Consider the following 54358-nt stretch of genomic DNA (forward strand, 5'->3'; position numbering starts at 1 on the left):
TCGCCCATGTCGATGCGGCCTTCGATCGTTGCCGAACTCATGTGCGGCAGAAGCACGACCTTGCCTTCGTTGGCCAGCTTGACGAGCTTCGGATTGACCGCAGGTTCGTTCTCGAAGACGTCGAGACCCGCACCGGCAAGCTTTCCTTCCCGCAAACTCTTGATCAGCGCCGCCTCGTCGATCACGTCGCCGCGGGCGGTGTTGACCAGGTAGGCGGTCGGTTGCAGCAAAGCCAGGCGGCGGGCCGACAGCAGGTGAAATGTTGCCGGAGTCGAGGGGCAGTTGATCGAAACGATGTCGACGCGGGCAAGCATCTGGTCGAGGCTCTCCCAGTACGTCGCTTCCAGCTCGTCTTCGGTCGCGGGGTTCACGCGCTTGCGGTTGTGATAGTGAATCGAAAGGCCGAAAGCCTTGGCGCGGCGGGCAACGGCGGTGCCAATTCGCCCCATCCCGACGATTCCGATGCGCTTGCCGTGAATACGTCGCCCAAGCATCCAGGTCGGCGACCATCCAGCCCATTCGCCCGGCTGATCGGTCAGCACGCGTGCACCTTCGCCAAGCCGGCGCGGCACCGCGAGAATGAGCGCCATCGTCATGTCTGCCGTGTCTTCAGTCAACACGTTCGGCGTGTTGGTCACGGTGATGCCCTTGCGGGCCGCCGCCTCGACGTCGATGTGGTCCGTGCCGTTCGAGAAGCTGGCGATCAACTTCAACTGCGGTCCGGCTTCCTCGATCACCGTAGCGTCGATTCGGTCAGTCACGGTTGGAACCAGCACGTCGGCGCTCTGGACTGCGGCGATCAGCTCGGCTTTGGAGCGCGGCGCATCGTCGATATTGAGTTCCGCGTCGAAGAGTTCGCGCATGCGCGTTTCGACCGCATCGGGCAGCTTCCGCGTGATGTAGACCTTCGGTTTTTTCTTCGTCGTCATGTGCGCCGGCGCTAACTTGTAAAGAGGTCCTTAACCAAGACGCGGGATAATTTTCCCGTTCCGGGCAATTTCTACCAGACCCGCACGCGAAGACAAACAAAACTCGCTGAGCGTGCGCAGGAATGTCGAATTCCCGGAATCAGGCAGCAGTCCTGCCCTCCTCTGAGCAAACGGAAATCCCATGCATAGCAAAGTCCTGAAATCTTGCCTCGCCCTTGCGATCGGTTTCGTGCTTTCGGCGGGAACGGCTGAAATGGCCTCCGCACAGGCGGCAAAGGGACCGAGCGGCCTGCCGCTGCCGCGCTTCGTCACGCTCAAGTCCAAGCGCGTCAACCTGCGCATCGGCCCCGGCACGGATTATGCAGCTTCCTGGATGTACCTGAAGGCCGGCCTGCCGGTCGAGATCATTCAGGAATACGACAACTGGCGCCAGATCCGCGATGCCGACGGCACCGAAGGCTGGGTCAACCAATCGTTGCTGTCGGGTTCACGGGCGGCGATTGCCGCTCCATGGATGAAGGGCAAGGGCAAGTCTGTCTATGTCAACATGCGCCGCGACGCCCTGTCGTCGGCAACCGTCGTCGCCAAGCTCGAACCCGGCGTCATGATGAACATCGGCGAATGCAATGGCGACTGGTGCTTTGCCAAGATCGACGGCGCCGAAGGCTGGGTGGCGCAGTCGGAGATCTGGGGCGCTTATCCCGGCGAAGCCTTTAAATAAGGCTCGCCTGCTTGCCCGCTTCGGCCAGCGACTTCATCGGCCGCGGACCGATCTGCTGGATCACGATGCCGGCGGCGAGGCAGCCGAGCTTGCCGCAATCTTCCAGCGTCCGGCCCTGCGTGTAGCCGTAGAGGAAGCCCGATGCGAAGAGATCGCCAGCGCCCGTCGTATCGACCAGTTCCCTGATCTTGATCGCATCGACATAGAAGCGCTCGCTACCCTTGAGGATGACGGCGCCATCCTCGCTCATCGTCACCGCCGCGATCTTGCAGTCCTTGGCGATGCTGTTCAGTGCTTCCTCAAAGTCGTCGGTTTCATAGAGCGCGAGGGCTTCCTGGCGATTGGCGAAGACGATGTCGACGGTGCCGGAGCGCATCAGGTCGAGGAATTCGCCACGGTAGCGGTCGACGCAGAAGCTGTCGGAAAGCGTCATCGACATCTCGCGGCCGTTCTCGTGGGCGATACGGGCGCATTCGCGGATCGCCTCCTTGGCGCGCGGCGGATCCCAGAGGTAACCCTCGAAGTAGGTCACCTTGGACTGGGCAACCACTTCGGATTCGACGTCCTCAGGCCCAAGTTCGACGCAGGCGCCAAGGTAGGTGTTCATCGAACGCTCGCCGTCGTCAGTCACAAAGATCATCGAGCGTGCGGTCGGCGGGAACGTACCCTTCGGCTGCGTCTGGTAGTGAACGCCCTGCGCGCGAATGTCGTGGGCGAAGATCTCGCCAAGTTGGTCTTCTGCGACCTTGCCGAAATAGGCGGCCTTGCCGCCAAAGCTTGCGACTCCCGCCGCCGTGTTGCCGGCGCTGCCGCCGGAGGCTTCCACCGCTGGTCCCATGCGCGCATAGAGAAGCTCGGCGCGCTCGGCATCGATCAGGTTCATCGCTGCCTTGGTGATCTTGTTGTCAATGAGGAACTGGTCGTCGCAACGCGCGATGATATCGACGATGGCATTGCCGACAGTCAGAACATCGAATTTGGTCATGAAAGGGTAAGGTCCCGGTGTTTGGTGATAGCCGGTGATCGGTCTTAGCGAATTTTAGCCGCATGGGAAGCGGAAATGCCGTGAGAACCTATCGATGCCTTCGTAAAAGTTCGCCGTTGGGGATCAAACACCACGAGCCGGTCGCCGTGAAGTCCCACAGGTCGCGGTTCAAGCAACGGCCGCATAGATCAGGTCGGGTGCGACCGGCCACTCATTCCTCCGCAGCGCGGATACATCGAGCCGGCCACGCGGGTCGCGGCGGGCGAGGCCCACGAAGCGATAGCGGCTGCCTCGCGTGTCGATGATGCGTGCAGGAATGGGGCGGCCGTCGATGTGGCCGATAACCGGTCCGTCGGATTGCGAACCATTGAGGAAGAAATATTCGTGAGGGAGGTGTCTGCTCACCATCCTATTGCCTTTCGTCGTTCGGTGCGGCGCTCGCAGCAGACCCGCTACGGAGATGCCTTTCGTGTTCGGAACTGGCCTTCTCCAAAGGAACATTGCTTTTTGATGGCACTCTTGAAGAACGACGGCGTGTTCTCTTGATCTCCACGACGAATGGCTTCTTTTGGGGACGCATGCGGATTCCTGATTATGGATGAGGTGGCCAGCTGAACGAGCCGAAGTCGACCACCATGCGTTGCCCAGCGGCGATATGAAGAGCGGTCGAGCAAGAGCCAGTTATGTTGAAGTCACTCGGGTAGCCGTCGGCTCACGGCGCTTCATCACTAAGATGGGGGAAGTGGCCGTATGCTTTCCATTCGGCCGCGAGGCTTCCTGTATTAAAATCTCATAGTGAAGTGGAGGATCACCGTCGCGGGTAAGTCGATCTCAGTGTTCGATCTGCTGCTCTGCGACCGTACTGGCGATGATTTGATCGGAGCCTTTTGCATAGAGCGGAAGCGTCAGGGTGATTGCTTCGCTGCGTCCGTTGATGGTGGCTGTATATCGCTTGTAGATGCGGTCCTGCCCTTGTTCCTCGCCTGCCGAAACGGCGTTTGCCTTCTCGACCAAGGCGCTCTCGAAGACAGTTGCGTCGACGTCGCTCAATGCCACCGTGCAGCCTTCGACAATCTTGCCGCCAACGTCCGCGCGGGAGACCACCAGTGCACGAAAGCTCTCGCTCTCGCCGCCGCTGACAATCCATCCCTGGAGCGCTTCCGGGTTTTCCATCGGCGTGAAGGTGAGCGCCAGGTCCTGTGCCATCGAAGGCCATGCATCGACTTTCGCGCGCTCGGACGTACGCTCGAAGTCGGGACCTGAGGAAACGCAACTGTCGTAGAAGAACGCGAGCTTGGCGGTGGCGTCGTCGGCGAGGGACGGTCCGGTGGCGAGAAGCATGAAGAGGCAGACAGCAAAGCGACGCTTCATTTTGTCTCCGAGCATCAAGTCGGTGCGGCCTTTCAGCCGCACCGATCATTTCAAACCTGTCGGACGTTGTCGGCAGACGTTCTGCCGGTTCGACGGTCCTGTGCGACTTCGAACGCGACGCCCATGCCTTCCTTCACATTGTCGATTCCGCCCCGTTGAGCGGCCGTGACATGCAAAAAGATATCGGTGCCTCCGTCATCCGGCGTGATGAACCCAAAGCCCTTGTCCTGGTTGAACCACTTGACTTTACCTGTTGGCAAAATTTACCCCCATGTTGGTCTCCCCAGCCAAAATGGGACATCGCACGATTTTGCCGGAGGGCACAAGTCCCGTTTTGACCGGATGGAGCAATGGCGCTGGCAGTACGAACGCCGATCGGCGGTCTAGACCTTCGCGCCGGGGGCGTCGACACAGTACAATCTATCGTCGCGGTTTGCCTCAATGTTTCGCAAAAATGCCACCCTGACGTCATCCCTCTGTCATTTGCCGCCTCTATAAGTCCCCTTAACGAGATTGGCATGAGCATCCGAAAGGCTGCAGCCATTCGAGAAGGGAATGATGCCCTTCGACGTTACCGGAGCGACGCTGACCACGGATGAACTGGCAGCATGGCAGACCGGCTATCCGGCAGGACCGGATGCGGAAAAGCGGGCAGAGCCCGCTTTTTTTGCTTTTGTGCTCCGCGCGTTTGTCATTGCGGTCATTTTGCTGCTAGGCATGCTTATCCCTCGCAAGGCAGCCGTACTCAATGTCAGCCATCATCTTCGACGTCCTTCCCATCTTCATCATGATCCTGATTGGCTGGCTGACGGTGAAGCTGCGGTTGATGAAAGCGGAGATCGGTGATGCGCTGAGCGAGTTCGTCTTCAAGATCGCCGTTCCGCTACTGTTGTTCCGGACGATCGCCAAGGCCGATTTTCATGGTGCTTCGCCGTTCCGTCTCTGGATCGCCTACTTTTCCGGCGTTGCTGTGACTTGGATCGCGGCGCATATCGCCGCGACGCGCTTCTTCGGCCGCGATGACCGCATTGGCGTGCTTGCCGGTGTTTCGTCAGCCTTCGCCAACACCATCTTCATCGGCTTGCCGCTCGTCCAGCGCACGGTCGGGGACAAGGGGCTCGTGCCACTCTCCATTCTGATCGCGGTCCATCTGCCTGTGATGATGATCATAGGGACCATCATGATGGAGCGCGCCGAGCACAAGATCGCCGGCAAGAAGGAGCGCAGCATCGCCAAGGTCGTGCGCCAGATCGCCCAAAATCTCATTAAGAACCCGCTGGTGATCGGCTTGGCCGGCGGCGCTGCCATGCATCTCTTAGGGCTCACCATGCCCGGGCCGGTGGGCGCCATCGTCGATCAGATTGCCGGTGTGGCCGGGCCGGTTGCGCTGATCTCACTCGGCATGGCGCTCGAGAAGTACGGAATTTCGGGCAACGCCGGCATCGCCAGCGTCACCTCCGCCTTCAAGCTCCTGCTGTTGCCCGCCTGCGTCTGGGCGGCGAGCCATCTGGTCGGGCTTGCCAGCGATTGGACGGCTGCCCTTGTGCTGATTTCGTCCGTCCCAACAGGCGTCAACGCCTGGCTGATCGCCAATCGCTTCGGTGTCGGCCACAGCCTCGCAGCGTCGACGATCACGCTGACGACGGCGCTTGGGGCCATCTCCGTTTCGTTCTGGGCCTTTCTGCTCGGCGGCTAATGCAAAAAAGAAAAAGCCCGGCGTCAGGCCGGGCTTAGGTTTTCTTATGGAATCGAGCAGCGTCTTACTGCGTGGCGCTATCCGGCGCGTTCGGATCGGGAAGCGCAACCGGCGAATCGGCCAGCGTGTGCAGGTAAAGAATGACGTTGGCGCGATCCGTATCCTTCGGGAGACCGGCAAAGCCCATCGCCGTACCGGCAACGTACTTCTTCGGCGCTGCCAGGAAGTGGTTCAGATGGTCGAAGGTCCACTTCTCGCTGCCACCTTTGGAGAAATCCTTCATCGCCGACGAGTAGGCAAACGCCTCGTGCGTGCCGATCGGACGATCGACGAGACCATAGAGGTTCGGACCGACTTTGTTCGGCCCCCCCTTGGTCGCGTCATGACAGGCCTGACACTTCTTGAACACGGCTTCGCCAGCCTTGGCGTCCGCCTTTGCAAGCAGCTGTGCGATCGGAACGGCTGCAGCCGGTGCGGCCTCGCCGCCACCGGAGGCGGGTGCCTCGTCAGCGACGATCGCGAAACCTTCCTTCTCCGGCGCTTCCGAATGAAAGATCCCCTCCGACGCGATGGAGACGGACATCAGAACGAAAACCGTCCCGAGCAGCGCCCCCACAGCCGTATTCACGTATGAATTCATCTGCAATGCTCCCCTTGCAGCCGGCAGACATAAAACCGGACCATCTTGAAATCGCGCGGAACCTATGTCTTTTGGCTATCCGTTGCAACAGTCTAAATGGGCTGCTGCGTGAGACTTTTTGACACCTTTCCGCCCGGATTAGAAGGCCCGAACAATGACCAGTCCAAATTTAGATGACGTGCTTGTGCTGATCCCGGCGCGCATGGCATCGACCCGTCTTCCGGGCAAGCCGCTTGCCGATATTTGCGGACTGCCGATGATTGTCCAAGTGGCATTGCGGGCGAAGGAAGCCGAGATTGGCCGTGTCGTCGTCGCTGTCGATGACCAGCAGGTCTATGACGTCGTTGCTGAGGCGGGCTTCGAAGTCGTCATGACCAGCAAGGATCATCAATCCGGTTCGGACCGCATTTACGAAGCGCTGGGGAAGGTTGACCCGGAGGCCCGCGCCAAGGTCATTGTCAATGTGCAGGGCGACCTGCCGACGATCGAGCCGGAAACCGTCCGCGCCGCGTTGCGCCCGCTGGAGGACCCCAACGTCGATATCGCGACGCTGACGATCGCGATCGATAACGAGGCAGACAAGACGGCGCCCCATGTTGTCAAGGTGGTCGGCGCGCCACTGTCCGCAAGCCGACTGAAAGCGCTTTATTTCACGCGGGCCACTGCGCCTTATGGCGAAGGGCCGCTCTATCATCACATCGGCCTCTATGCTTATCGCCGGTCCGCCTTGGAGCGTTTCGTGACGCTTGGGCCATCGGTCCTGGAAAGGCGCGAGTCGCTGGAGCAGCTGCGCGCGCTGGAAGCCGGCATGCGCATCGACGTCGAGCTCGTTGACACGGTTCCGCTCGGTGTTGATACTCCTGCCGACCTTGAAAAGGCGCGGCGCATTCTCTCCGCAAGAACGAAGTGACGGATTTTCCATGAACATCAAAACCAACAGGATCGCCTTCCAGGGCGAGTTCGGTGCGAACTCCGATATGGCGTGCCGCGACATGTTTCCGACCATGGAGCCGTTGCCGTGCCAGACGTTCGAGGATGCCTTTGTGGCCGTCGAGAACGGCGATGCCGATATCGGAATGATCCCGATCGAAAACACGATCGCCGGTCGCGTCGCCGATATTCATCACCTGTTGCCGGAGTCCCGCCTGCACATCATCGGCGAGTATTTCATGCCGATCCGCTTTCAGCTGATGGTGCTTCCCGGCGTCACCAAGGATGAGATCCGCACGGTTCACAGCCATATCCACGCGCTCGGGCAGTGCCGCAAGATCGTCCGCTCACATGGCTGGAAGCCGGTGATCGCCGGCGATACCGCAGGTGCTGCAAAACTCGTCCAGGAGACCGGAGATCGGTCGATGGCCGCACTTGCCCCGCGCCTTGCTGCGGAGCTCTATGGCCTCGACATCGTGGCCGAGAACGTCGAGGACACTGAGGACAACGTCACCCGCTTTGTTGTCCTTGCTCGCGACGAAGAATGGGCGCATCGCAGCTCGGCCGAGGAAAAGCTCGTCACGACGTTCGTCTTCAACGTCCGAAACATCCCCGCCGCGCTCTACAAGGCGCTCGGCGGCTTTGCGACGAATACCATCAACATGACCAAGCTTGAGAGCTATCAGCTCGGCGGCAAGTTTGTCGCCACGCAGTTCTACGCCGACATCGAAGGTCACCCGAACGATCCTAATGTCCGGCGCGCGCTGGAGGAATTGCGCTTCTTTTCCGAGAAGGTGCGTATTCTCGGGGTCTACAAGGGCCACCCAATGCGGGGCCAGCTGCAGAAATAAAAAGGGCGCCTCGGGGGCGCCCTTTCTTTTTGCGACTCACTTGTCCGGCTCGCACACACGCAAGCGATGGCCGTCCGGATCAAGAACGACGAAGGTCGGCCCGAAATCCATGTCCGTGAGGTCCTGCGCGATGGGGAGTTGGCGCTTGCGCCAGTCCTCATAGAGCGTCGAGACGCCGTTCTCCCCGGGCACCATGAAGGCGATTTCGGCGCGGCTGCCGGTCGCTGACGGCTGCGGCGTTACCTTGCTGAGCCGCCAGAGGCCGAGTGTGAAGCCGCCGTCGAGCGCGAAGGCAACGAAGTTCGGGGCTTCGGCCACCGGCTCGCGGCCGAGCAACGACCGGTAGAAACCGGCGCTCGTGGATGGGTCCTTGACGTATAAGATGATGAGGTTCGGGCTGTTCATCGGGTTGTCCTCGTTGTGGCAGGGTGGCAGGCGAAGAAACGCCGCTGCACTCATTGGCAGCGGCGGCGGTCGGTCAGTGCGTCTTGGGAGTTGCTTTGCGTCTAACCTTCTTGGCAGGGGCAGCCCCAGTCCACCAAGCCGAGATCACGTTTCATCGGCTCGGGCATGGTCTCCAGATCGAGGCGCGAATACCTCCTCAGCACCATCTGGCGCGAAGCGTTCAACATCATGCGCAGAAGTGTGGATTGCGGATATCCTGCATCGCAAGGGGTCTCGTCGACCGGATGGTTGCCACGCGTCGATCGGGTAAGGTTCAAGCTCGTCATCATCGGTCCTCCTGTTGGATTGGTACCGATAATAGCGCTGACCACTGTCAGTTTATGGCAGTAGCGTCGCGCTCAATGAGCAATATCCTGCTGGTCCCGCCACTCCTTGAGAAGCACGGCGCGCCGGCGCGGATAACGTCCGTCCTGCGGGATCATTTCGACGATCCGGTCGGTGCGGAAATGACGATAATCTTTACGCAATTCACACCAGGCGACGATGACGCGAACCTGCTCGAAGTAACTCAACGCGAAGGGCCAGATATTGCGGACGGAGACGGTTCCACCCTCATCAGAATAGGTCAGCTTGAGGATCCGCTCCGTACGAATCGCCTTGCGAATGGCGCCGAGGTCCGCCTTGTCGGCAACGGGCGGCTTTAGGTGGACGAGCAGCGTCGACGTCTCGATCTCGTCGCGCATGTCCTGCGGCAGCACGTCGGCGATCTTGGCGAGCGCGTCGGCGCCGGCGGCGGCGAGCCGCGGATCGGCCGCCCGCGCGACCCAACGCGAGCCGAGAACGAGCGCCTCGATTTCGTCCTGCGAAAACATCATCGGTGGCAGCATAAAGCCCGGTTTCAGTACGTAACCCAGTCCGGGCTCGCCTTCAATCAAGGCCCCTTGCGCCTGCAGGCTCGAAATGTCGCGGTAAAGCGTGCGGATGCTGACGCCGGTCTCGGTCGCCAGCACGGAACCGCTGACCGGCCGGCGATAGCGCCGCAGGGTCTGCAGCAGAGTCAGAAGGCGTTCGGAGCGTGCCATCTTAGGGGCCTCGTTCTACAGGCCTTATTGCTTTTTCCATTCCACCCAGTCGCGCATCAGCCGATGGGCGATGGCTCCCTTGGGCGGCGGCGCCTTGCCAGTAAGTCCGGGCCGCTCGAGCATCTCGAGCGTTTCCTCGCGCGTGAACCAGCGGCAGTCTTCCAGTTCCTGGCTGTCGAATTTGACGGTTTCGGATTTGGCCTCCGCATAGCAGCCGATCATCAGCGAATGCGGCATCGGCCATGGTTGCGAGGCGTGATAGCGGATCCGTCCCGTATGGATTCCGGATTCCTCCAGCGTCTCGCGGCGCACGGCGTTCTCGATCGTCTCACCCGGTTCAACGAAACCGGCAAGACAGGAATACATGCCCGGAGCGAAGTGCGGGCTGCGCCCAAGAAGGCAATGATCGCGTTCCTCGTCGATCGTTAGCATGATGACGACGGGGTCGGTGCGTGGGAAGATCGTGTGCTCGCACGCGGTGCAGACACGCTTATAGCCACCGATATGGATGCTCATCGTCGATCCGCAGCGGCCACAGAACTTGTTGTCACCGTTCCAGCGGATAAGGCTGGCGCCCTGGGCAAATTCGCCAAGCAGAACCTCGTCGAGCAGCATCTCGCGAAACAGCGACCGTCCGTCTGCGGGTTTGTACTGGCTGGCAAGCTCGTCCTCGGACACGCCGACCGGAACCGCCAGTCGCGGCTCGCCGGTCTTGCGGTAGCCGAGCAGCACCGTCTCGTCCCAGTTTGGCTGCAGGTCCTTCAGTTCGTAGCGGGCAAACAGCGGGTCAAGCACTTGGCCGTCATGCTTCAGAACCAGCTTGTCGCCGGCGAAAGCGAAGATATGGGTTCCTTCCTTGGCCAATGCCTTGTCGACCGACGTCTCGTCGCGATGTTCGGAATCGCGGATCAGGTCATTGGCGGCGAAGGCAGTCAGGCTGCTGGGTTCCGGATGCGGAACATCCGAATCGAAAAGCGAACGGCTCATGATGAAAGGGCTTCCCGCAACTTCTCTATAAGGTCATTTCTCTTTTCCGCAGCGTAAGGCTCTGCCTTGCCGAAACCCCAAACCGGATTTGGCCAATTGGCATCGCCTTCGAAGCGGGCAATGACATGAACATGAAGCTGACGGACGATGTTGCCAAGGGCCCCGATGTTGATTTTTGTGGCGCCGGTTGTCTTCTTCAGCGCAGCGGCGACCATCTCGGTCTCGAATGTCAGCATCACCTGATCGAGAGGTGTCAGCTCGAAGACTTCGCTGATATCCGTCCTGCGCGGTATGAGGATCAGCCACGGCCAACGGGCGTCCTTCGACAACCGCAGATCACACAGCCCCGTCTGCATGACACTGTCGCTATCGCTTTCCAGCCGACGGTCGAGCTTGAATTCGTCCAACAGGCATTCCTCCATGTTTTCCTGAGGCTAGCAGTTTTTTTTGAGCTTGGCTTGCTTTTGATGGCGATATTGCCGATATGTGCATCCGGGAGGTTGGTGGTGGACGAGCCACTCGCCAACCGGGTCAGGTCCGGAAGGAAGCAGCCCTAACGAGCCCGGCACGGGTCATCGTGCCAGCCTCCCACCTTTCTCTCCATTCTTGCTCGGGCAGTCCGGGTGATAAGCAGGGCGATGAGCGACACCGAGCGACAGTCAAAAGATGCCGCCTCGACGGGCACCGGATACCGGGTGCTGGCACGCAAATACCGCCCCAAGGATTTCACAGATCTGATGGTCGGCCAGGAGCCGATGGTCCAGACCCTGACCAACGCCTTCGAGACCGGTCGTATCGCGCAGGCCTATATGCTGACCGGCGTTCGCGGTGTCGGCAAGACGACGACCGCCCGCATCCTCGCCCGTGCGCTGAACTACAAGACGGCAGAGATCGACAAGCCGACGATCGATCTGCGGATCCCCGGTGAGCATTGCCAGGCGATCATGGAAGGCCGGCATGTCGACGTCATCGAGATGGACGCCGCCTCCCACACGGGTATCGACGACATCAGAGAGATCATCGAGCAGGTACGCTACCGCCCGGTCTCGGCGCGCTACAAGGTCTACATCATCGACGAAGTGCACATGCTCTCGACGCAGGCCTTCAACGGTCTGCTGAAGACGCTCGAAGAGCCGCCGGAGCATGTGAAGTTCATCTTCGCGACGACCGAAATCCGCAAGGTCCCGATCACGGTCCTGTCGCGCTGCCAGCGCTTCGACCTGCGCCGCATCAGCGCGTCTGATCTTGTCGGCCTTTTCACCACGATTGCATCGAAGGAAGGCATCGAGGCCGAACCCGATGCGCTGGCGATGATTGCGCGTGCCGCCGAAGGCTCCGCACGCGATGGTCTTTCGCTGCTTGACCAGGCGATCGCCCATGGCGGCGGCGCGGTTCTGGCTGAAATGGTGCGCGGCATGCTCGGCCTCGCCGACCGCGCCCGCATCGTCGATCTCTTTCATCACATCGTCAAAGGCGATGTCGCAGCGGCGCTCGGCGAATTCGAAAGCCAATACGAAGCGGGTGCCAATCCCGTTGCCGTGCTGACCGATCTTGCTGACTTCACGCATCTGGTCACGCGCCTGAAATATGTGCCTGATGCGGCAAACGACCCTTCGCTCAGCGAAGTCGAACGCACGAAGGCTGCTGAATTCGCTAAGGGCGTGGCGGTGACGACGTTGTCACGCATCTGGCAGATGTTGCTGAAGGGCATTCCGGAGGCCGAGGGCTCCTCGCGTCCGGCCGGCGCCGCAGAGATGGTGTTGATCCGGCTGGCGCATGCCGCGCATCTGCCGGCACCCGAAGACGCCGCCCGTCGCCTGGCGGAGTTTTCCGAGACGAACGGTGGCGGTCGCCCGTCTGCGCCATCTGGCAACGGCGGTGGCGGCGCAACGGTGAACTACCAGGGCAATCTGGCGGCTCGATCGACCGAGTCGATCCCGCGTCCACACCCCGCCGGTCCGACCGCGATGCTGCGCGCCGTCCCCAATCCCGATCCGCACAACGTGCCGGTCGGCCGCGTCGAGACGAAGCCGACCGAGGCGCCGAAGCCGCTGGTGTCGGTCAATTCCATTGGCGATATCGCCAATCTGGCCGGCGACAAGCGCGATGTGAAGATCAAGGCGCTGGTGCGCAACTTCGTGCGCCCGGTGCGCATCGAGCCCGGTCGCCTCGACGTCAATCTGACGGAAGGTGCCCCCGGCACGCTGCTGAACGAACTGGCAGTCAAGCTCAAGGACTGGACCGGCATCCATTGGATCGTCAGCCTCAGTCGCGAGGAAGGCCAGCCGACCATGGTCGAGGCCGAAGCGAATGCCAAGGCGCAGCAGGTGAGCGACGCCCGGCAGGATCCGGATGTGGCGGCGATCCTCGCACAGTTTCCGGGCGCCAAGATCATCGACGTTCGCGTACGGGCGCCGGAACCGGATGAGGAAGAAGAGGTCAAGGCGCCTGCCGCTGCCGAATCCGACGAAGGCGACATCCTGCCTGGCGACGACATAATTTTCTAAAGTATCGAGAAGGAGCGAGACGATGCGCGACATCATGGGCATGATGGGCAAAGTCAAGGAAATGCAGGCCAAGATGGAGAAGATGCAGGCGGAAATCGCCGAACTCCATGCGGAAGGCAAGTCGGGTGGCGGTCTCGTCACCGTGATCCTCAACGGCAAGGGCGAGATGCAGAGCCTTAAGATCGACCCGTCCCTCTTCAAGGAAGACGACGTCGAAATCCTCGAGGACCTGATCGTTGCCGCGCACAAGGATGCCAAGGACAAGGCCGAAGCGGCCGCTGCCGAAAAGACCAAGGCGTTGACTGCCGGCCTGCCGATTCCTCCCGGCTTCAAGATGCCGTTCTGATCATCCGGTAGATCGAGAGGGCGGTGTCGGCTGCGCTGGCATCGCTTCCGTCACGCAACAGGGAGGATTGCCGATGACGTTGACCAGTCTGTTTGTCTTCGCCTGCGCGTTGTTTGTCGCGGCTGGCTCGCCGGGTCCAAGCGTTGCTGCGCTCGTCGCCCGCGTGATTTCCAAGGGTGCGCGCGACGTTCTGCCGTTCCTTGCGGCCATGTGGCTCGGCGAAGCAATCTGGCTGACCTGCGCCGTCGCCGGCTTGGCGGCGATTGCCGAAACCTTCCACTATGCTTTCATTGCCATCAAGTGGCTGGGTGTCTGCTATCTGTTGTATCTCGCCTGGAAGATGTGGTTCGCATCGCCTGATAGTGACGGCGAGGCGCTGCCTGATGCGCAGTCGCCGTTGAAGCTTTTCCTCGCCGGCATGACGGTCACGCTCGGCAATCCCAAGATCATGATGTTCTACATGGCGCTGCTGCCCTCGATCATCGACATTCAGTCGGTGACCATAGTCGGCTGGGCCGAACTGGTTGTGACCATGCTTCTGGTGTTGATCGTGATCGATATCAGTTGGGCGCTGCTCGCCGCCAAGGCAAGAAGCTTCCTGAAGAGCCGGCGTGCTGTGCGCATGGCCAACCGCGCGAGTGCCGGCACGATGGCCGGCGCCGCGGTGGCAATCGCGATCCGTTAGGCTACCTCTGCGAGATGTGACGCTTGGGCGGCAAAGGCGGTGGTGCCGGCGGCACCCAAGTCAGGACCATACTCGCAACGCCTGCTGCGATATTGAGGCCGGACGTGCCCTCAGCCGATACCGGTTGCAAAGCAATCGAGCCTTCGAAGCCGCCGATCAGGACATTAGCCCCGACGCCAAGGCCGACCGTAGCATTGGCTGCGACGCCCGCGTAACTGCCCTGCAGCGCTCCGTCGAGCCGATTGGTCGGCGCATAGACGAGCCAGATCATGCCGCCGCCAGCGAGCGTCCCGATATCGACGCCGAATTTGGTGATCGTGCCGGTGTATCGTTCGCTTGGCCGATCAGGGGAAGACGGTGTAAAAATGCAGTTGAGCGTCCGTTTGGAGCCGATGATGACACCGAATCCCGGAGATATGTCACAGCCCAACGAGCCGACCTTGACGCGGGCTGCTGCCGGCGTTGCTGATAGGAAGGTAGTGGCTGTTGCGGCGATGACGGCCGCCGCGATAAGTCTTGCGATGGACATGCGAGCCTCCTTCGATTTACACCCCGTGCGTGAAAATCTAGGAGTGTTCTTCGCCTCAGCAAGTGGCGGCGATCGAAATCCGCCTCATGAGTGATTGCGCGCTAGTTTCATCAGTTCGCGTCCGATCGGCTTTGGGGGCTCGCTACGCAACACGAGGGATGTTGTTACCGCACCATAGCGAGCGATGCTGTCGACGATGATTTCAAGCTCGGACGGCGAGGGAACCAGCACCTTCAGGGCGAAACAGTCCTCCCCGGTCAACCTCAGAACCTCGATGATTTCAGGTGTTTCAGAGAATTGTTTGAGGCAGGCGCGGATATGTTCGTGAATGGTGCGCAGCCGGATGACGGCCATCATGCCCAGGCCGAGTGCCGCGGTATTGATGCGGGCACCGTAGCCCTCGATGATGCCTCGCTCCTCCAGGCGCTTTAGCCGCTCGGACGCGGCCGGCTGCGACAGGCCGACCTTTCGCCCCAGTTCGGAAACGGTGATACGCCCGTCGGCCTGCATGATCTCGACAATCAGCATGTCGGTAGGGTCAAGTTGCCGGCTTACGAAATCAGCCATTTTTGTATCGCCTTTAATTCATCGGCTTGAGGACGGTTTTCCCGATGATTTCCTATGTCGGTAGCTGACTATCTCACGCAGCTTATCCTGTGAGCAACAGGAAGGAATCGATGCGAGATATCATCACTTTGCCCGGCATTGGCGGGTCCGGCGAAACACATTGGCAATCTCGGTGGGAGGCGAGCGACGCGCGCATGCAGCGCTTTTCGCCTTCGAGTTGGGATCGACCCGAACTCGACAATTGGATTGCGGCATTGGACCATGCCGTCGCGCAGTCGAAGGCGGAACCGCTTCTCGTCGCTCATAGCCTCTCCTGCCTGCTTGTTGCCCATTGGGCGGCGCGGAGTAGGCATCGGGCCGGTGGCGCCCTACTGGTAGCACCACCAAATCCGACCTCGCCGGCCTTTCCCTGCGAGGCCGCCGGCTTTGCCAATCCGCCCGACACGGCGCTCCCATTCCCGTCTCTGGTCATCGCGAGCAGCGACGATCCCTTCGGCTCGCTTGACTATGCGCGCACCACGGCGAATGGTTGGGGCAGCGAGTTCATGGAGATCGGCACCCGCGGCCATATAAACGGGACAAGCGGGCTTGGGGATTGGCCGCGGGGACGCGCTGCTCTGGCAGCCCTTGAGGCGCGCTTGCGCTAGGGGGCTGCCTGCTCTTCGAGAATATCGCGAAGCTTGTAGTGGATCGGGGCCGCGAGATAGCGGTCGCGATCCTGCGGCGCGAGAACCTTGCCGAACGTGGCGATCATGTCAGGCATCGTGACTTTTTCACCGCCATAGGGGAGATGCTCGACCGGTATTCCGGCTGCAATCGTTCCGCCTTTGATGACACGGCAATAGATGCCCGGTCGGGCGGACTTGGTGTAGCGCTTGACGAAGCCAGGGTCGCCCATTCGCGCGGCGAACGTCGCGCAAGGGATACGCGCGCTGGTAACCTCCAAAACAAGATCGTCGGCTATGAATCGATCCCCGACGCAAACGATGCGGTTGTCGAGACCGTCGATTACAATGTTCTCGCCGAATGTGCCTGGTTCGACCGGTCTCCCCAGCTCCGTCGACCACCAGTCGAGCGTCAGTGATCCCTCGAGATAGACCGCCTGGTCGACGCCGCCATGGTGCTTCCGGTTGCAGATGGCGTCACCGACCAGCCCCTCGGCATCGACAAGCACGCTGCCGCTGATCGGATGCTTGTAGATTCCCGTCTTGTAGCTCTTGCCGGGCAGACGCTCGGCACTTCCGATGCAGACGGCAAGGATTTTCATTCGTTCGGCTCGTCCAACCTGTTTCCGTTTTTCCACCATATGGGCTAATAACCGCTCATGGCAAAGCGAGTCACCGGCCCCGAAATCGAAAAACTGATCCAGCTTCTGGCGAAGGTGCCGGGCCTCGGCCCGCGCTCCGCACGCCGCGCCGCGCTGCATCTGATCAAGAAGAAGGACCAGCTGCTTGGCCCTTTGTCGAATGCGATGGGTGAGGCCTACGACAAGGTGAAGATTTGCTCACGTTGCGGCAATGTCGATACCGTCGATCCCTGCACCGTCTGCACGGACGACCGGCGCGACCAGTCCGTCATCATCGTTGTCGAGGATGTATCTGACCTTTGGGCGCTGGAACGTGCCGCCGCCCTAAATGCGGCCTACCATGTTCTCGGCGGTACCCTCTCGCCCTTGGATGGCGTCGGTCCTGACGATCTCAACATTCGTGGCCTGATCGAACGCGTCACGGCGGGCGGCATTCGCGAGCTCATCATCGCCGTCAATGCCACGGTCGAGGGTCAAACGACAGCACACTATATAACCGACCAGCTGACCGGACTGGACGTCAAGATCACGCGGCTTGCCCACGGCGTTCCGGTCGGCGGCGAACTGGACTATCTCGACGAAGGAACGCTGCAGGCGGCACTCCGGGCACGCACGGCAATCTAGGGGGAAGCATGAGCAAGCGCATTTTCGGCCGCCTTTTGACCGCGACGGCGGCGCTTCTGGCTCTGTCATGCACGCCGGTGCTTTCCGCGTCGAAGGCCGATGTCGAAGCGCAGTTCGAGAAATGGGTGCAGAACGATCTCTGGCCGGAAGCGCAGAAGAACGGCATTTCCGAGCGAGCGTTCCGTGCGTCGTTCGCCGGTGTCGAACTCAATTGGAGCCTGACGGATCTCGCCCCTCCCGGCTTTCCGCCGTCGAAGGAGCAGAAGCAGACGCAGGCCGAATTTTCCTCTCCGGCCCCTTATTTCAATGAGGATCGGCTGAAACGATTGGCTACCACCGGCCGCGGTTTTGCCTCGCAATATGCGTCGGCGCTGAAGAAGATCGAGAGGACCTACGGGGTTCCCGGGTCGATCGTGCTGGCTGTCTGGGGCCGCGAAACGGGGTTCGGTGCGGCCAAGATCCCGAACTCGGCAATCGAGGTGCTCGCGACCAAGGCTTTCATGTCGACGCGCAAGGAGATGTTCCGCACGGAACTGCTCGCAGCTCTCCACATCATTGATCGTGGCGACGCAACGCCGGCCGAATTCAAGGGGTCATCCGCCGGGGCACTCGGCCAGCCGCAATTCATGCCGACCAGCTATCTGAAATATGCGGTCGATTTCGATGGCGACGGCCATCCGAATATCTGGACGTCGGTCCCCGATACCCTTGCCTCTATCGCCAACTTCCTGGCGCAGAAAGGTTGGCAGCGCGGCCGCGGCTGGGGCTACGAGGTGACGATCCCGGCGCAGGTCTCCTGCGCGCAGGAGGGACCGGATCTCGCAAAGCCGGTGTCGCATTGGGCATCGCTTGGCATTGTCAGAATATCGGGCAAGGCTTTCCCTTCGGATGAAGGCAAGGCATCCGGGATGATGCTCGTTCCGGCTGGTCGCGACGGACCGGAATTTGTCGTCACCCCGAACTTCTATGTGATCAAGGAGTACAATAACTCCGATCTTTACGCCCTTTATATCGGTAACCTCGCGGATCGGATTGCCTATGGTTCCGGCGCCTTCCAGGGGCCGTGGGGCGATGTCGGCAAGATGTTGCGCTCCGACGTCGCAGCCATGCAGAAGGCACTGGAGAAGAAGGGCTACGATGTCGGCGGCTCCGATGGCTTGCCAGGCTACAAGACGCGCCGGTCCATCGGCCAGTGGCAGGAAAGGAATGGCATGAAGCCCACCTGTTATCCCGAGGCATCGATGATCGGCAGGTTGAAGTAAACCTAGAGGCTACGCTTCAGCCCTTCGTGGCTCGCGACGAACCCCATCTTCTCGTAGAACCGGATCGACTCCGTCCGCGATTTGTCGGAGGTCAATTGCACCAGGCCGCAACCGCGCTCGGCGCAACGCCCAACGGCCCATTCGATGAAATCGGAGCCGAGGCCCGAGCCGCGGGCGTCGCTGGCGACACGCACGCTTTCGATCTGCCCGCGCCACATCCCAGTCCGCGACAAACCAGGGATGAACGTCAGCTGCAGGCAGCCGACGATGCGATCGCGCTCATCGACGGCGACGGCCAGCAACTGGTTGGCATCGGCCTCGATCGCCGCGAATGCTGCAATATATCTGGTATCTGGTGGATCGGAGACGACCTCGCGCGTGGCGCCGAGATAGTCATCGGAAAGTAGGCCGATGATATCGGTCAGATCGGAACGACGGGCAGGGCGAAAGGAATGCATGTCTTGCCTCAATGATGGAGGTCGATCGGCGCCTTGTAGAAGACGTCGTCATTGGGTGGAATCGCCTGACGCTCGATCAGCCGGTGCACCTGCGGTAGTTGTTCACCGCGGTGCAGGTCGCGCAGCCGTTCGATGTTTTCGGCATCGGCCTGCGTGCGGCGTTGATTGTGCCTGATGTATTCGACCCAGGTCGGCGTATGGTAGGTCTCCGTCCACCGCCCGGGCTTTTCGAGGTCGCGCATCAGCGCCCAATTGCGGGCGCCGTCGCGAATGCGGATGCGCCGGCGGTCACCCATCAATGCCAGAAACTCCGGCACGTCAGCATCTGCGATTTCGTAATCGATCTGGACGACGATCGGGCCGCTGCGCGGGGTGATATCAAGACTGAGCGCCGGCTCGGTGAAGCGGTTCAGCGGGTCGAGGTTGAGCGAGGCAAATGCCGGCATGGCAAAGCGCAGCCCGACGACGATGCCGAAGAGCATGACGACCGCGGAGATCAGCAGGGCGTTTGAGACACCGTAGCGGTCGGCGGCCACGCCCCAGATCCAGCTGCCACCCGCAATGCCGCCGAAGGTCACGGTCTGATAGAGTGACAGCGCGCGACCGACGACCCAGCGCGGCGTCGACAGCTGCACGATGGTATTGAACAGTGATAGCGCCAGCACCCAGCAGGCGCCGGATACCACCAGTCCGGCACAGGTCAGCGCGGCAATCGGGCTGAAGGCGGCGACGACGGCGCTCAAGGCAAAGCCCGCGAACGAAATCCGTATGATCGTTTCGCTCGAGAAGCGGTCACGCAGCCCGTCATTCAACATCGCACCGCCGATCGCGCCGATGCCGAAGGAACCGAGCATCAGGCCGTAGGTCAGCGGGCCGCCGACAACCAGGTTGATCGCCACGATCGGCAGCAGTGCCAGAATGGAGCTGGCGCTGATTCCGAAAATGAGGCCACGCAGCAGTACCTTTTGCAGGTTGGGCGACATCGACACATAGCGAAGCCCGGCAAAGACCGCCCTGCCCAGGGTTTCCCGTGGAAGGGTAGAGGTCGGCAGGCTCGGTTTCCAACGGATTAGCGCATAAATCAGTGCGAAGTAGCTGAACGTGTTGGCGGCAAAGGCTGCTGCCGCCCCACCGGCGGCGACAATGACGCCACCAATCGCCGGACCGACGCTGCGGGTGATGTTGAAGCCGACGCTATTGAGCGTCACGGCTGCAGGCAGGTCCGGACGTGGCACCATGTCGCCGACGGACGCCTGCCATGATGGGTTGTTCAATGCCGTGCCGCAGCCAATCAGAAACGTGAAGAACAGCAGAAGCCACGGCGAAAGCCAGCCGAAATAGGCCGAAACGCTCAGCAGTGCGGAGACGCCCAGCATGAAGTATTGCGCCGTCAGCATCACCCGGCGACGATCGAAGCTGTCGGCAAGAGCGCCTGATAGAAGCGAGAAGAGCATGATCGGCAGTGCCGTCGAAGTTTGCACGAGTGCGACCATGTTCTCTGAGGAGGTGATGGTGGTCATCAGCCAGGCGGCGCCGACCGCCTGGATCAGGCCGCCGAAATTCGAAGCGAGGCTTGCAAACCAGATTGTTCGGTAGGTTTCGTGCCGTAGCGGCGCCAGTGTCGACGAATTGTAAGGCACGATCCCTCCCGATGGCGGTCCCCCGACCAATATATGCCGAAAGATGCCGCTGGCTACCTTGGGCGACCGCCAAGCCGAAGGTTGGCGACGGACCTTGCAATTTCGTAAAAACCGGCCTATATGGCTCTCAAATCTTGATCGTTTTGATGAAGAGTGGGCCGCAAGGACCCGCTCTTTTTTATTACCGCGATCATCCGAAATGCAGAAAATTGCGAGGAGCGCATCGCTTGTCGGATCCGACGAACGCCAACAATGAACTTGAGCCGCGGCTGATCACCGAGACCGGTCTCGATCAGCGCCTTGCGGACATAATCGAGCCCGTGCTTGTCGACCTGGGCTACCGTCTGGTCCGCGTACGCATGCTCAACCAGAACGGCGCCACCATGCAGATCATGGCCGAGCGCAACGATGGAACGATGGACGTCGAAGGCTGCGAAGAGGTCTCGATGGCCGTTTCTCCGGTTCTCGATGTGGAAGATCCGATCGATAGAGAGTATCATCTGGAAGTGTCTTCGCCGGGTATCGACCGCCCGATGGTGCGGAAGTCCGATTTTGTGCGCTGGCAGGGACACCTTCTGAAGTGCGAAACGTCGATCATGGTCGGCAACCGTAAGCGCTTCCGGGGCAAGATCGTTGCAACCGACGCAAACGGTTTCACGCTCGAGCGTGATCAGGTTTCCGAGGGTGAGGAACAGAATATCGTCATTCCTTTCACGGCCCTCGCCGATGCGAAGCTCATTCTGACCGACGATCTGATCCGCGATGCACTGCGCGCCGACAAGCTGGCGAAGGCAGAGGCCGCGAACCAGAACGAAGCGGAAGACGAAGAATAAACCGATCAACTTGTGGCGCCGGGGAAAGGGAACCCTGAACGCCTAGACGGAGAGAAAAGACAATGGCAGTCAGTGCGAACCGGCTCGAACTTCTGCAGATCGCAGATGCAGTGGCGCGCGAAAAGGTGATCGACCGCGAGATCGTGCTTGCCGCGATGGCAGATGCGATCCAGAAGGCCGCGCGCTCCCGCTACGGCACCGAGTCCAATATCCGCGCCGACATCAATCCGAAGACCGGTGAAATCCGTCTTCAGCGTCTGCTCGAAGTTGTCGACAAGGCCGAGGATTATTCGACCCAGATCCCGCTCGAACTGGCCCGCGACCGCAACCCGGACGCAGCCCTTGGCGATTTCATCGCCGATCCGCTGCCGCCGATGGATTTTGGCCGCATTGCCGCCCAGTCCGCCAAGCAGGTTATCGTCCAGAAGGTTCGGGAAGCCGAGCGTGACCGCCAGTTCGACGAGTTCAAGGATCGCGTCGGCGAAATCGTCAACGGCACCGTCAAGCGCGTCGAATACGGCAACGTCATCGTCGACCTCGGCCGTGGCGAAGGCATCATCCGCCGCGACGAAATGATCCCGCGCGAAAACGTCCGCTATGGCGATCGCGTCCGTGCATACGTATATGACGTTCGTCGTGAACAGCGCGGCCCGCAGATCTTCCTGTCGCGCACGCATCCGCAGTTCATGGTCAAGCTCTTCACCATGGAAGTGCCGGAAATCTACGACGGCATCATCCAGGTGAAGTCCGTTGCCCGTGATCCGGGTTCGCGCGCCAAGATCGCCGTGATCTCGAACGACTCGTCGATCGATCCGGTCGGCGCCTGCGTCGGTATGCGTGGTTCGCGCGTTCAGGCCGTTGTCGGCGAGCTTCAGGGCGAAAAGATCGACATCATTCCGTGGTCGCAGGACCCGGCGACCTTCGTCGTCAACGCCCTGCAGCCAGCTGAAGTCGCCAAGGTCGTTCTCGATGAAGATGCCGAGCGCATCGAAGTCGTCGTTCCCGACGAGCAGCTGTCGCTGGCCATCGGCCGTCGCGGCCAGAACGTTCGCCTGGCCTCGCAGCTGACCGGCTGGGACATCGACATCATGACGGAAGCCGAAGAATCCGAGCGCCGTCAGAAGGAATTCAACGAGCGCACCAACCTGTTCATGGATTCGCTCGACGTTGACGAAATGGTCGGCCAGGTTCTGGCCTCCGAAGGCTTCGCGGCTGTTGAAGAACTGGCCTACGTCGATCTCGACGAAATCGCCTCGATCGACGGTTTCGACGAAGACACGGCACAGGAAATCCAGACCCGTGCTCGCGAATATCTCGAAAAGCTCGAAGCCGAAATGGACGAAAAGCGCAAGGCGCTCGGCGTTTCCGACGAACTGCGCCAGATCGACGGCATGACCGCCCAGATGATGGTCGCACTCGGCGAAGACAGCATCAAGACGATCGAGGACTTTGCCGGCTGTGCCGCTGACGATCTCGTTGGCTGGAGCGAACGCAAGAACGGCGAGACCAAGAAGTTCGAGGGCCTGTTCTCCAAATTCGACGTTTCGCGCGTCGAGGCCGAGCAGATGGTCGTTCAGGCTCGCCTCGCGGCTGGCTGGATCACCGAGGAAGACCTCGCCAAGGACGCGGAAGCTGAAGAAGCTCCCGAGGCCGAGCAGGAAGTATAATGTCCGCGCGTGAGCCGACCGTTTCTCCTGAGGACGAGGATCTTGCAGGATATGACGTGAATGGTCGCATGTGCATCGTGACGCGCGAAAGCGGATCGCCGGATGAGCTGATCCGCTTCGTTGCCGCTCCGGATGGGACAGTCATCGCCGACCTGAAGCGCCAGCTTCCGGGACGCGGCTGTTGGGTGAAGATCGACCGCTCGCTGGTCGACAAGGCCGTGGCGAAGAAGCTCTTCGCCCGTGCGTTGAAAGCGGATGTGAAGGCGGACGCCGCTCTCGGCGAAACCGTCGGGATGCTGCTAGCGCAGCAGTTGATGCAGATGATGAACATGGCCCGCAAGGCGGGGCAGTTCGTTACCGGCTCCGCGAAAGTGGATGCCGCAGTCAGGAGTGGGGCCGCGATTGCGGTGTTCCACGCAACGAATGCCGCCGAAGACGGCGTGAGAAAAATCGACCAGGCCCGCAAGGCCTGGCACCTCGGAATGGAGACCGAGGAGGAAATACCTTCCTACCGTCTCTTCTCGGAGAGCGAAATGGAAGGCCTGATGGGCCAGAACGCTTTTATCCATGCTGCAGTGCTTGCAGGGCAGGCGGGTGAGGGTGTAGTGAAGCGCGCAAAGATGCTCGAACAGTACCGCAACGGCGGTCAGTCCCGGGCAGCGGGCGGCGCTGGCCGGCAAAAACAATGATGCGGTCACCGGCTTGTCCGGCCCCGATATCATTGATCGACATATTTGATTGACAGGGTTTGATGACGTCATCGCTCCCTGTCCGAAGGAACGGGAACGAATGACCGATAGCAATGACGACAAGACACTGAACGGCCCGGGCAAGAAGACTCTGACCCTGAAGCCGTCGGGAATGAGCCAGGGCACCGTGCGCCAGGACATGGGCCGCGGGCGCACCAAGGCGGTCGTTGTCGAGACCCGCAAGCGGCGTCCGATGCGTCCGGAAGACGAACGCCCGATCACCCCCGTAAGCTCCGCCGCCGCCCCGGTACGCACCGAAGCCGCTCCGAGCGCGCATCAGCCGCGTGCACCGCAGGCTCCGCAGCCGCGCATCCAGCCGGCCGGCGGCCAGCAGTCGCGTCCGCAACAGCCATCTTCTCAGCCTCCGCGCCAGCAGGATCGCCCCCGTCCGGTGGTTCTGAATCATCTGTCGCCTGAGGAAATGGATGCACGCCGCCGCGCGCTCGCCATGGCGCAGGTTCGCGATGCTGAAGATGCGGTTCGCCGCGCCGAAGAAGAAAAGCGTCGTGCCGCTGAAGAAGCTGCGCGCCAGGCTGCCGAGGCTGAAGAAGCCAAGCGCCGCGCTGCAGAGGAAGCTGCTGCTAGTGTCGCGGAAGCTGCCGCCGCTGCTGCGGCTCCGGCTCCGGCTGAAGTTGCAGCGTCCGCTGCTGCCGCGCCTCGCGCCGAAGCCCCACGCGTTCAGCCGTCGGCTCCCGCCGCACGGCGTCCCGATGGCGCGCCGTCGCCGGCCCAGGCGCGTCCGGCGCCGGGAGCCGCTGCACCTGGACCTGCCGGTCGCGGTCGCCGCGAATCCGACGAAGACGATCGCGCAGCACCGCGTGGCGGCGCTCCGGCGCGTGGCCGTATCGTGCGTCCGGAACCGGCAAAGCCCGTTACCGCGCGCCCGAAGGGCGACGAAGGCCGCCGTCAGGGCAAGCTGACAATCACCGCTGCGAGCACCGACGACGACGGCAACGCCCGTGGCCGCTCGATGGCCGCCATGCGCCGCCGCCAGGAGAAGTTCCGCCGCAGCCAGATGCAGGAAACCCGCGAAAAGGTTGTCCGCGAAGTCATCCTGCCGGAGACCATCACGATTCAGGAACTGTCGCAGCGCATGTCTGAACGCGCCGTTGATGTTATCAAGTACCTGATGAAGGAAGGTCAGATGATGAAGCCGGGCGACGTCATCGACGCCGACCTCGCGGAGCTCATCGCCGGCGAATTCGGCCATACGGTCAAGCGCGTTTCGGAATCTGACGTTGAAGAAGGCATCTTCAACATTGCCGACGCCGAAGGCGATCGCGTTTCCCGTCCGCCTGTTGTGACCATCATGGGTCACGTCGACCACGGCAAGACCTCGCTGCTCGACGCCATCCGCCATGCCAACGTGGTTGCCGGCGAAGCCGGCGGCATCACCCAGCATATCGGTGCTTATCAGGTCGAGCAGAACGGTCAGAAGATCACCTTCATCGACACCCCTGGCCACGCCGCCTTCACGGCCATGCGTGCCCGTGGTGCACAGGCGACGGACATTGCGATCCTGGTCGTTGCGGCCGACGACAGCGTCATGCCGCAGACCATCGAATCGATCAACCACGCCAAGGCCGCTGGTGTTCCGATCATCGTGGCGATCAACAAGGTCGACAAGCCGAGTGCCGATCCGCAGAAGGTGCGCACGCAGCTCCTGCAGCACGAAGTCTTCGTGGAATCGATGGGCGGTGAAGTTCTCGACGTCGAAGTTTCGGCCAAGACCGGCTTGAACCTCGACAAGCTGCTGGAAGCCATCCTGCTGCAGGCCGAAATCCTGGACCTCAAGGCCAACCCGAACCGCACGGCGGAAGGAACGGTCATCGAAGCTCAGCTCGACCGCGGCCGCGGTTCGGTTGCCACGGTTCTCGTCCAGAACGGTACGCTGAAGCCTGGCCAGATCATCGTCGCCGGTGATGTCTGGGGTCGTGTCCGCGCCCTCGTCACCGACAAGGGCGATCATGTCAAGGAAGCCCCGCCGGCCATGCCGGTCGAGGTGCTTGGCCTTTCCGGTACGCCGCAGGCCGGTGACAGGTTCGCCGTCGTCGAAAACGAAAGCCGTGCCCGCGAGATCTCGGAATACCGCCAGCGTCTCGCTCGCGACAAGGCCGCCGCCCGCCATTCTGGCCAGCGCGGCTCGCTGGAACAGATGATGACGCAGCTGCAGTCCGCTGGCGTCAAGGAGTTCCCGCTGGTCATCAAGGGCGACGTGCAGGGTTCGATCGAAGCGATCGCAGGCGCGCTCGAAAAGCTCGGTACCGACGAAGTCCGTGCCCGCATCGTTCACTCGGCCGTCGGCGGTGTGACGGAATCGGATATCTCGCTTGCCGAGGCATCTGGCGCCGCGATCATCGGCTTCAACGTCCGTGCGAATGCGCAGGCTCGTACGCTGGCTGAGCGCCAGGGCATCGAAATCCGCTACTACAACATCATCTACGATCTGGTGGATGACGTTAAGGCGGCGATGTCGGGCCTGCTTTCGCCGGAGCGTCGCGAAACCTTCCTCGGCAATGCCGAGATCCTCGAGGTGTTCAACATCACGAAGGTCGGCAAGGTCGCGGGTTGCCGCGTTACCGAAGGCAAGGTCGAGCGTGGCGTCGGCGTTCGCCTCGTCCGCGACCACGTCGTCATCCACGAAGGCAAGCTCAAGACGCTCAAGCGCTTCAAGGATGAAGTCTCGGAAGTGCATTCCGGCCAGGAATGCGGTATGGCTTTCGAGAATTACGAAGACATCCGCGCCGGCGACACGATCGAGTGCTTCCGCGTCGAGCACATCACGCGTACGCTCTGATCGTGTGAAACTGGAAATTTGGACGGGCGCCGGATCAACTGAGGCCGGCGCCCGAACCTTTTGAGGCAAAGAAAAATGGCAACAAGACCAACAACCTCCGCACCTTCGCAGCGTATGCTGCGCGTCGGCGAGCAGGTTCGCGCCGCGATCACGCAGGTTCTGCAGCGCGGCGAAGTGCGCGATGACGTGATCGAGAAGACTGTCATTTCCATCTCCGAAGTCCGCATGTCACCCGATCTGAAGATCGCGACGGCCTACGTGACACCGCTCGGTGTGACGGATCATGATGCGGTGATTGGTGCGCTAAACCGCAATGCAAAATACATTCGCGGCCGCCTCGGGTCCCAGCTACGGCAGATGAAGTACATGCCGGAGGTCCGCTTCCGCGACGATACGAGCTTCGACAATTACAAGAAGATCGACGAGTTGCTGCGCTCGCCCGAGGTCCAGCGCGATCTCGATCACGGCGATACCGAAGAAGAATAGTAGAAGAGACTGATGTCCAAACCACGCAAACCGAAAGGCCGCCCGATCTCGGGCTGGCTGATCCTTGATAAGCCGGTCGATTTCGGCTCCACTGAAGCCGTTTCCAAGATAAAGTGGCTGTTCAAGGCGCAGAAGTGCGGTCACGCCGGCACGCTCGACCCGCTGGCGTCGGGGATGTTGCCGATCGCCCTTGGCGATGCGACCAAGACCGTCCCCTACGTGATGGACGGCCGCAAGATTTACGAATTCACCGTGACTTGGGGCGAGGAGCGTGCAACGGACGATCTCGAGGGCGATGTGACGCAGAGCTCCGACAAGCGCCCGAGCGAACAGCAGATCCGCGACCTCCTGCCGAAATACACCGGCGTGATCAGTCAGGTGCCGCCGCAATTTTCCGCCATCAAGATATCGGGCGAGCGCGCCTATGATCTGGCGCGTGAAGGTGAAGCCGTCGAGATTCCGTCGCGCGAGGTCGAGATTTTCCGTCTGACGCTCCTGTCTTGCCAGGATGCCAATACGGCGCATTTCGAGGTCGAATGCGGCAAGGGCACCTATGTGCGGGCGCTTGCGCGCGATTTCGGCCGCGAGCTTGGCTGTTATGGCCATATCTCCGGCCTGCGTCGCAGCTTTGTCGCTCCATTTGCCGAAGAGACGATGATACCGCTTGCCGATCTCGTTGCGCTTGAGACAGTCGAAGACGCGGACGAACGGCTTGCAGCTCTGGATACCCTGCTGATCGAGACCAGCGAAGCGCTCTCCTCGCTGCCGCATCTGGTCGTCAACGACGACCAGGCGCACAGGCTGAAGATGGGCAATCCGATCCTCGTGCGCGGTCGCGATGCACCGGTTGCCGAAAGCGAAGCCTATGCCACGTCCCGCGGCAAACTGGTCGCGATCGGCGAGATCGGCCAGGGTGAGTTCCGCCCGAAGCGCGTGTTCGGCTGAGGCTCGATAAACCTCCGGTTTCGGCCCGTTGCAGGCCGAACGAAACCTCAGATGGCAGTTGTCAGCCTTTGCCATTGAGATATGTTTCCCTGATCCGGGCCGCGGAGCCCTTCGGATCAGGGAGACAGTCATGCGCAGACTTGCAGCCGGCATCCTGATGTTCTTCTCGGCGGTTTTGATAGCCGCCGACGCGTGCTCGGCAGAGCGCTGGGCGATGTTGCCAGCCTTCCCGCCGATGCCGGCCCCTAAGACAAGCGGCATGGCCCCCGTCAACGACATCGAGATGTACTACGCCGAATACGGCGAGGGTGAGCCGATGCTGTTCATCCACGGCGGACTCGGCAGCGCGGATGTCTGGGGCTATCAGGTGGCTGAGTTCGCCAGGGACCACCGGGTAATCGTCGCCGATAGCCGGGGACATGGCCGCTCGACGCGCAGCCAGCAGCCGTTCGGCTATGACCTGATGACCTCGGACTACGTCGCATTGCTGGATTATCTGAAGCTCGACAAGGTGACGCTGGTCGGATGGTCGGATGGCGGCATCATCGGCATCGACATGGCGATGAAGAACCCTGAGAAGCTGACGCGCGTGGTCGCGCAGGCGGCAAACGTCACGACCGACGGCGTCAAGGCCGACGTCATGAACAACAAGACCTTCAGCGACTATATCAACGCGGCCGGCGAGACCTACAAGAGACTGTCGCCGACGCCGAACGAATATGATGCCTTCGTCACCCAGATCTCTGGTATGTGGGGAAGCCAGCCTGCCTGGACAGCCGACGACCTCAGCAAGATCAAGGTGCCCGTTACTCTGGCGATCGGCGATCACGACGAGGCCGTCAAGGTTGACCATACCGAGATGATGGCCAAGCAGATTCCGGGGTCGAAGCTGGTGATCCTGAAGGACGCAAGCCATTTCGCCATGCTGCAGGACCCAGAGGGTTACAACGCCATGATCCGCGATGCCATGGCTGGAAAGTGACCAATCGGCCATCTGTGGCATGCCTCTTTCCATTGCAACGCATTTGGTTTATAGGCAGCGCCAGCAATCGGGCTTTGTCCGGATGCATTCGCGGCCAAAGCTGGACGACATCCCGGCTTTTGGCGACCTAATCTCCTCTCATAGAAAGGAACATCCGATGTCGATTACTGCTGAGCGCAAGACGGCTCTCATCAAGGAATACGCAACGTTCGAAGGCGACACCGGTTCTCCGGAAGTTCAGGTTGCCATCCTGACCGAGCGTATCAACAACCTGACCGGCCACTTCAAGGACCACAAGAAGGATAATCATTCCCGCCGTGGTCTGCTGACGATGGTTTCCAGCCGCCGCTCGCTTCTTGACTACCTCAAGAAGAAGGACGAAGGCCGCTACACCAAGCTGATCGGCAGCCTGGGTATCCGCCGCTAATGATTTCTCGGCGGGCGCTCCCCCTTGGGACGCCCGCCGGATTTTTTTCGGGGAACCTTTCCCCACCCGCCACCCGTGGCGGATTGCCCGGCAGACCCGGATGGGCCGGTTCTGCCAAACCAACCGTTGACCTGTCATGGGGCAGGATTGCCGGATGCTTTCGGCCAGGGCTCGATGAGCTTTGGCCCGGTCTCTTCCGGGACCGTTGATGCAAAGCCTCCCGTTGTCTTGCCCATGATGTGTCACACCGATTGCGGTTGACCGTGTGCCGTGCCTTGGAGGGCAGGCGCGCGTTCCCGCATTGAAGGACAAGACATATGTTCGATACTCATAGTGTGGAAATCGAGTGGGCAGGCCGCCCGCTGAAGCTGGAAACCGGCAAGATCGCCCGTCAAGCTGACGGTGCCGTTCTCGCGACCTACGGCGAAACCGTGGTTCTCGCCACCGTCGTTTCCGCCAAGGCGCCGAAGCCGGGCCAGGACTTCTTCCCGCTGACCGTCAATTACCAGGAAAAGACCTACGCAGCTGGCAAGATCCCCGGCGGCTACTTCAAGCGCGAAGGCCGTCCTTCGGAAAACGAAACCCTCGTTTCCCGCCTGATCGACCGCCCGATCCGCCCGCTCTTCCCGGAAGGCTACAAGAACGACACCCAGGTCGTTGTCACCGTCATCCAGCATGACCTGGAAAACAACCCCGACATCCTGTCGATGGTTGCGACCTCGGCGGCACTCACCCTCTCGGGCGTTCCCTTCATGGGCCCGGTCGGTGGCGCGCGCGTCGGTTACATCAACGGCGAATACGTTCTGAACCCGCATCTCGACGAGATGGAAGAGTCGGTTCTCGACCTCGTCGTCGCCGGTACGCACGACGCCGTGCTGATGGTTGAATCCGAAGCCAAGGAACTCAACGAGGAAGTCATGCTCGGCGCCGTCATGTTCGGCCACCGTGGCTTCCAGCCGGTTCTTGATGCGATCATCAAGCTCGCCGAAGTGGCTGCCAAGGAGCCGCGCGACTTCCAGCCGGAAGACTATTCGGAACTCGAAGGCGAGATGCTGAAGCATTTCGAAGCCGAGCTTCGCACTGCCTACAAGAACACACAGAAGGCTGAACGCTACGCTGCCGTCGACGCCGTCAAGGCGAAGGTCAAGGCGCACTTCCTTCCGGAAGAAGGCGAAACCAAGTACACGGCCGAAGAAGTTGGCGCGATCTTCAAGCACCTGCAGGCAAAGATCGTTCGCTGGAACATTCTCGACACCAAGAGCCGCATCGACGGCCGCGACCTCGAAACCGTTCGTCCGATCGTTTCGGAAGTCGGCCTGCTGCCGCGCACCCACGGTTCGGCACTCTTCACTCGCGGTGAAACCCAGGCGATCGTCGTTGCCACGCTCGGCACCGGCGAAGACGAGCAGTATGTCGACAGCCTGACGGGCATGTACAAGGAGCGCTTCCTGCTCCACTACAACTTCCCTCCCTACTCCGTTGGCGAAACCGGCCGCATGGGCTCCCCGGGCCGCCGCGAAATCGGTCACGGCAAGCTCGCATGGCGCGCCATCCGCCCGATGCTGCCGTCTGCCGAGCAGTTCCCCTACACGCTGCGCGTCGTCTCCGAAATCACCGAGTCCAATGGCTCGTCCTCGATGGCAACCGTCTGCGGCACCTCGCTCGCTCTCATGGACGCCGGCGTTCCTTTGGCTAAGCCGGTTGCCGGTATCGCCATGGGCCTGATCCTCGAGGGTGACCGCTTCGCCGTTCTCTCCGACATCCTCGGCGACGAAGACCACCTCGGCGACATGGACTTCAAGGTTGCGGGCACGGCCGACGGCATCACCTCGCTGCAGATGGACATCAAGATCGCGGGTATCACCGAAGAGATCATGAAGGTCGCTCTCGGCCAGGCTCAGGGCGGTCGCACCCACATCCTCGGCGAAATGGCCAAGGCCATCACCGAGAGCCGCGGCCAGCTCGGTGAATTCGCGCCGCGCATCGAAGTCATGAACATCCCGGTCGACAAGATCCGCGAAGTCATCGGCTCCGGCGGCAAGATCATCCGCGAGATCGTTGAAAAGACCGGCGCCAAGATCAACATCGAAGACGACGGTACGGTGAAGATCGCTTCCTCGTCTGGCAAGGAAATCGAAGCGGCCCGCAAGTGGATTCACTCGATCGTTGCCGAGCCTGAAGTTGGCCAGATCTACGAAGGCACGGTCGTCAAGACCGCCGACTTCGGCGCCTTCGTCAACTTCTTCGGTGCCCGCGACGGCCTCGTCCACATCTCGCAGCTCGCTTCCGAGCGCGTTGCCAAGACCCAGGACGTCGTCAAGGAAGGGCAGAAGGTCTGGGTCAAGCTGCTCGGCTTCGACGAGCGCGGCAAGGTCCGCCTGTCGATGAAGGTTGTCGACCAGGCAACCGGCCAGGAACTTCCGGCTGCTGAGAAGGCTGAGAAGAAGAAGGAAGATGCGGCTGAGTAAGCCGCGCCTTTCAAACCGTTTGAGGGCGTGGGAGTTTTCCCGCGCCCTTTTTGCATCCGAAGAGAAGAGACCATGAGCCGCGAGACACTGAAGACACTGTTCCATCCTTTTGCCAGCGGCACCGTCGACGCGCCGGGCGAGGGCGAACGCGTACTCTTCCTTGGCGCTGAGGCAGGCTTCGCTGTGCCAGAGGGCTTTGCCGCCTCGCTGAGCGCCGTACAGGGCTTCCGGCCGCTGTACCGACAGCTACTCTCCCAGCGCATCGAAACCACGCCTGAGATCGAAGGCGAGGACTACGATGCCGCGCTGGTTCTCTGCAACAAGCACAAGGGCGAGAACGAGGCCAACATCGCCACTGCGCTTCAGCGCTTGAAGGCGGGCGGCTTGATTGTCATCGCCGGCGGCAAGGAGGATGGCATCCAGTCGCTTCGCAAGCGCATGGAGGGGTTCGGCCTTGAGATCGAACACATGCCCAAATATCACGGCGTGGCGCTGTGGTTCGCACGGCCGGCCGACGTCAGCGAGGTCGTCAGCAAGCTTTCCAAGCCGTCCGTGCGCGTGGATGGCCGTTTCCTGGCTGCAGCTGGCATGTTCTCGCACGACCGTGTCGATGATGGCTCGGAATTGCTCGCCTCGCGTCTGCCCGCCGATTTTACCGGTGACGTCGCCGATTTCGGCGCTGGTTGGGGGTATCTCTCCGTCGAATTGGCAGAGCGGTCTCCGGGCGTCAGCCGTCTTGACCTCTACGAAGCCAACTACGCCGCTCTGGAAGCGGCAAAGGCCAATCTGGAGGAGAACTGCCCCGACGTGCCTGCGCGCTTCTTTTGGCACGATCTGGCCGGCGAACCGGTCAAGGACAAGTACGATCTCGTCATCATGAATCCGCCCTTCCACGAAGGCCATGCGGCGGAGCCATCGCTCGGCCAGGCGATGATCAAGACAGCCGCCTCGGCGCTGCGTGGCGGTGGTCGCCTGCTGCTGGTCGCCAATCGCGGACTGCCTTACGAGCCTGTGCTGGCCGCGAACTTCAAGGAAAGCGGCGAAACCTGCAGGAACGCCCGTTTCAAGGTCTTGTGGGCAAAGAAGTAGTCACCTCGCATAGCCGGCCTTCGCGGATCTGTTAGAGTTGCCCCCACGAGCTTACAAGCGGGAGGGGAAGCCATGGAAACGGAAGCCAACAAGGACATCGTCAGAGCCTATGTCGAGGCGTTCAATCGCTTCGACATGGTGGCGTTGCGCGACTTGTTTACCGCGGACGCGCGGATCTACGGCGTTCTGGGATATGGTGGCCTCGATGATGTCGAGCCGATCTGGCACGAGCTTCACGACGGCATGAACATAAACCTTGAGATCCTCGATATCGCTGCCGAGGGGCAGAATGTCGTCGTCCGGTACAGGGAGACCGGGCGCTATTCCGGCTTCTTTCGCGGCCTCGTGGGTCACGATCCGACCGGTAAGAGCTATGACGTCACCGCGATGGAATGGTTCGTCATCGAAAACGGAAAGATTACGACGCGTTGGGGCGCCAGGGACTCAGCCGCCATCCTTCGGCAGGTCGTGCATCACTAGCCGATGCGCAGAAAGGAAAAGCCGGGCTCGAGCCCGGCTTTTTGTCTTACTCCACGTCTGCCTTGCGTAGCGCCTCAAGCGCCGGCATCGAGGTGATGTTGAAGCCGGCATCGACGAAGTGGATTTCACCGGTGACGCCTGCTGCCATATCGGAGAGCAGGTAGAGGGCCGAATTACCGACGTGGTCGATAGTCACGGTCTTGCGCAGCGGCGAGTTCTGCTGGTTCCACGACAGGATGGCGCGGGCATCCGAGATACCGGCGCCAGCCAGCGTGCGGATCGGGCCGGCTGAGATCGCGTTGACGCGAATACCACGCGGACCGTAGTCGGCGGCCAGATAACGCACGGAGGCCTCGAGAGCGGCCTTGGCAACGCCCATGACGTTGTAGTTCGGGATGACGCGCGTCGAGCCGTTATAGGTCAGCGTCAACATCGATCCGCCTTCGTTCATCAGCGGCGCCAGGCGCTTGGCGATCTCGGTGAACGAGAAACAGGAAATGACCATCGTGCGGCTGAAATTGTCGCGCGTGGTGTCGGCGTAAAGGCCCTTCAGCTCATTCTTGTCGGAGAAGCCGATGGCATGTACGACGAAATCCAGCGTGCCCCAGCGCTCCTTGATAGCTTCAACCGTGGCGTCGACCGAAGCGATGTCCTCGACGTCGCACGGCAGAACAAATTCGGATCCGACTTCAGCTGCGAGCGGCTTGACCCGCTTGCCGAGTGCATCACCCTGATAGGTAAAGGCAAGCTCTGCACCCTGTGCTGCCAGCGCCTTCGAAATTCCCCAGGCGATCGAATGGTTGTTCGCAACGCCCATGATAAGCCCGCGCTTACCCTGCATAATTCCCGTCATATTATTATCCGTTATAGCGCTGGAAGACGAGCGTGGCGTTGGTGCCGCCGAAGCCGAAGGAGTTGGAAAGCGCGATGTCGATCTTGGCATTGTCGATGCGCTTGCGCACGATCGGCACGCCATCGAATTCGGGGTCGAGCTCGGTGATATGGGCGCTTTCGCCGATGAAGCCGGCCTGCATCATCAAGAGTGAGTAAATCGATTCCTGCACGCCGGCAGCGCCGAGCGAGTGGCCGGTCAGCGACTTGGTCGACTGGATGTGCGGCATCTTGGAGCCGAACACTTCGCGGATCGCACCGATTTCCTTGCTGTCGCCGACAGGCGTCGAGGTGCCGTGGGTGTTGACGTAGTCTACATCGCCCTTCACCGTCGAAAGCGCCTGACGCATGCAGCGGATCGCGCCTTCGCCCGACGGAGCGACCATGTCGTAACCGTCGGAGGTCGCGCCGTAGCCGACGATTTCAGCGTAGATCTTGGCGCCGCGGGCCTTGGCGTGCTCCAGCTCTTCGAGAACCAGAACGCCAGCGCCGCCGGCGATGACGAAGCCGTCACGGCTGACGTCATAGGCACGCGAAGCCGTTGCCGGCGTGTCGTTGTACTTGGAGGACATGGCGCCCATGGCGTCGAAGAGGTTCGACATCGTCCAGTCGAGGTCTTCGTGACCGCCGGCAAACATCACGTCCTGCTTGCCCCACTGGATCATTTCGGCAGCGTTGCCAATGCAGTGCGCCGAGGTCGAGCAGGCCGACGAGATCGAATAGTTGACGCCGTGGATCTTGAACCAAGTGGCGAGCGTGGCGGACGCCGTCGAAGACATCGCCTTCGGCACGGCAAACGGGCCGATGCGCTTCGGGCTGTTGTTCTTGATGGTGATCTCAGCGGCTTCGATCAGCGTGCGGGTCGAAGGGCCACCCGAGCCCATGATGATGCCGGTGCGCTCGTTCTCGCTGTAGTCCTTTTCCTCAAGACCGGAATCGGCGAGCGCCTGCTTCATCGCGACGTGGTTCCAGGCGCCGCCCTGGGAAAGGAAGCGCATGGCGCGGCGATCGACCAGATCGGTCGGATCCAGCGAGGGGCGGCCCCACACCTGGCACTTGAAGCCGTGTTCGGCAAAATCGTTGGAGAAGGAAATGCCGGACTTGGCATCGCGCAGCGACGCAGTGACCTCGGCGGCATCATTGCCGATCGAGGAGACAACACCCAGACCCGTAACAACTACCCGTCTCATGTGTTTCGACCTTTTCGTTTTTTCTAACTTGGAAACCGGGCAACTATGCCCGGTGCAATCAGGCTTCTTTGTCCTTGGACAGGCCGACGCGCAGGTCGGTGGCCTGGTAGATGGTTTCGCCGTCAGCCTTCAACCAGCCGTCGGCAGTGCCGAGCACCAGGCGGCCGCGCATGACGCGCTTGAAATCGATGCCGTACTCGAGCAGTTTCGTGGTCGGGCGGATCATGCCCTTGAACTTCACTTCGCCGGTCGAGAGCGCCATGCCGCGACCGGGCTCGCCCAGCCAGCCGAGGAAGAAGCCGGTCAGCTGCCACATGCCGTCGAGGCCGAGGCATCCCGGCATGATCGGGTTGCCCTGGAAGTGGCAGGGGAAATACCAGTCGTCCGGCTTCACGTCGTACTCGGCGCGGATATAGCCCTTGTCGAAGGCCCCGCCGGTTTCGGAAATGTCGGTAATGCGATGAACCATCAACATCGGCGGGAGGGGAAGCTGTGCGTTACCCGGACCGAACAGTTCGCCGCGGCCGCAGGCCAGAATTTCCTCGTAGTTGAAGCTGGATTGTTTCGTCGCCATGAAAACTCTTATTCCCCCCGCAACTATGCCGATGGATGTGAACGTTTAGTCCAAGTTCAGCGGAAAATGAAGCATAAGCATGACTGAGCTTCACCCACCTTCGGAGGACCGGCTGCGCGCCTTATTTGGTGGTCGCATACAGGAAGGCCAAGCCCCCGGCCAGCACTAATTGCGCCAAAAGCCCGATTTTGCGGCGCTTTCACTCGCTTTGTCCCCATTGAAACTATTGAAACGCTTTTGCGCAAAAGTTATATGGCTAATGAAACCTGATTGCTTGACGCTAGATTAACTGGAGTTCGTTGGATGGTGGCAGAGGCCCCGCTTACCATTGAGGCACGGCTGAGACACGCCGGCCTTCGTCCGACGCGCCAGCGCGTCGCGCTCGGTGACCTCCTCTTTGCCAAGGGCGATCGACATCTGACGGTCGAAGAACTCCACGAGGAAGCCGTGCACGCGGGCGTACCGGTGTCATTGGCGACAGTCTACAATACGCTGCACCAGTTCACCGAGGCCGGGATGATCCGTGTTCTCGCGGTCGAAAGCGCCAAGACCTATTTCGACACAAACGTCTCAGACCATCACCACTTCTTCATCGAAGGCGAAAACGATGTGCTCGATATTCCGGTCAGCAACCTGACGATCGGCAATCTGCCGGAGCCGCCGCCAGGCCTCGAAATCTCCCATGTCGACGTGGTGATCCGCCTTCGCCCCAAACAGCGCTGATCTCACATCACGTCATCAGGGTGACGACCAGGCTTTGCCTTGTAGGTTGGAAAGGTCCAGCCGAAATACAGCGCGCCGCCACGCACCAGGAATGCAGCGCTGACACCAACTGCGGAAGCCGCATAAAGCGGCAGATCAAGTGCATTCGCGCCCGTGAATATGCCGCCGCCCACAAGCGCTGCGGTGATATAGATTTCTGGCCGTAACAGAACCGATGGCTCATTTGCGAGAAGATCGCGCAGGATGCCGCCAAACGTTGCCGTCAGTGTGCCCGTGACGATGCCGATCGTTGGTGAGCCGGTAGCAGCAAGGCCCTTCGCGGCACCCATGACGCAATAGGCGGAGAGCCCGACGGCATCCAGCCAGATCAGCAGCCGATAGCGCGACTCGACAAGGTGGGCGGTAAAGAACACCAGGAGGCCGACGGCGCAGCAGACAAGGACATAGGTCGGGTTCAGAACCCAGAATACCGGCACGCGGCCGAGCACAATGTCGCGCACCGTGCCGCCGCCGGTGCCGGTGACGATCGCAAAAAAGAGAAAACCGATCAGGTCGAGCTGCTTGCGCGAGGCTGCGAGCGCGCCCGTTGCCGCAAAGAGCGCAACGCCGGCATAATCCAGGTAGACGAACAGCGGCATGCAGTCCTCCAGGGCCGACGCGTATCTCTCCGAAATGAATCACGGCCGCAAGGGCGGCGCAAGGCGGATCAAGCAAACTGCGTGGCCAACAGCGCCCTTATCCGACCAAAAGAGAAACCCTTCGTGAAAACGCTCCTGATCGCTTTGAACATTGCTGTGCTGCTCGTTACCCCGGTTGTGGCGTTTGCCCAGCAATCGCTTATCTCGGACCCCGAGATCTACGAGAAGAAGCACTTCCAGGAACAGTGTACCAAAGCCGACTTTTCGGAAGGCTTCGTCATCCGCCAGGATATCAACAATGACGGCCTGATCGACGCTGTGGTCAATGAGGGCGAGTTGACGTGCGACGGCGAGAAGGGTCCGCAGTGCAACGACGACGGCTGCACCTACAATTTCTATCTACAGGTCGCAGAGGGCGGCTATTTCATGATCGCGACCGCCCAAGTCTACGGATACGACTTCGTGAAGCGCTTCGGCAACATGGTGCTGGCGATGAAAATGCACCCGCGCTTCTGTGATCGCCCGGATGCCGACAAGACAAAGGAGCCCTGTGTCGTCACGGCCCGTGTGCGCGGGACCAAGTTCGTGACGATCTCGAAGAAATAGCTGGTTCAGCCCGGATAGAGCTCTGAAGTGCGGCCGGCGAGATAGTAGCCGACCAGCCCGAACCACTCGCGGATTGCTGTTGCCAGGTTCTGGGAATTCCGGCTCGGCTGCGTGAAGTCGAGGCCAAGGCTTTCTCGCCCGTCGGTGCGGTAGTCCGTCGGCCACGGCACGACGTCGATCCCAAGCTTGCGGAAGATGCCGACCGATCGCGGCATATGGTAGCCGGAGGTGATCAGCAGACAGTTCGAAAGACCTTGGCTCGCCAGAAGCTCCTTGGTGTTCACTGCGTTTTCGAAGGTCGTGCGTGACGTCGTTTCTTCGACCAGCCGGTCTCTGCTGATGCCGAACATTGGGAAGAAGCGCGCCGATATCGCCGCGTCGCCTTCATAGATACCGGAGATCGATCCATCGCCGCCTGAAATCAGGATGCGGGCCTGCGGATATTTCTGTGCCAGGCGCATCGCCTCGACGAAGCGATCGGCGCCGGCATTGAGTTCGATGCCGTGGCGGGCGGTATTGACCTCATTCTCGAACGCGCCGCCGAGTACGATCATGCACTGCAGGCTTGCCGGATCCTGCGGCTTCAGAAACCGATCCTCGAGGCCCTGTAGCAGGTAGTTGCCGACGGTCGTGTAGAGGGTGATGAACAGGATGAGGCCCGCAATCGCTGTTGAAATGAAGCTTGTCGCGCGCCAGCGGACAACACCCGCCACCAAGGCAAGCGCGACGAAGAGAAAAGCGAGCGACAAGGGTTGGCCGAACACCCAGACGAGCTTCGAAAAGAGAAACAAGGATGACTTCCTCTAGCGGTTTCCTGGTGCTCTCTATCTGATTCGGTGGAGCTTTATTGCGACCGCGATTTCGTCTGCTTTGACGAGCGCGACGCAGCGTTGAACCGGCGTTGGGTGCGTTTCGGAATCAAAAGGGTAGCAAGCGCAACCAACATCGCAAAAACGGCTATCAGCCACAACGCCGCTGCCCCGGCGATTTGCGCCAACAGCGCTCCAACAATAGCCCCGCCCAGCATGCCGACCCATGGCACGATCTGGATGGTCCAATCCATTCTGTCGTCGCCGACGATCCAGCGTCCAAGGCCGCGTCCGAAGCGCGAGAGGGCTCCGGTGACATAGGTGAGACCGATCGGCAGCCCTTCGATCTGCTCGACCGCCGCGTTCACCATCCCCATGGAGGCAACGATGAGATAGAAGCGCGGCATCGCCAGGCTATCTCCTGCCATCAACGAAGCCGTTGCCAGCGCGATGCTGACGCATGACAAGACGGCAAACGTACGACGGTCTGCAAAGTGTGCGATCACGATGCCGACGGCGTTTCCAAGCACAAAGACCATGATCGCCGAGAGAAGGACAATTGCATGTCGCAAATTGCCGTCGCCAAGCGACAAGGCAGCCCGCGTCGTGTTCCCCGTCATGAACGACACGAAGTCTCCCGTCAGCGCGAGGCCGGTGGCATCCGTCATGCCTGCCAAAAACGAGATCGCGCCGGCAAGCGTCAGGCCCGTTGCCGTTCTACGCGCATGGATCAGCCGCCGCCGTCTTTCTCGTGTCATTGAACCAAGGCTCCAGTCCGCCGGGGAAGTCGGCATGGAAACCATAGTCGCCGTTGCTAAAAATTTGGCAAAGCCTCGGCGTGCAAAGCAAGTCGGCAAACTGTCAGTTGATCGTGACTGCGGCGAAGTCCGGCGTGCTCACCGCGTAACGCTGGCCTATCAGATCCTGATGGTGCGTCGGCCAGCTCAAGCCGGTGAGAGCTGCGAGGTAGGCGTCAGGAGGGGAATCGTCTTCGCTCCCCCGACGGTTCAGCATCCCTACCAATTCGCGGCCCTCGTCGATGCTCACCATATCCATGAAAAACCCGTCGAGCGCGGCCTTTTTCCCGGTCATGTCGTCAAACACCGTCCAGTAGATGTTGAGGTTCTTGTGCAGGCTGTACCTCGGGGCTTCCATGGCAAAATCCTCCAGCTTGCCAACATCGCTAGGCTTCTGTGCGAAATTCGGTGGTGGCGCAGGGACCTTCGAACACCCGGTTAGAAGACCATGGTCGCTCTGCGAAATGAATCCCACGTGCGTATGGACAGCCTATCCATTCAGATAGGATGCTGAGTGCCGGGAACCGAGAGGGATTTGCCGCGGCCCTTTGTAGGCAGAACGTTGGAGCGTAAGCATTTCAATGCAATAAGACGGTGAGCACGATCTGCGAGGAAGATTTGGTGGAGCTAAGCGGGATCGAACCGCTGACCTCTTGCATGCCATGCAAGCGCTCTCCCAGCTGAGCTATAGCCCCATCAAGGCAGTCCGGCGAGCCGGCCCTGGGATGCTTCGCGAAGCGCTTGCCTCGCGGAGTGGCGGCTTCTTACTTCCGGTTTTTGGAGATAGCAAGCCAAAAAAATCGGCCCGGCGAAATTTTCTCGTCCGGGCCGACACTTAATCAGATCAGACTTCGTCTTCGTCGCCGGTGACGCCGATGATGTCGCTCATGTCGTCATCGTCGTCATCTTCGTCAGCTTCGAGGAAGGTGTCGTCGTCGTCGCCTTCGATTTCGACGTCGTCGTCGCCCATGTCTGGGATGTCGTCGCCGGATGCGCCTTCATCGGCGTCCTCGAGCGAAACCAGTTCGACTTCCGTGCTTTCGGTATCGACTTCCGCGACCTCTTCTTCATCCTGGGCTTCGGCAGCCGCTGCAGCGGAGGTTTCCTCGAAGAAGGAGAGGGGATAGGACTTGCCCGTATAGGGGGAAACAATCGGATCCCGGTTCAGGTCGTAGAACTTCTTGCCGGTTTCCGGATCGGTACGCTTCGTTCCAAGTTCAGCTTTCGCCACTGTTAGCCTCGTGAGAATGGCCGAATCAAGATTCGGCAAATGCCGTGAAAACCGGCGTTCTATTCGGAATTTATAAGCCGGTCCCCATAATCGTTGCAGCTCGGCATGTCAAAGCCTAACTTCAAGCATCGCTGATGCAAGCCGGATGACCGGTGCCGCCAGTTGTGGTACTGAGCCGGCGATTGTTCATTTTCGGGGCAGATCGGCTTGTCGCCGGCTGCTGAATGGGTGCCAAGGAATGTACCAGCCACCGCATTTTCGCGAGGAAGACCTGGGCGTCCAGCACGCCCTGATCCGGGCGCATCCGCTCGGCATGCTGATTACGGCAGGCGCGTCGGGTTTGATGGCGAATTCGGTGCCTTTCCTTCTCGATTCCGCAGCCTCCGAAAAGGGGACGCTGCGTCTCCACCTCGCCAAGGCCAATACGCAGTGGCGCGATATCGAGGCTGGCGCCGATGTGCTCGCCGTCTTCCAGGGTGCTGATGCGTACATTACGCCGTCCTGGTACCAGGCCAAGCAGGAGACCGGCAAAGTCGTGCCGACCTGGAACTACACGATCGTACAAGCGAGGGGCAAGGCGCGCGTCATCGACGATGCGGATTGGCTGCTCCGGCAGATCAACGCGATCACCACGCAACAGGAAGGGCCGCGCGACAGGCCCTGGGCAGTGGGCGATGCGCCGGATGATTTCATCCGCGCGCAGATGAAAGGCATCATCGGCGTCGAAATCGAGATTGCCGCGATCGAAGGCAAGTGGAAGGTCAGCCAGAATCGGCCCGTTGCCGATCGCGAAGGTGTTGTTGCCGGTCTCGGCGAAAAGTCCGGTCAGGAAGACATGGTCGATCTCGTCCGTCGCTACGGCGGATTGACAGAGAAATGAACGGACAGATGACCATCAAACAGTTCACGATCGCCATCGATGGACCCGCAGCCGCCGGCAAGGGGACACTTTCGCGCAAGATCGCCGAGACCTACGGCTTTCACCATCTCGACACGGGGCTGACTTACCGCGCGACGGCAAAGGCCCTGCTCGATGCCGGCCTCACACTCGACGACGAGGCGGTGGCAGAAAAGATGGCCCGCGATGTTGAACTGGCGGGTCTCGATCGCGATATACTCTCGAAACACGAGATCGGCGAGGCCGCCTCGAAGATCGCGGTGATGCCTGGCGTGCGGCGTGCACTGGTGGATGCGCAGCGGCGGTTTTCGGAAAAGGCGCCTGGTACGGTGCTCGACGGCCGTGACATTGGCACCGTCGTTTGCCCGGCAGCGCCGGTGAAGCTTTATGTAACTGCAAGTCCCGAGGTTCGGGCCAAGCGCCGCTACGACGAAATAAAAGGCAAGGGAGGAATTGCCGATTTCGATGCCATTTTCGACGACGTCAAGCGCCGCGACGAACGCGACATGGGACGGGCTGATAGCCCTTTGAAACCAGCCGACGACGCGCACTTGCTTGATACGTCGGAAATGAGTATAGAGGCCGCGTTTCAAGCTGCGAAATCGATCATCGATGCAGCTTTGAGCCGAAATATCTGAATTCGAGCGATTTGCCCGGGCCGTGTCTGGGTCGCTTTTGAAGACTAAGCCTGAAATTCCGTCCAAGCGCCGGATTGCTTCCCGAGAGGAGGCGGACTGGGTTCAGGCCCGTTCAACACGAACCAACCGGCGCACACGTATCCGGATCCGGATATGCAGGAGATTTCATGTCAGTAGCTACTCCCTCTCGCGAAGATTTCGCGGCCCTTCTCGAAGAGTCCTTTGCCAAGCACGACCTGGCCGAAGGCTATGTCACCAAGGGCATCGTAACGGCAATCGAGAAGGACTCCGCGGTTGTCGACGTCGGCCTCAAGGTCGAAGGTCGCATCCTCCTCAAGGAATTCGGCGCCAAGGCCAAGGACGGCACTCTCAAGGTCGGCGACGAAGTCGAAGTTTACGTTGAGCGTATCGAAAACGCGCTCGGCGAAGCTGTTCTGTCGCGCGAAAAGGCTCGCCGCGAAGAAAGCTGGGTCAAGCTCGAAGCCAAGTTCGAAGCTGGTGAGCGCGTTGAAGGCGTTATCTTCAACCAGGTCAAGGGCGGCTTCACGGTTGACCTCGACGGCGCGATTGCCTTCCTGCCGCGTTCGCAGGTCGACATCCGTCCGATCCGCGACGTTACCCCGCTGATGCACAACCCGCAGCCCTTCGAAATCCTCAAGATGGACAAGCGTCGCGGCAACATCGTCGTATCGCGTCGTACGGTTCTGGAAGAATCCCGTGCCGAGCAGCGTTCTGAAATCGTTCAGAACCTCGAAGAAGGCCAGGTTGTTGACGGCGTCGTCAAGAACATCACCGATTACGGTGCGTTCGTTGACCTCGGCGGCATCGACGGCCTGCTGCACGTCACCGACATGGCATGGCGCCGTGTGAACCATCCGTCGGAAATCCTGTCCATTGGCCAGCAGGTCAAGGTACAGATCATCCGTATCAACCAGGAAACCCACCGCATCTCGCTCGGCATGAAGCAGCTCGAGTCGGATCCGTGGGATGGCATCCAGGCCAAGTATCCGGAAGGCAAGAAGATCTCCGGTACCGTCACGAACATCACCGACTACGGTGCGTTCGTCGAACTGGAGCCGGGCATCGAAGGCCTGATCCACATCTCGGAAATGTCCTGGACCAAGAAGAACGTACACCCCGGCAAGATCCTGTCCACGAGCCAGGAAGTCGAAGTCGTCGTTCTCGAAGTCGATCCGTCCAAGCGTCGTATTTCGCTCGGCCTGAAGCAGACCCTGGAAAATCCGTGGGCAGCATTCGCTCGCAACCATCCGGCTGGCACTGAAGTCGAAGGCGAAGTCAAGAACAAGACCGAGTTCGGCCTGTTCATCGGCCTCGACGGCGATGTTGACGGCATGGTGCACCTCTCCGACCTCGACTGGAACCGTCCGGGCGAACAGGTCATCGAAGAGTTCAACAAGGGTGACGTCGTCAAGGCTGTCGTTCTCGATGTTGACGTCGAAAAGGAGCGCATCTCGCTCGGCATCAAGCAGCTCGGCAAGGACGCTGTCGGCGAAGCAGCAGCTTCGGGCGACCTGCGCAAGAATGCAGTCGTTTCCTGCGAAGTCATCGCAGTCAACGATGGCGGCATCGAAGTGAAGCTCGTCGACCACGAAGACATCACCTCGTTCATCCGCCGTGCAGACCTGTCGCGCGACCGCGACGAGCAGCGTCCGGAACGCTTCTCGGTTGGCCAGGTTGTTGACGCCCGCGTCACCAACTTCTCCAAGAAGGACCGCAAGATCATGCTGTCCATCAAGGCTCTGGAAATCGCGGAAGAGAAGGAAGCTGTTGCTCAGTTCGGTTCGTCCGACAGCGGCGCTTCGCTCGGCGACATCCTCGGCGCGGCTCTGAAGAACCGCGGCGGCGAATAATCGCCAGCCTCAGGCTTGAAGAATAAAAGAACCCGCCGGAGCGATCCGGCGGGTTCTTTGCATTTGCGCTGCCCATGCAAGTGTGCGCGCTATTCCCAGTCGACCTTGCGCCGGTAGAGCATATAGGCGTCGTCCGCGTTTGCCGCTGCCATCGGCAGCGGCGGTGCCGGCCGGTGCGGCGGTGTCCCGGCCTTGATCGCGCTTTCTCGGGCGGCCAAGGCAGCGGCGGCCTCGTCGTCGATCACAACACCCGTCGGCTCCTCGTTCGACGGCTCGCCTTGCTTCTCCGCATCCTCCTCCTCCGACGACTCGCCGCCATTGTGATCCTGGCGATGCATCTCGCGGGCGCCGCTATCGTCGGCCTCGTCCTTTGAGAAATCGTAGGGCTGCATCGCGTAGGGCACGCCTTCGACGATTTTCATCAGTACCGGCGCATAGGTTTCGTCGATGGCCTGCTGTACGATCAAGGGCGGTGAGATTTCCGGAGCAGGATGCTTTTTCGCAGTTGTGGCAGCTGCTTCGCTAACCGGCTGTTCGGGGACAAGCGGCGATTGGCGCGCCACGCCTTCCGGTAGGGACGGGGCGCGATCATGCAGCGCAATCAACTCTTCCGGCAGATCGGCAAGGATCGTCTCATCGAGGATGATGTCGATTTCGACTGCAGGATCAGGATCGGCGACCTCGAGCAAAGCTTCGGCTTCCTGGTCCCGAATGATTGTCACGATCAGCTTTGTCGTATCATCCGAGAGCGACGCGGGTATCGCCGCCCAACTCTTCGGAATGATGGGATCGCCTTTGGATACGGGGTCGTGCGTGCCTGCCTGTGCGGCTTCCTGCGCCGGCTCGACTTTCTCCCCGGATGCGATGCTTTCATCCAAGACTTCGCCGATCTCGGGCAACGCTTCTTCGACCGTCGCCTCGACAGCCGGTTTGGTGATCGGTTTGTCCGCGGAATGTTCAATGGGTTGAACCGGCGCGCTGTCTGCATCGAGGTAGGCGGCGGCAACGAGCGCCGTCTGTCGCGGAGCCTCTGGCTCCCGCTTCGTCGTGACAGGAGCTCCCGGCGCTACAGTGAGATTGTCCCGATGGATGCTGATTTCGCCTCGCTGCTCCTGACGCGGCGGCGACGCATCGTTCTGGCCGTATGAGCGAACGACGGCGCGGGTCGCCAGATCGCGATCCTTGTACCGAATGGTTTCGAGATAGGTGGCGATGCGGGCGGCTTCCGGTCCGGCCGGGTTCCGCAGTGCCTCGGCCAACAACCGAAGCGGGACTGCGTGGCCTTGCATTGCAAGCTGACGCTCGAGCTGTTCGATTTTTGCGGGCGGCAACTTCTGAATCGCGGCCGCCAGGCGGGACGCAAAGGCCAGATCGGGTTCATCTTCCTCCCGCGGGATTGAAACCGCCTCGCTGGTCGCATTCAGCACATCAAGGAGGGCATCGACCATGCGGGCACGCACGGCCAGCAGGAGGATGTTGAGTTTGCCGGCAACAGACGAATTGAGATCCGCGCTCTGAACCTGGTGGACCGGCGCAACAGCGCTCGAAGCGCGCACCAGGACGTCGCCGCTCACGGCGGCCGTCTGGCCTTGGGAGGATAAACTCGTATTTGACGCTGAACGAACCGGAGTCAACATGTCATGCTCCTTCTTTCGTAAAGTGCGGTGAAAGCAGGTTACAAGAAGGCCGCGCTCATCCGGCCCGTCGCATTCCCCGGCAGTCCTATCTGCGCGACGTGGCGCTCCATCGCGCCGTCGAATGCATAAAAAGTGGTAAAGAATTTAACGACGCGGCGGTTAACGAATCGCTAATGATCGGTGCACGGCTGGGCCGCGCCGGTCCCATCTGTCAAAAAAGCCAGAAATATCTTAGCTGTGCGCGAAGATGTCAGCTTCTTCCCAGCCGAGCAGATCAAGCTTGGCGCGGGTAGGGAGGAATTCGAAGCAGGCTTTGGCGTGATCCATGCGGCCATCACGCACGAGCCGTTCGGTCAGCTTGTCACGCAGGGCATGCAGGTAAAGCACATCGGAGGCGGCATATTCCAACTGCGCCTGCGACAAGGTCGCGGCGGCCCAGTCGGAAGACTGCTGTGCCTTGGAAATATCAACCTCAAGCATTTCCTTGAGATTGTCCTTCAGGCCATGCCGGTCGGTATAGGTGCGGCTGAGGCGCGAGGCGATCTTCGTGCAAAAGACCGGCTGCGTAGTGACGCCGAATGTATGGAACAGAACGGCGATGTCGAAGCGGCCATAGTGGAAGATCTTTTGGCGGGAAGGATCCGCCAGCATCGCAATCAGGTTCGGTGCGTCCTTCTGGCCGGCAGCGATGCGGATTACGTCAGCCGAACCGTCGCCCGGCGAGAGCTGCACAAGGCATAGCCGGTCGCGGCGCGGCACGAGGCCGAGAGTTTCTGTATCGATCGCAATAGCTCCGGTGTAGCGCGCGGCATCCGCTGCAGAGATATCACCCTCATGGAAACGTATGGTGGCTGCCATCGATCTCGTCTCTCACTCAAACTGTCACTTCTGGCGCTATAGCGCAAAGCCATCGTGGACGATACCGCCAAGGCTTAGAATGTCGGCGGCGTGTTGATCCATATAAGAATGGTTTCGCCGTCGTGACGGTTCCGCCAGGAATGGTAGCGGCGGCTTTCGAAGTAGAGCGAGTCGCCGGGTCCGAGATCGAAGAACTGATCGGAATCGAGCACCAGTTCCAGCCGCCCCGAGAGCACGTGCATAAACTCCTCGCCTTCGTGCCGATAGGCGCCTTCACTTGCCGCGCCGGGCGCGAGCACAAAACGGTGGCAATCCATCATCGTACGGCCCTCGGCGAGAAGCTGAACCGTGACGCCAGGTGTCGTTTCGGGCCACGTGTGCCAGGCGCCTGCGCGAACCACCTCGGGCATGTCGTCTCGTTCCTCGCCGGAGAGACGGGAAACTGTGGTGCCGTAATATTCGGCAAGGTCGTGCAGCGTTTTGAAGCTCACGCCCTGCGATGTGCGCTCGAGGGTCGACAGCGTCGATGCAGCAATGCCGACGTCGCCTGCGACCTGATCCAATGTCTTCCCCGCGCCATGCCGCAGGCTCCGCAGCCGGCGCCCAAGATCAGACGTGTCCGCCGAATCGGAGCTTTCCGATGGCTCTTCGCTTTCCAGCGCTTCGCGGATGGCGGCCGGGTTGAGCCCGCGTTCAGTTCGATACCAGGCTATCTTTTTTATCCGCGCGACGTCTTCAGTGGTGTATTGCCTGTGCCCGGTCTCCGACCGATCCGGAACGACAAGCCCCTGGCTTTCCCAAAGGCGCAGTGTGGACGCGGAAACGCCCGCTGATTTTGCCGCCTCCGCTACCTTGTAGCGCACCGACGTCCCGTTGCTCATAAGCCAATTATTCCCGGTTCGTTTTGTTTTCTTGAGGCCGTCTCCGGCTCTTCTTTTCTTGCGCGACCATCGCCGAAAACGACGTCGGTTTGAAGCACAAAATGCCGCTTGATTTCTTGCAGGAAAAATGTAGGAATTTTTTACATGTCTTGCAGAAGTTATGCAAGATCGTTTCCCAACATTCCAGAGCGCAGGAACACACCGATGACCGCGACCACTCTTACAGACCGGAAGAATGCTGCCATTTCGCGCGGCGTTGGCATGACCACGCAGATCTATGCCGACCGCGCAGAGAATGCCGAGATCTGGGACAAGGAAGGTCGCCGCTATATCGACTTCGCGGCAGGTATCGCCGTTCTCAACACCGGTCATCGCCACCCGCGAGTGATCGCTGCCGTCAAGGAACAGCTCGATCACTTCACCCACACCTGCCACCAGGTCGTTCCCTACGAAAACTACGTGCACCTCGCCGAGCGCTTGAATGCGCTGACGCCCGGCAATTTCGAGAAGAAGACGATCTTCGTCACGACGGGCGCAGAAGCGGTTGAGAATGCCGTGAAGATCGCTCGCGCTGCCACCGGCCGCTCCGCCGTCATCGCTTTCGGCGGCGGCTTCCACGGCCGCACCTTCATGGGCATGGCGCTGACAGGCAAGGTCGTGCCCTACAAGGTTGGCTTCGGTGCGATGCCGGGCGATGTGTTCCACGTGCCGTTCCCGGTCGAGCTTCATGGCGTGACGCCGGATCAGTCGCTGGCCGCGCTGAAGAAGCTGTTTGCCGCCGATGTCGATCCGCAGCGCGTCGCCGCGATCATCATCGAGCCGGTTCAGGGCGAGGGCGGTTTCTACTCAGTACCGGTTTCCTTTATGAAGGCACTGCGCGAACTCTGTGACCAGCACGGCATCCTGCTCATCGCCGATGAAGTCCAGACCGGCTTTGCCCGCACAGGCAAGCTGTTCGCGATGGATCACCATGAGGTCGCCCCCGACCTGATGACGATGGCCAAGAGCCTTGCCGGCGGCTTCCCCCTCGCAGCCGTCACCGGCCGCGCGGAGATCATGGATGCACCGGGACCGGGCGGTCTTGGCGGCACCTATGGCGGCAATCCGCTTGGCATCGCGGCCGCCCATGCGGTTCTTGACGTCATCAAGGACGAAGATCTTTGCAACCGCGCCAACCAGCTTGGCAGCCGGCTCAAACAGCGCCTTGAATCGCTCCGCGAGAAGGCACCCGAGATCGTCGACATCCGTGGCCCCGGCTTCATGAACGCCGTCGAGTTCAACGACAGGACGACGAATCTGCCGAGCGCCGAATTTGCCAACAAGGTTCGCCTGATCGCGCTGGAAAAGGGACTGATCCTTTTGACCTGCGGCGTCCACGGAAACGTCATTCGCTTTCTCGCGCCGATCACCATTCAGGACAATGTCTTCGGCGAAGCGCTCGACATTCTGGAAGCCTCGATCCTCGAAGCAAGCGGCAAGTAAGGCGAAGGCCTCTTTGCCTGGAGTTACATGACATGGCATTCACGACTGCACTGACAAAACACGTTCCGTTTTCCTCGCCTTTCCTGCGCGACGCCGGTTACATCAACGGTGTCTGGACAGCTGGTGGCGCCACGAAGATTTTCGACGTCCTTAATCCGGCAACTGGCGAGGTTCTCGCCTCGCTACCAGATATGGGGGCAGACGAAACGCGGGAAGCAATCGATGCCGCCTATGCCGCGCAGCCGGCCTGGGCCGCGCGTCCGGCCAAGGAGCGCGCCGGGATCCTGCGCAAGTGGTTCGACCTGATGGTCGCCCATGCCGATGAGCTGGCGGCGATCCTGACGGCCGAAATGGGCAAGCCCTTCGCGGAAGCCCGCGGCGAGATCCTTTATGCCGCGGCCTATGTCGAATGGTATGCGGAAGAAGCCAAGCGCATCTACGGCGAGACGATCCCCGCGCCGTCGAACGACAAGCGAATGATCGTCATCAAGCAGCCCGTCGGCGTCGTCGGCACCATCACGCCCTGGAATTTCCCTGCTGCGATGATCACCCGTAAGATCGCTCCGGCGCTCGCCGTTGGCTGCACGGTCGTGTCCAAGCCGGCCGAGCAGACGCCGCTGTCGGCCTTAGCGCTCGCCGTCCTTGCCGAGCAGGCCGGCATTCCGGCCGGCGTCTTCAACGTTATCGTCGGTGAAGACGGCCCTACGATCGGCAAGGAACTCTGCGGCAACGCCAAGGTGCGCAAGATCAGCTTCACCGGCTCGACCGAGGTTGGTCGTATCCTGATGCGTCAGTGCTCCGACCAGATCAAGAAGGTCAGCCTCGAGCTTGGTGGTAATGCCCCCTTCATCGTCTTCGATGACGCGGATCTTGATGCGGCAGTCGAAGGCGCTCTGGCCTCGAAGTACCGCAACGCAGGCCAGACGTGCGTCTGCGCCAATCGTCTCTACGTGCAGTCAGGCGTCTACGATGCCTTTGCCGCCAAGCTGGCCGCGAAGGTGGAAGAATTGTCCGTCGGCGACGGCTTCAAGCAGGGCGTGACGATCGGCCCACTGATCGACGAGCAGGGACTGGCGAAGGTGGAAAGTCACGTTGCGGACGCGGTGTCGAAGGGCGCCAGGATCGTCACGGGCGGCAAGCGTGTCGAAGGTGCCGGCACGTTCTTCACGCCGACCGTGCTGACAGGTGTCACCCGCGAAATGAAGGTCGCTCGCGAAGAGACCTTCGGTCCCGTCGCCCCACTTTTCCGCTTCGATACTGTCGAGGATGTGATCGCGCAGGCCAACGACACCGAATTCGGCCTGGCCGCCTACTTCTTCGCCGGCGAACTCAAGAAGGTCTGGCGTGTCGCCGAGGCGCTCGAATACGGCATGGTCGGTATCAACACCGGCCTGATGTCAAGCGAAACGGCGCCCTTCGGTGGTATCAAGCAATCCGGCTTGGGGCGCGAAGGCTCACGCCACGGTGCGGAGGACTATCTGGAAATGAAGTATCTCTGCATGGGCAATGTCTGATCACTTGATCGGTCACGCCTTGAAAATCAACGGGATCGCCGGCAAAGGCGGTCCCGTTTTCTTTTCATCGGTAGAGCTGCTTCATGATTGCCGGGCGACCGGCTGCCAATCCGGCAGCGGGAAGACACGGTCGTATACCCAGTTGAAGACGAAGGCGTAGACCATGTAGAAAAGTGCGAAGGACACGTCCATCATCAGCGCTTGAACGACGCTGATGTCGAGGTACCAGGCGATCATCGGTAGCAGCGCCAAAAGCAGTCCCACCTCGAACATGACGGCGTGCAAAACGCGGATCGCGACACTCTTCCGTGTCCCGCCGGTCAGACGCTGCATCAGGTGGTCGAAGCCGAGATTGTAGATGTAGTTCCACAGCGTCGCCAGCGTCGCGCCGGCAACGCCGATCACGCCGATGTCGGCCATGGGCATGCCAAATGCCAGTGCCCCGAGCGGGGTGACGAGTGCTAATCCGACAAGTTCGAAGCTGATGGCGTGACGGATACGATCTGCGGTTTTCCGCATGACTACCCCCAGTGGGAATGTTCGGGTCGTCCCGAGTTGATGCCCATAGAGGGGGAGGTCGTCCTCACGCCCCTTTTAATAGGTATTCCGGCGGTCAAAAACAAGGGCTGCCGGCAACTCAGTAGTGCGGAGGTCGTGTGATGGCAGGGGCGTCGAGAGACTGCTCCTCAAGCGATAGGAACCGCTCCGTCAATCTATCGAGTTTGGCGCGCGTCTGCTCCACGACCTTCCATTGCTCGGTCAGCTGGTCGGATAGCTCCTCGATCGTCTTCGCCTGGTGAGCAACAATTTCCTCGAGCTTTATCACGCGGCTTGTCTCGTCGGACATGGAACCTCCTTGCCGCAAGCGGCCAATTTCGTCCGCATCTGAAAAGCGGAAATAGTCCGTGCGGTCAATCATTTCGAGGGGCGGGCAGGGCGATTTGCAAAACTGAACCGTTTGGTTACTAAAAGCCCTTGCCGCATTCCGACTTGTGGGATAGGCCGGTAGCCCTCAGGGAGGAATTCTTATGGATGTTGGAAACGGCTTTCTTCATCCGGACCGGCTCTTTCCAGCCGATCCGGCAACCCGAACGGTCGCGCGGGACCTTTACGAGACGGTTCGCTCATTGCCGATCGTAAGTCCGCACGGGCATACGGAGCCGTCGTGGTTTGCCGACGACAAGCCGTTTGAGGATGCGTCTTCGCTGCTCGTCATCCCGGATCATTATCTCTTCCGCATGCTCCACAGCGTCGGCGTCAAGCTCGACGATCTTGGCGTTCCGCGCCTGGACGGCAAGTCGGTCGCCAAGGGCCGCGACATCTGGCGCGCCTTTGCCGCGCAGTATCATCTCTTCCGCGGCACGCCCTCCAGCCTCTGGGTCGACCACGCAATGTCGGCCGTGCTCGGTTGCGAAGAGCCGCTGATGCCTGAAAATGCAGATGCGCTCTACGATCATATCAATGCGCAGCTGGCGCTGCCGGAATTCCGTCCGCGCGCCCTGCACAAGCGTTTCGGCATCGAGACGATCGCTACGACCGAAGGTGCGCTCGATCCGCTGGTGCATCACCAGAAGATGGCGGAAGACGGCTGGATCGGCCGCGTCCGCACCACCTATCGCCCGGATAGCGTCACCGACCCGGATGCCGTCGGCTTCCGCGAAAACCTCGTCCGGCTCGGCGAACTGACCGATTGCGATGTGACCAAGTGGGATGGGTTGATCGATGCCCATCGCAAGCGCCGCGCCTATTTCCGCCAATATGGCGCGACCGCCACCGACCATGGCGTACCGACGGCCTTCACCGCGGACCTGCCGCTTGCCGATAAGCAGCGCCTGCTCGACAAGGCGCACAAGGGCACGCTGAGCGCCGAGGACGCGGAACTCTTCCGCGGCCAAATGCTGACCGAAATGGCGGGGCTTTCGGCCGAAGACGGCATGACGATGCAGATCCACGCGGGCTCGCGCCGCAACACCGATCGCGAACTGTTCCAGACCCGCGGTCCGAACATGGGCGCTGATATCCCGACGCCGACCGCTTGGGTCGGCGGTCTCTCGGCCATGCTGGCAAAATACGGCCATGCACCCGGATTGCGCGTGCTGCTGTTCACGCTCGACGAGACGACCTATGCCCGCGAACTCGCGCCGATGGCCGGACATTGGCCCTGCCTGATGATCGGCCCGCCCTGGTGGTTCCACGACAGCCCGAACGGTATTCGCCGCTATCTCGACCAGGTGGTGGAGACGGCCGGCTTCGCCAATCTGGCGGGCTTCAACGACGATACGCGGGCGCTTCTGTCGATCCCCGCCCGCCACGATGTCTGGCGCCGCGAGGTTTGCCGCTTCCTGGCGCAGTTCGTGACCGAACACCGGATGTCCCGCAAGGAAGCCGAGATCGTCGCCGGCGAACTCTCCTACGGAAACGCGAAGAAGGCATACAAGCTGTGACTGAACGTCTGACGAGCCATTCCGGCCTGGCGCCGACCGCAAAGCTTCCCGGCTATGATCGCAAGGCATTGAAGCCGGGCATCCTGCATCTCGGCCCGGGCGCGTTCTTTCGCGCCCACTTCGCGCCGTTTACCGATGCTGCGATTGCCGTCGCCGGCGGCGATTGGGGCATCGAGGTCGCGAGCCTGCGCACAGCCGACGTCGCCGATCACCTGAACGAGCAGAACGGGCTCTACACGATGCTCGTGCGCGATACGTCTGGCACGACGGCGCATGTCATCGGCCCGATCCTGCGCGCCCATGTCGCGACCCGCAATCCCGGCGATCTGCTTGCAAGGCTGGAAGACCCGGCCATCCGCATCGTAAGCCTGACGGTAACGGAGAAGGCTTACGGCTTCGATTCCGCCGCGGGCGGGCTCGACCTGAAACACCCCGACATTGCTGCCGACCTTGCCAACCGCCATGCGCCGCGCGGGGTCATCGGCTATCTGGTCGAAGGTCTTGCGCGCCGTCGCGCCAAGGGCATAGCGCCATTCACGCCGCTTAGCTGCGACAACCTGCCGAGCAACGGCGCCGTATTGAAGCGGCTCGTGCTCGAGTTCGCCAGTCGCATCGATCCGGAGCTTCGCCAGTGGATCGAAACAAACGTACCCTTCCCATCGACCATGGTCGATCGCATCACGCCGGCAAGCACGGACGCTACCTATCGGGATGCCGAAAGGCTGACCGGCAGGCAGGATCTGGCGGCGATCGAAACAGAACCCTTCACGCAATGGGTGATCGAGGATCACTTCGCCAATGGCCGCCCGGAATGGGAAAAGGCCGGCGCGCTGATGGTTGAGGAAGTCTCGGCTTACGAAAAGATGAAGCTGCGGATGCTCAATGGCGCGCATTCGCTGCTCGCCTATCTCGGATATATAGGTGGCTATGAATTCATCCGCGACGTCATGGATGACACCGGCCTGGCGGCCCTGGCACGCCGTCACATGAACGCCGCCGCCGCCACGCTCGATCCTGTGCCCGGTATCGACCTAGAGGCCTATGCGGATGAGTTGATCGCACGCTTTGCAAACAAGGCGATCGCCCACCGCACCTATCAGATCGCCATGGACGGGACGCAGAAACTGCCGCAGCGTCTGCTGGAGCCCGCGACCGAGGCGTTGGAAAATGGCAGCAAGGCGGAAACCTATGTGATCGCAGTAGCTGCCTGGATGCGCTACGCTCTTGGCGTC

The 54358-nt window shown here is 60.9% G+C and carries 60 protein-coding genes, 1 tRNA gene and 1 other RNA gene (2 of these 62 only partly in view); 32 read left to right on the forward strand and 30 right to left on the reverse strand.

Features of this window, described 5'->3' with window-relative positions:
• A protein-coding gene (locus FHT97_RS14785) for a D-glycerate dehydrogenase (protein ID WP_114710473.1) crosses the window boundary here: on the reverse strand, positions 1-929 show its 5' portion. 73 nt of this gene lie to the left of the window's left edge; only the first 929 of its 1002 coding nucleotides appear in the window; it begins with the start codon at positions 927-929; the stop codon falls past the left edge of the window.
• Between the two features lie 181 nt (positions 930-1110).
• Between FHT97_RS14785 and FHT97_RS14790 the strand changes: the two genes are divergently transcribed.
• Positions 1111-1650: an SH3 domain-containing protein gene (locus FHT97_RS14790; protein ID WP_016552194.1), complete on the forward strand. Its 540-nt coding sequence runs from the start codon at positions 1111-1113 to the stop codon at positions 1648-1650.
• On the opposite strand, the gene FHT97_RS14795 is transcribed toward FHT97_RS14790, so the two are convergent.
• The 4 genes from FHT97_RS14795 to FHT97_RS14810 form a co-directional block, all read right to left on the reverse strand.
• Positions 1643-2635 (reverse strand): adenosine kinase, encoded by a 993-nt coding sequence (locus tag FHT97_RS14795; RefSeq protein WP_183863206.1) that lies wholly within the window; start codon positions 2633-2635, stop codon positions 1643-1645. The genes FHT97_RS14790 and FHT97_RS14795 overlap by 8 nt on opposite strands.
• A 168-nt stretch (positions 2636-2803) precedes the next feature.
• On the reverse strand, positions 2804-3043 hold the full coding sequence (locus FHT97_RS14800) for a hypothetical protein (protein ID WP_183863208.1): 240 nt from the start codon (positions 3041-3043) through the stop codon (positions 2804-2806).
• Between the two features lie 423 nt (positions 3044-3466).
• Positions 3467-4006: a hypothetical protein gene (locus tag FHT97_RS14805; RefSeq protein ID WP_183863210.1), complete on the reverse strand. Its 540-nt coding sequence runs from the start codon at positions 4004-4006 to the stop codon at positions 3467-3469.
• 50 nt (positions 4007-4056) lie between these two features.
• Positions 4057-4266, reverse strand: coding sequence for a cold-shock protein (locus FHT97_RS14810; RefSeq protein WP_016552198.1), 210 nt, complete (start codon positions 4264-4266; stop codon positions 4057-4059).
• A 295-nt stretch (positions 4267-4561) separates the two neighbouring features.
• Here FHT97_RS14810 and FHT97_RS14815 point away from each other — a divergent pair, with 295 nt between their 5' ends.
• Positions 4562-4852, forward strand: coding sequence for a hypothetical protein (locus FHT97_RS14815; RefSeq protein ID WP_183863212.1), 291 nt, complete (start codon positions 4562-4564; stop codon positions 4850-4852).
• Positions 4755-5702, forward strand: a complete 948-nt coding sequence (locus FHT97_RS14820) for an AEC family transporter (protein WP_183863214.1) — start codon at positions 4755-4757, stop codon at positions 5700-5702. Before FHT97_RS14815 ends, FHT97_RS14820 begins: the two co-directional genes overlap by 98 nt.
• Positions 5703-5766: 64 nt before the next feature.
• On the opposite strand, the gene FHT97_RS14825 is transcribed toward FHT97_RS14820, so the two are convergent.
• Positions 5767-6342, reverse strand: a complete 576-nt coding sequence (locus FHT97_RS14825) for a c-type cytochrome (RefSeq protein WP_016552200.1) — start codon at positions 6340-6342, stop codon at positions 5767-5769.
• A 154-nt stretch (positions 6343-6496) separates the two neighbouring features.
• On the opposite strand from FHT97_RS14825, the gene FHT97_RS14830 reads away from it, so the two are divergent.
• Complete coding sequence (locus FHT97_RS14830; RefSeq protein ID WP_183863216.1) at positions 6497-7252, forward strand: 3-deoxy-manno-octulosonate cytidylyltransferase; 756 nt, start codon at positions 6497-6499, stop codon at positions 7250-7252.
• Between the two features lie 10 nt (positions 7253-7262).
• Complete coding sequence (locus tag FHT97_RS14835) at positions 7263-8123, forward strand: prephenate dehydratase (protein ID WP_016552202.1); 861 nt, start codon at positions 7263-7265, stop codon at positions 8121-8123.
• A gap of 36 nt (positions 8124-8159) precedes the next feature.
• Here FHT97_RS14835 and FHT97_RS14840 read toward each other — a convergent pair whose 3' ends face one another.
• The 5 genes from FHT97_RS14840 to FHT97_RS14860 all read right to left on the reverse strand — a co-directional run bounded on the left by FHT97_RS14840 (position 8160) and on the right by FHT97_RS14860 (position 11004).
• Positions 8160-8528, reverse strand: a complete 369-nt coding sequence (locus FHT97_RS14840) for a VOC family protein (protein WP_183863218.1) — start codon at positions 8526-8528, stop codon at positions 8160-8162.
• Positions 8529-8629: 101 nt separating this feature from the next.
• Positions 8630-8857 (reverse strand): hypothetical protein, encoded by a 228-nt coding sequence (locus tag FHT97_RS14845; RefSeq protein ID WP_183753788.1) that lies wholly within the window; start codon positions 8855-8857, stop codon positions 8630-8632.
• 69 nt (positions 8858-8926) lie between these two features.
• Positions 8927-9610 (reverse strand): YafY family protein, encoded by a 684-nt coding sequence (locus FHT97_RS14850; protein ID WP_183863220.1) that lies wholly within the window; start codon positions 9608-9610, stop codon positions 8927-8929.
• Positions 9611-9634: 24 nt separating this feature from the next.
• Positions 9635-10597: an NAD(+) diphosphatase gene (nudC, locus tag FHT97_RS14855; RefSeq protein ID WP_183863222.1), complete on the reverse strand. Its 963-nt coding sequence runs from the start codon at positions 10595-10597 to the stop codon at positions 9635-9637.
• Positions 10594-11004, reverse strand: a complete 411-nt coding sequence (locus FHT97_RS14860) for an HIT family protein (RefSeq protein WP_183753784.1) — start codon at positions 11002-11004, stop codon at positions 10594-10596. Before FHT97_RS14860 ends, nudC begins: the two co-directional genes overlap by 4 nt.
• A gap of 88 nt (positions 11005-11092) precedes the next feature.
• On the opposite strand from FHT97_RS14860, the gene ffs reads away from it, so the two are divergent.
• From ffs to FHT97_RS14880, 4 genes are all read left to right on the forward strand, one after another.
• Positions 11093-11189, forward strand: an RNA gene (gene ffs / locus FHT97_RS14865) — signal recognition particle sRNA small type.
• Between the two features lie 46 nt (positions 11190-11235).
• Positions 11236-13104, forward strand: coding sequence for a DNA polymerase III subunit gamma/tau (locus FHT97_RS14870; protein ID WP_183863224.1), 1869 nt, complete (start codon positions 11236-11238; stop codon positions 13102-13104).
• A gap of 22 nt (positions 13105-13126) precedes the next feature.
• Positions 13127-13450, forward strand: coding sequence for a YbaB/EbfC family nucleoid-associated protein (locus tag FHT97_RS14875; RefSeq protein ID WP_007799011.1), 324 nt, complete (start codon positions 13127-13129; stop codon positions 13448-13450).
• A gap of 73 nt (positions 13451-13523) precedes the next feature.
• Entirely contained in the window at positions 13524-14135 is a 612-nt protein-coding gene (locus tag FHT97_RS14880; RefSeq protein WP_183863226.1) for a LysE family translocator, read from the forward strand.
• A gap of 1 nt (position 14136) precedes the next feature.
• On the opposite strand, the gene FHT97_RS14885 is transcribed toward FHT97_RS14880, so the two are convergent.
• Entirely contained in the window at positions 14137-14664 is a 528-nt protein-coding gene (locus tag FHT97_RS14885) for a DUF992 domain-containing protein (protein ID WP_016552210.1), read from the reverse strand.
• 84 nt (positions 14665-14748) lie between these two features.
• Positions 14749-15231 carry an Lrp/AsnC family transcriptional regulator gene (locus FHT97_RS14890; protein ID WP_183863228.1) on the reverse strand — a complete coding sequence of 161 codons (483 nt, stop codon included), beginning with the start codon at positions 15229-15231 and terminating at the stop codon, positions 14749-14751.
• Positions 15232-15341: 110 nt separating this feature from the next.
• On the opposite strand from FHT97_RS14890, the gene FHT97_RS14895 reads away from it, so the two are divergent.
• Positions 15342-15878 (forward strand): alpha/beta hydrolase, encoded by a 537-nt coding sequence (locus FHT97_RS14895; RefSeq protein WP_183863230.1) that lies wholly within the window; start codon positions 15342-15344, stop codon positions 15876-15878.
• Here the strand turns inward: FHT97_RS14895 and FHT97_RS14900 are convergent.
• Complete coding sequence (locus FHT97_RS14900) at positions 15875-16498, reverse strand: MOSC domain-containing protein (RefSeq protein WP_183863232.1); 624 nt, start codon at positions 16496-16498, stop codon at positions 15875-15877. The genes FHT97_RS14895 and FHT97_RS14900 overlap by 4 nt on opposite strands.
• 57 nt (positions 16499-16555) lie before the next feature.
• Between FHT97_RS14900 and recR the strand changes: the two genes are divergently transcribed.
• The gene (gene recR / locus FHT97_RS14905) at positions 16556-17161 is read left to right on the forward strand and encodes a recombination mediator RecR (protein WP_016552214.1); all 606 of its coding nucleotides are present in this window, start codon (positions 16556-16558) and stop codon (positions 17159-17161) included.
• Between the two features lie 8 nt (positions 17162-17169).
• A complete protein-coding gene (locus FHT97_RS14910) occupies positions 17170-18423 on the forward strand; it encodes a lytic murein transglycosylase (RefSeq protein WP_183863234.1) in 1254 nt (417 codons plus the stop codon).
• Positions 18424-18425: 2 nt separating this feature from the next.
• On the opposite strand, the gene FHT97_RS14915 is transcribed toward FHT97_RS14910, so the two are convergent.
• Together FHT97_RS14915 and FHT97_RS14920 are read right to left on the reverse strand one after the other, a co-directional pair.
• Positions 18426-18881 carry a GNAT family N-acetyltransferase gene (locus tag FHT97_RS14915; protein ID WP_183863236.1) on the reverse strand — a complete coding sequence of 152 codons (456 nt, stop codon included), beginning with the start codon at positions 18879-18881 and terminating at the stop codon, positions 18426-18428.
• An 8-nt stretch (positions 18882-18889) separates the two neighbouring features.
• Positions 18890-20521, reverse strand: coding sequence for an MFS transporter (locus FHT97_RS14920; RefSeq protein ID WP_183863238.1), 1632 nt, complete (start codon positions 20519-20521; stop codon positions 18890-18892).
• Between the two features lie 227 nt (positions 20522-20748).
• On the opposite strand from FHT97_RS14920, the gene rimP reads away from it, so the two are divergent.
• The 11 genes from rimP to FHT97_RS14975 all read left to right on the forward strand — a co-directional run bounded on the left by rimP (position 20749) and on the right by FHT97_RS14975 (position 33444).
• A complete protein-coding gene (rimP, locus tag FHT97_RS14925) occupies positions 20749-21354 on the forward strand; it encodes a ribosome maturation factor RimP (protein WP_037131128.1) in 606 nt (201 codons plus the stop codon).
• Positions 21355-21416: 62 nt separating this feature from the next.
• Positions 21417-23021 carry a transcription termination factor NusA gene (gene nusA, locus FHT97_RS14930; RefSeq protein WP_114710517.1) on the forward strand — a complete coding sequence of 535 codons (1605 nt, stop codon included), beginning with the start codon at positions 21417-21419 and terminating at the stop codon, positions 23019-23021.
• Entirely contained in the window at positions 23021-23710 is a 690-nt protein-coding gene (locus FHT97_RS14935) for an RNA-binding protein (protein ID WP_183753773.1), read from the forward strand. Before nusA ends, FHT97_RS14935 begins: the two co-directional genes overlap by 1 nt.
• 100 nt (positions 23711-23810) lie before the next feature.
• Positions 23811-26567 (forward strand): translation initiation factor IF-2, encoded by a 2757-nt coding sequence (gene infB / locus FHT97_RS14940; RefSeq protein ID WP_183863240.1) that lies wholly within the window; start codon positions 23811-23813, stop codon positions 26565-26567.
• Positions 26568-26642: 75 nt separating this feature from the next.
• Positions 26643-27053, forward strand: coding sequence for a 30S ribosome-binding factor RbfA (gene rbfA, locus FHT97_RS14945; protein WP_183863242.1), 411 nt, complete (start codon positions 26643-26645; stop codon positions 27051-27053).
• 12 nt (positions 27054-27065) lie between these two features.
• A complete protein-coding gene (truB, locus tag FHT97_RS14950) occupies positions 27066-27998 on the forward strand; it encodes a tRNA pseudouridine(55) synthase TruB (RefSeq protein WP_183863244.1) in 933 nt (310 codons plus the stop codon).
• Positions 27999-28128: 130 nt separating this feature from the next.
• A complete protein-coding gene (locus tag FHT97_RS14955; protein ID WP_183863247.1) occupies positions 28129-28980 on the forward strand; it encodes an alpha/beta hydrolase in 852 nt (283 codons plus the stop codon).
• Between the two features lie 157 nt (positions 28981-29137).
• Entirely contained in the window at positions 29138-29407 is a 270-nt protein-coding gene (gene rpsO, locus FHT97_RS14960; RefSeq protein WP_016552226.1) for a 30S ribosomal protein S15, read from the forward strand.
• 317 nt (positions 29408-29724) lie between these two features.
• Positions 29725-31875, forward strand: coding sequence for a polyribonucleotide nucleotidyltransferase (gene pnp / locus FHT97_RS14965; RefSeq protein WP_183863249.1), 2151 nt, complete (start codon positions 29725-29727; stop codon positions 31873-31875).
• 72 nt (positions 31876-31947) lie between these two features.
• A complete protein-coding gene (locus tag FHT97_RS14970) occupies positions 31948-32964 on the forward strand; it encodes a class I SAM-dependent methyltransferase (protein WP_183753766.1) in 1017 nt (338 codons plus the stop codon).
• A gap of 72 nt (positions 32965-33036) precedes the next feature.
• Positions 33037-33444, forward strand: a complete 408-nt coding sequence (locus tag FHT97_RS14975; protein ID WP_183863251.1) for an ester cyclase — start codon at positions 33037-33039, stop codon at positions 33442-33444.
• A gap of 46 nt (positions 33445-33490) precedes the next feature.
• Here the strand turns inward: FHT97_RS14975 and fabI are convergent, their stop codons facing one another.
• The 3 genes from fabI to fabA are packed head-to-tail and all read right to left on the reverse strand — an operon-like array spanning position 33491 to position 36099.
• Positions 33491-34297 (reverse strand): enoyl-ACP reductase FabI, encoded by an 807-nt coding sequence (gene fabI, locus FHT97_RS14980; RefSeq protein WP_183753764.1) that lies wholly within the window; start codon positions 34295-34297, stop codon positions 33491-33493.
• Between the two features lie 4 nt (positions 34298-34301).
• The gene (gene fabB, locus FHT97_RS14985; RefSeq protein ID WP_183863253.1) at positions 34302-35525 is read right to left on the reverse strand and encodes a beta-ketoacyl-ACP synthase I; all 1224 of its coding nucleotides are present in this window, start codon (positions 35523-35525) and stop codon (positions 34302-34304) included.
• Between the two features lie 58 nt (positions 35526-35583).
• On the reverse strand, positions 35584-36099 hold the full coding sequence (fabA, locus tag FHT97_RS14990) for a 3-hydroxyacyl-[acyl-carrier-protein] dehydratase FabA (RefSeq protein ID WP_016552232.1): 516 nt from the start codon (positions 36097-36099) through the stop codon (positions 35584-35586).
• Between the two features lie 303 nt (positions 36100-36402).
• On the opposite strand from fabA, the gene irrA reads away from it, so the two are divergent.
• On the forward strand, positions 36403-36822 hold the full coding sequence (gene irrA, locus FHT97_RS14995; RefSeq protein ID WP_016552233.1) for an iron response transcriptional regulator IrrA: 420 nt from the start codon (positions 36403-36405) through the stop codon (positions 36820-36822).
• Positions 36823-36824: 2 nt separating this feature from the next.
• On the opposite strand, the gene FHT97_RS15000 is transcribed toward irrA, so the two are convergent.
• The gene (locus tag FHT97_RS15000; protein ID WP_114710541.1) at positions 36825-37460 is read right to left on the reverse strand and encodes a trimeric intracellular cation channel family protein; all 636 of its coding nucleotides are present in this window, start codon (positions 37458-37460) and stop codon (positions 36825-36827) included.
• 123 nt (positions 37461-37583) lie between these two features.
• Here FHT97_RS15000 and FHT97_RS15005 point away from each other — a divergent pair, with 123 nt between their 5' ends.
• A complete protein-coding gene (locus tag FHT97_RS15005; RefSeq protein WP_183863255.1) occupies positions 37584-38066 on the forward strand; it encodes a hypothetical protein in 483 nt (160 codons plus the stop codon).
• 5 nt (positions 38067-38071) lie between these two features.
• On the opposite strand, the gene FHT97_RS15010 is transcribed toward FHT97_RS15005, so the two are convergent.
• The 5 genes from FHT97_RS15010 to FHT97_RS15030 form a co-directional block, all read right to left on the reverse strand.
• A complete protein-coding gene (locus tag FHT97_RS15010) occupies positions 38072-38857 on the reverse strand; it encodes a YdcF family protein (protein WP_183863257.1) in 786 nt (261 codons plus the stop codon).
• Positions 38858-38910: 53 nt separating this feature from the next.
• Complete coding sequence (locus FHT97_RS15015; protein ID WP_183753761.1) at positions 38911-39633, reverse strand: YoaK family protein; 723 nt, start codon at positions 39631-39633, stop codon at positions 38911-38913.
• Positions 39634-39736: 103 nt separating this feature from the next.
• Complete coding sequence (locus FHT97_RS15020; RefSeq protein WP_183863259.1) at positions 39737-40030, reverse strand: hypothetical protein; 294 nt, start codon at positions 40028-40030, stop codon at positions 39737-39739.
• A gap of 261 nt (positions 40031-40291) precedes the next feature.
• Positions 40292-40367, reverse strand: a tRNA-Ala gene (locus tag FHT97_RS15025).
• 149 nt (positions 40368-40516) lie between these two features.
• Positions 40517-40903: a TIGR02300 family protein gene (locus tag FHT97_RS15030; protein WP_007798949.1), complete on the reverse strand. Its 387-nt coding sequence runs from the start codon at positions 40901-40903 to the stop codon at positions 40517-40519.
• 238 nt (positions 40904-41141) lie between these two features.
• On the opposite strand from FHT97_RS15030, the gene FHT97_RS15035 reads away from it, so the two are divergent.
• From FHT97_RS15035 to rpsA, 3 genes are all read left to right on the forward strand, one after another.
• On the forward strand, positions 41142-41783 hold the full coding sequence (locus FHT97_RS15035; RefSeq protein WP_183863261.1) for an FMN-binding negative transcriptional regulator: 642 nt from the start codon (positions 41142-41144) through the stop codon (positions 41781-41783).
• A gap of 8 nt (positions 41784-41791) precedes the next feature.
• Positions 41792-42439, forward strand: a complete 648-nt coding sequence (cmk, locus tag FHT97_RS15040; RefSeq protein ID WP_183863263.1) for a (d)CMP kinase — start codon at positions 41792-41794, stop codon at positions 42437-42439.
• Positions 42440-42606: 167 nt separating this feature from the next.
• The gene (gene rpsA, locus FHT97_RS15045; RefSeq protein ID WP_114710594.1) at positions 42607-44310 is read left to right on the forward strand and encodes a 30S ribosomal protein S1; all 1704 of its coding nucleotides are present in this window, start codon (positions 42607-42609) and stop codon (positions 44308-44310) included.
• An 89-nt stretch (positions 44311-44399) separates the two neighbouring features.
• Here the strand turns inward: rpsA and FHT97_RS15050 are convergent, their stop codons facing one another.
• The 3 genes from FHT97_RS15050 to FHT97_RS15060 form a co-directional block, all read right to left on the reverse strand.
• Positions 44400-45884, reverse strand: coding sequence for a hypothetical protein (locus FHT97_RS15050; protein WP_259126345.1), 1485 nt, complete (start codon positions 45882-45884; stop codon positions 44400-44402).
• Positions 45885-46178: 294 nt separating this feature from the next.
• Positions 46179-46805 carry a ribonuclease D gene (locus FHT97_RS15055; protein ID WP_183863267.1) on the reverse strand — a complete coding sequence of 209 codons (627 nt, stop codon included), beginning with the start codon at positions 46803-46805 and terminating at the stop codon, positions 46179-46181.
• 74 nt (positions 46806-46879) lie between these two features.
• On the reverse strand, positions 46880-47686 hold the full coding sequence (locus FHT97_RS15060; RefSeq protein WP_183753750.1) for a MerR family transcriptional regulator: 807 nt from the start codon (positions 47684-47686) through the stop codon (positions 46880-46882).
• A 204-nt stretch (positions 47687-47890) separates the two neighbouring features.
• On the opposite strand from FHT97_RS15060, the gene FHT97_RS15065 reads away from it, so the two are divergent.
• Both FHT97_RS15065 and FHT97_RS15070 read left to right on the forward strand, forming a co-directional pair.
• Complete coding sequence (locus tag FHT97_RS15065) at positions 47891-49168, forward strand: 4-aminobutyrate--2-oxoglutarate transaminase (protein ID WP_183863269.1); 1278 nt, start codon at positions 47891-47893, stop codon at positions 49166-49168.
• Positions 49169-49200: 32 nt separating this feature from the next.
• Entirely contained in the window at positions 49201-50682 is a 1482-nt protein-coding gene (locus tag FHT97_RS15070; RefSeq protein ID WP_183863271.1) for an NAD-dependent succinate-semialdehyde dehydrogenase, read from the forward strand.
• 81 nt (positions 50683-50763) lie between these two features.
• Here the strand turns inward: FHT97_RS15070 and FHT97_RS15075 are convergent, their stop codons facing one another.
• Positions 50764-51201, reverse strand: coding sequence for a PACE efflux transporter (locus FHT97_RS15075; protein WP_183863273.1), 438 nt, complete (start codon positions 51199-51201; stop codon positions 50764-50766).
• 118 nt (positions 51202-51319) lie between these two features.
• Complete coding sequence (locus FHT97_RS15080; protein ID WP_183863275.1) at positions 51320-51529, reverse strand: SlyX family protein; 210 nt, start codon at positions 51527-51529, stop codon at positions 51320-51322.
• Positions 51530-51710: 181 nt separating this feature from the next.
• Here FHT97_RS15080 and uxaC point away from each other — a divergent pair, with 181 nt between their 5' ends.
• Positions 51711-53126: a glucuronate isomerase gene (uxaC, locus tag FHT97_RS15085; RefSeq protein WP_183863278.1), complete on the forward strand. Its 1416-nt coding sequence runs from the start codon at positions 51711-51713 to the stop codon at positions 53124-53126.
• On the forward strand, positions 53123-54358 hold the 5' portion of the coding sequence (locus FHT97_RS15090; protein ID WP_183863280.1) for a mannitol dehydrogenase family protein. The gene runs 219 nt beyond the window's last position; the window shows 1236 of its 1455 coding nt (coding positions 1-1236); it begins with the start codon at positions 53123-53125; its stop codon lies off the right edge, out of view. The genes uxaC and FHT97_RS15090 overlap by 4 nt, the downstream gene beginning before the upstream one ends.

Source organism: Rhizobium sp. BK399 (assembly GCF_014194695.1).
Taxonomy (GTDB): domain Bacteria; phylum Pseudomonadota; class Alphaproteobacteria; order Rhizobiales; family Rhizobiaceae; genus Rhizobium.

What these genes read in the sequence shown, in the direction of transcription:
- FHT97_RS15000 (WP_114710541.1), bottom strand. Translation starts at nt 37,460, where the DNA reads ATGCCGCTGTTCGTCTACCTGGATTATGCCGGCGTTGCGCTCTTTGCG.
- cmk (WP_183863263.1), top strand. Translation starts at nt 41,792, where the DNA reads ATGACCATCAAACAGTTCACGATCGCCATCGATGGACCCGCAGCCGCC.
- FHT97_RS14890 (WP_183863228.1), bottom strand. Translation starts at nt 15,231, where the DNA reads ATGGCTGATTTCGTAAGCCGGCAACTTGACCCTACCGACATGCTGATT.
- FHT97_RS15065 (WP_183863269.1), top strand. Translation starts at nt 47,891, where the DNA reads ATGACCGCGACCACTCTTACAGACCGGAAGAATGCTGCCATTTCGCGC.
- pnp (WP_183863249.1), top strand. Translation starts at nt 29,725, where the DNA reads ATGTTCGATACTCATAGTGTGGAAATCGAGTGGGCAGGCCGCCCGCTG.
- FHT97_RS14970 (WP_183753766.1), top strand. Translation starts at nt 31,948, where the DNA reads ATGAGCCGCGAGACACTGAAGACACTGTTCCATCCTTTTGCCAGCGGC.
- FHT97_RS14875 (WP_007799011.1), top strand. Translation starts at nt 13,127, where the DNA reads ATGCGCGACATCATGGGCATGATGGGCAAAGTCAAGGAAATGCAGGCC.
- truB (WP_183863244.1), top strand. Translation starts at nt 27,066, where the DNA reads ATGTCCAAACCACGCAAACCGAAAGGCCGCCCGATCTCGGGCTGGCTG.
- FHT97_RS15020 (WP_183863259.1), bottom strand. Translation starts at nt 40,030, where the DNA reads ATGGAAGCCCCGAGGTACAGCCTGCACAAGAACCTCAACATCTACTGG.
- fabA (WP_016552232.1), bottom strand. Translation starts at nt 36,099, where the DNA reads ATGGCGACGAAACAATCCAGCTTCAACTACGAGGAAATTCTGGCCTGC.
- fabI (WP_183753764.1), bottom strand. Translation starts at nt 34,297, where the DNA reads ATGACGGGAATTATGCAGGGTAAGCGCGGGCTTATCATGGGCGTTGCG.
- FHT97_RS14790 (WP_016552194.1), top strand. Translation starts at nt 1,111, where the DNA reads ATGCATAGCAAAGTCCTGAAATCTTGCCTCGCCCTTGCGATCGGTTTC.
- FHT97_RS14840 (WP_183863218.1), bottom strand. Translation starts at nt 8,528, where the DNA reads ATGAACAGCCCGAACCTCATCATCTTATACGTCAAGGACCCATCCACG.
- FHT97_RS14880 (WP_183863226.1), top strand. Translation starts at nt 13,524, where the DNA reads ATGACGTTGACCAGTCTGTTTGTCTTCGCCTGCGCGTTGTTTGTCGCG.
- rpsA (WP_114710594.1), top strand. Translation starts at nt 42,607, where the DNA reads ATGTCAGTAGCTACTCCCTCTCGCGAAGATTTCGCGGCCCTTCTCGAA.
- FHT97_RS14900 (WP_183863232.1), bottom strand. Translation starts at nt 16,498, where the DNA reads ATGAAAATCCTTGCCGTCTGCATCGGAAGTGCCGAGCGTCTGCCCGGC.
- FHT97_RS14815 (WP_183863212.1), top strand. Translation starts at nt 4,562, where the DNA reads ATGATGCCCTTCGACGTTACCGGAGCGACGCTGACCACGGATGAACTG.
- FHT97_RS15060 (WP_183753750.1), bottom strand. Translation starts at nt 47,686, where the DNA reads ATGAGCAACGGGACGTCGGTGCGCTACAAGGTAGCGGAGGCGGCAAAA.
- rpsO (WP_016552226.1), top strand. Translation starts at nt 29,138, where the DNA reads ATGTCGATTACTGCTGAGCGCAAGACGGCTCTCATCAAGGAATACGCA.
- recR (WP_016552214.1), top strand. Translation starts at nt 16,556, where the DNA reads ATGGCAAAGCGAGTCACCGGCCCCGAAATCGAAAAACTGATCCAGCTT.
- fabB (WP_183863253.1), bottom strand. Translation starts at nt 35,525, where the DNA reads ATGAGACGGGTAGTTGTTACGGGTCTGGGTGTTGTCTCCTCGATCGGC.
- FHT97_RS14795 (WP_183863206.1), bottom strand. Translation starts at nt 2,635, where the DNA reads ATGACCAAATTCGATGTTCTGACTGTCGGCAATGCCATCGTCGATATC.
- FHT97_RS14935 (WP_183753773.1), top strand. Translation starts at nt 23,021, where the DNA reads ATGTCCGCGCGTGAGCCGACCGTTTCTCCTGAGGACGAGGATCTTGCA.
- FHT97_RS14885 (WP_016552210.1), bottom strand. Translation starts at nt 14,664, where the DNA reads ATGTCCATCGCAAGACTTATCGCGGCGGCCGTCATCGCCGCAACAGCC.
- infB (WP_183863240.1), top strand. Translation starts at nt 23,811, where the DNA reads ATGACCGATAGCAATGACGACAAGACACTGAACGGCCCGGGCAAGAAG.
- FHT97_RS14870 (WP_183863224.1), top strand. Translation starts at nt 11,236, where the DNA reads ATGAGCGACACCGAGCGACAGTCAAAAGATGCCGCCTCGACGGGCACC.
- nudC (WP_183863222.1), bottom strand. Translation starts at nt 10,597, where the DNA reads ATGAGCCGTTCGCTTTTCGATTCGGATGTTCCGCATCCGGAACCCAGC.
- FHT97_RS15070 (WP_183863271.1), top strand. Translation starts at nt 49,201, where the DNA reads ATGGCATTCACGACTGCACTGACAAAACACGTTCCGTTTTCCTCGCCT.
- irrA (WP_016552233.1), top strand. Translation starts at nt 36,403, where the DNA reads ATGGTGGCAGAGGCCCCGCTTACCATTGAGGCACGGCTGAGACACGCC.
- FHT97_RS14955 (WP_183863247.1), top strand. Translation starts at nt 28,129, where the DNA reads ATGCGCAGACTTGCAGCCGGCATCCTGATGTTCTTCTCGGCGGTTTTG.
- FHT97_RS14850 (WP_183863220.1), bottom strand. Translation starts at nt 9,610, where the DNA reads ATGGCACGCTCCGAACGCCTTCTGACTCTGCTGCAGACCCTGCGGCGC.
- nusA (WP_114710517.1), top strand. Translation starts at nt 21,417, where the DNA reads ATGGCAGTCAGTGCGAACCGGCTCGAACTTCTGCAGATCGCAGATGCA.
- FHT97_RS15015 (WP_183753761.1), bottom strand. Translation starts at nt 39,633, where the DNA reads ATGACACGAGAAAGACGGCGGCGGCTGATCCATGCGCGTAGAACGGCA.
- FHT97_RS14805 (WP_183863210.1), bottom strand. Translation starts at nt 4,006, where the DNA reads ATGAAGCGTCGCTTTGCTGTCTGCCTCTTCATGCTTCTCGCCACCGGA.
- FHT97_RS15080 (WP_183863275.1), bottom strand. Translation starts at nt 51,529, where the DNA reads ATGTCCGACGAGACAAGCCGCGTGATAAAGCTCGAGGAAATTGTTGCT.
- FHT97_RS14800 (WP_183863208.1), bottom strand. Translation starts at nt 3,043, where the DNA reads ATGGTGAGCAGACACCTCCCTCACGAATATTTCTTCCTCAATGGTTCG.
- FHT97_RS15075 (WP_183863273.1), bottom strand. Translation starts at nt 51,201, where the DNA reads ATGCGGAAAACCGCAGATCGTATCCGTCACGCCATCAGCTTCGAACTT.
- FHT97_RS14830 (WP_183863216.1), top strand. Translation starts at nt 6,497, where the DNA reads ATGACCAGTCCAAATTTAGATGACGTGCTTGTGCTGATCCCGGCGCGC.
- FHT97_RS14895 (WP_183863230.1), top strand. Translation starts at nt 15,342, where the DNA reads ATGCGAGATATCATCACTTTGCCCGGCATTGGCGGGTCCGGCGAAACA.
- FHT97_RS14910 (WP_183863234.1), top strand. Translation starts at nt 17,170, where the DNA reads ATGAGCAAGCGCATTTTCGGCCGCCTTTTGACCGCGACGGCGGCGCTT.
- FHT97_RS15035 (WP_183863261.1), top strand. Translation starts at nt 41,142, where the DNA reads ATGTACCAGCCACCGCATTTTCGCGAGGAAGACCTGGGCGTCCAGCAC.
- FHT97_RS14835 (WP_016552202.1), top strand. Translation starts at nt 7,263, where the DNA reads ATGAACATCAAAACCAACAGGATCGCCTTCCAGGGCGAGTTCGGTGCG.
- uxaC (WP_183863278.1), top strand. Translation starts at nt 51,711, where the DNA reads ATGGATGTTGGAAACGGCTTTCTTCATCCGGACCGGCTCTTTCCAGCC.
- FHT97_RS14975 (WP_183863251.1), top strand. Translation starts at nt 33,037, where the DNA reads ATGGAAACGGAAGCCAACAAGGACATCGTCAGAGCCTATGTCGAGGCG.
- rbfA (WP_183863242.1), top strand. Translation starts at nt 26,643, where the DNA reads ATGGCAACAAGACCAACAACCTCCGCACCTTCGCAGCGTATGCTGCGC.
- FHT97_RS14820 (WP_183863214.1), top strand. Translation starts at nt 4,755, where the DNA reads ATGTCAGCCATCATCTTCGACGTCCTTCCCATCTTCATCATGATCCTG.
- FHT97_RS14845 (WP_183753788.1), bottom strand. Translation starts at nt 8,857, where the DNA reads ATGATGACGAGCTTGAACCTTACCCGATCGACGCGTGGCAACCATCCG.
- FHT97_RS14915 (WP_183863236.1), bottom strand. Translation starts at nt 18,881, where the DNA reads ATGCATTCCTTTCGCCCTGCCCGTCGTTCCGATCTGACCGATATCATC.
- FHT97_RS14825 (WP_016552200.1), bottom strand. Translation starts at nt 6,342, where the DNA reads ATGAATTCATACGTGAATACGGCTGTGGGGGCGCTGCTCGGGACGGTT.
- FHT97_RS15055 (WP_183863267.1), bottom strand. Translation starts at nt 46,805, where the DNA reads ATGGCAGCCACCATACGTTTCCATGAGGGTGATATCTCTGCAGCGGAT.